Source organism: Aeromonas sp. S15(2024) (genome assembly GCF_041402265.1).
GTDB classification, from domain to species: Bacteria; Pseudomonadota; Gammaproteobacteria; order Enterobacterales; family Aeromonadaceae; genus Aeromonas; species Aeromonas dhakensis.
Genome location: NZ_JBGLQY010000004.1, coordinates 167727 through 223037 on the forward strand (window position 1 = coordinate 167727; position 55311 = coordinate 223037).

General features: G+C 63.1%; 56 protein-coding genes and 4 tRNA genes (2 of these 60 running past the window's edge). 28 read left to right on the top strand and 32 right to left on the bottom strand.

Annotated features, from left to right (window positions below; genetic code table 11):
• The 4 genes from ACB033_RS11300 to nhaC all read right to left on the bottom strand — a co-directional run.
• Positions 1-189, bottom strand: partial view of an ABC transporter ATP-binding protein gene (locus ACB033_RS11300; protein WP_371140521.1) — the 5' portion only. Its footprint begins 825 nt before the window's first position; the window shows 189 of its 1014 coding nt (coding positions 1-189); it begins with the start codon at positions 187-189; its stop codon lies off the left edge, out of view.
• A 73-nt stretch (positions 190-262) separates the two neighbouring features.
• Positions 263-1408, bottom strand: a complete 1146-nt coding sequence (locus tag ACB033_RS11305) for an ABC transporter substrate-binding protein (RefSeq protein WP_017766455.1) — start codon at positions 1406-1408, stop codon at positions 263-265.
• A 188-nt stretch (positions 1409-1596) separates the two neighbouring features.
• Positions 1597-2520 (bottom strand): LysR family transcriptional regulator, encoded by a 924-nt coding sequence (locus ACB033_RS11310; protein ID WP_005305481.1) that lies wholly within the window; start codon positions 2518-2520, stop codon positions 1597-1599.
• Positions 2521-2625: 105 nt separating this feature from the next.
• Complete coding sequence (gene nhaC, locus ACB033_RS11315) at positions 2626-4035, bottom strand: Na+/H+ antiporter NhaC (RefSeq protein ID WP_005305478.1); 1410 nt, start codon at positions 4033-4035, stop codon at positions 2626-2628.
• 299 nt (positions 4036-4334) lie between these two features.
• On the opposite strand from nhaC, the gene ACB033_RS11320 reads away from it, so the two are divergent.
• Positions 4335-4544, top strand: coding sequence for a hypothetical protein (locus ACB033_RS11320; protein ID WP_017766456.1), 210 nt, complete (start codon positions 4335-4337; stop codon positions 4542-4544).
• On the opposite strand, the gene ACB033_RS11325 is transcribed toward ACB033_RS11320, so the two are convergent.
• The 8 genes from ACB033_RS11325 to rsmC form a co-directional block, all read right to left on the bottom strand.
• A complete protein-coding gene (locus ACB033_RS11325) occupies positions 4539-4811 on the bottom strand; it encodes a late competence development ComFB family protein (protein WP_042049801.1) in 273 nt (90 codons plus the stop codon). The two genes, ACB033_RS11320 and ACB033_RS11325, sit on opposite strands and share 6 nt — an antisense overlap.
• A 109-nt stretch (positions 4812-4920) precedes the next feature.
• Positions 4921-5006: transfer RNA gene (locus tag ACB033_RS11330), tRNA-Leu, on the bottom strand.
• Between the two features lie 71 nt (positions 5007-5077).
• A tRNA-Leu gene (locus ACB033_RS11335) sits at positions 5078-5163 on the bottom strand.
• 45 nt (positions 5164-5208) lie between these two features.
• Positions 5209-5294, bottom strand: a tRNA-Leu gene (locus ACB033_RS11340).
• 55 nt (positions 5295-5349) lie between these two features.
• A tRNA-Leu gene (locus ACB033_RS11345) sits at positions 5350-5435 on the bottom strand.
• A gap of 116 nt (positions 5436-5551) precedes the next feature.
• Positions 5552-7012: a glycogen synthase GlgA gene (glgA, locus tag ACB033_RS11350; protein WP_139725009.1), complete on the bottom strand. Its 1461-nt coding sequence runs from the start codon at positions 7010-7012 to the stop codon at positions 5552-5554.
• Positions 7002-8219, bottom strand: a complete 1218-nt coding sequence (gene glgC / locus ACB033_RS11355) for a glucose-1-phosphate adenylyltransferase (RefSeq protein WP_005305468.1) — start codon at positions 8217-8219, stop codon at positions 7002-7004. Before glgC ends, glgA begins: the two co-directional genes overlap by 11 nt.
• Positions 8220-8368: 149 nt before the next feature.
• Positions 8369-9397 (bottom strand): 16S rRNA (guanine(1207)-N(2))-methyltransferase RsmC, encoded by a 1029-nt coding sequence (gene rsmC / locus ACB033_RS11360; RefSeq protein ID WP_139725008.1) that lies wholly within the window; start codon positions 9395-9397, stop codon positions 8369-8371.
• A gap of 280 nt (positions 9398-9677) precedes the next feature.
• Here rsmC and dapA point away from each other — a divergent pair, with 280 nt between their 5' ends.
• The 4 genes from dapA (at position 9678) to ACB033_RS11380 (ending at position 14049) form a co-directional block, all read left to right on the top strand.
• Positions 9678-10550, top strand: coding sequence for a 4-hydroxy-tetrahydrodipicolinate synthase (gene dapA, locus ACB033_RS11365; protein ID WP_005305461.1), 873 nt, complete (start codon positions 9678-9680; stop codon positions 10548-10550).
• A gap of 94 nt (positions 10551-10644) precedes the next feature.
• Entirely contained in the window at positions 10645-12285 is a 1641-nt protein-coding gene (locus tag ACB033_RS11370) for a diguanylate cyclase (protein WP_017778392.1), read from the top strand.
• A gap of 4 nt (positions 12286-12289) precedes the next feature.
• Positions 12290-13393 (top strand): EAL and HDOD domain-containing protein, encoded by a 1104-nt coding sequence (locus tag ACB033_RS11375; protein WP_010636011.1) that lies wholly within the window; start codon positions 12290-12292, stop codon positions 13391-13393.
• Between the two features lie 65 nt (positions 13394-13458).
• A complete protein-coding gene (locus ACB033_RS11380) occupies positions 13459-14049 on the top strand; it encodes an HAD family phosphatase (RefSeq protein ID WP_010636012.1) in 591 nt (196 codons plus the stop codon).
• Between the two features lie 146 nt (positions 14050-14195).
• Here the strand turns inward: ACB033_RS11380 and hfq are convergent, their stop codons facing one another.
• Complete coding sequence (gene hfq / locus ACB033_RS11385) at positions 14196-14555, bottom strand: RNA chaperone Hfq (RefSeq protein WP_005305447.1); 360 nt, start codon at positions 14553-14555, stop codon at positions 14196-14198.
• A gap of 177 nt (positions 14556-14732) precedes the next feature.
• Between hfq and ACB033_RS11390 the strand changes: the two genes are divergently transcribed.
• From ACB033_RS11390 to ACB033_RS11400, 3 genes are read left to right on the top strand one after another with little or no spacing between them, the layout of a single operon-like run.
• Positions 14733-16013 carry a paraquat-inducible protein A gene (locus tag ACB033_RS11390; RefSeq protein WP_024943148.1) on the top strand — a complete coding sequence of 427 codons (1281 nt, stop codon included), beginning with the start codon at positions 14733-14735 and terminating at the stop codon, positions 16011-16013.
• Positions 16006-17652 (top strand): intermembrane transport protein PqiB, encoded by a 1647-nt coding sequence (gene pqiB, locus ACB033_RS11395; RefSeq protein ID WP_005305443.1) that lies wholly within the window; start codon positions 16006-16008, stop codon positions 17650-17652. The genes ACB033_RS11390 and pqiB overlap by 8 nt, the downstream gene beginning before the upstream one ends.
• Positions 17652-18221 (top strand): membrane integrity-associated transporter subunit PqiC, encoded by a 570-nt coding sequence (locus tag ACB033_RS11400; RefSeq protein ID WP_025201103.1) that lies wholly within the window; start codon positions 17652-17654, stop codon positions 18219-18221. Before pqiB ends, ACB033_RS11400 begins: the two co-directional genes overlap by 1 nt.
• 85 nt (positions 18222-18306) lie before the next feature.
• Here the strand turns inward: ACB033_RS11400 and ompA are convergent, their stop codons facing one another.
• Positions 18307-19365, bottom strand: coding sequence for a porin OmpA (gene ompA, locus ACB033_RS11405; RefSeq protein WP_139725007.1), 1059 nt, complete (start codon positions 19363-19365; stop codon positions 18307-18309).
• A 232-nt stretch (positions 19366-19597) separates the two neighbouring features.
• Here ompA and ACB033_RS11410 point away from each other — a divergent pair, with 232 nt between their 5' ends.
• On the top strand, positions 19598-20332 hold the full coding sequence (locus ACB033_RS11410) for an ABC transporter substrate-binding protein (RefSeq protein ID WP_139725006.1): 735 nt from the start codon (positions 19598-19600) through the stop codon (positions 20330-20332).
• 61 nt (positions 20333-20393) lie between these two features.
• On the opposite strand, the gene ACB033_RS11415 is transcribed toward ACB033_RS11410, so the two are convergent.
• Entirely contained in the window at positions 20394-21410 is a 1017-nt protein-coding gene (locus ACB033_RS11415; protein ID WP_005305430.1) for an SGNH/GDSL hydrolase family protein, read from the bottom strand.
• 237 nt (positions 21411-21647) lie between these two features.
• Between ACB033_RS11415 and ACB033_RS11420 the strand changes: the two genes are divergently transcribed.
• Positions 21648-22028, top strand: a complete 381-nt coding sequence (locus tag ACB033_RS11420; RefSeq protein ID WP_005305426.1) for a YgiW/YdeI family stress tolerance OB fold protein — start codon at positions 21648-21650, stop codon at positions 22026-22028.
• A 72-nt stretch (positions 22029-22100) separates the two neighbouring features.
• Here ACB033_RS11420 and mltC read toward each other — a convergent pair whose 3' ends face one another.
• The 5 genes from mltC to exeA form a co-directional block, all read right to left on the bottom strand.
• Entirely contained in the window at positions 22101-23201 is a 1101-nt protein-coding gene (mltC, locus tag ACB033_RS11425; protein WP_005305423.1) for a membrane-bound lytic murein transglycosylase MltC, read from the bottom strand.
• 93 nt (positions 23202-23294) lie between these two features.
• Positions 23295-23567: an oxidative damage protection protein gene (locus tag ACB033_RS11430; RefSeq protein ID WP_005305420.1), complete on the bottom strand. Its 273-nt coding sequence runs from the start codon at positions 23565-23567 to the stop codon at positions 23295-23297.
• A gap of 8 nt (positions 23568-23575) precedes the next feature.
• On the bottom strand, positions 23576-24637 hold the full coding sequence (gene mutY / locus ACB033_RS11435; protein WP_139725005.1) for an A/G-specific adenine glycosylase: 1062 nt from the start codon (positions 24635-24637) through the stop codon (positions 23576-23578).
• A 185-nt stretch (positions 24638-24822) separates the two neighbouring features.
• Complete coding sequence (gene exeB, locus ACB033_RS11440) at positions 24823-25500, bottom strand: GspB family T2SS assembly factor variant ExeB (RefSeq protein ID WP_139430643.1); 678 nt, start codon at positions 25498-25500, stop codon at positions 24823-24825.
• Positions 25500-27143 carry a type II secretion system protein ExeA gene (gene exeA, locus ACB033_RS11445; RefSeq protein WP_162518893.1) on the bottom strand — a complete coding sequence of 548 codons (1644 nt, stop codon included), beginning with the start codon at positions 27141-27143 and terminating at the stop codon, positions 25500-25502. The genes exeB and exeA overlap by 1 nt, the downstream gene beginning before the upstream one ends.
• 272 nt (positions 27144-27415) lie before the next feature.
• Between exeA and ACB033_RS11450 the strand changes: the two genes are divergently transcribed.
• Entirely contained in the window at positions 27416-28654 is a 1239-nt protein-coding gene (locus ACB033_RS11450; protein WP_017765382.1) for a multifunctional CCA addition/repair protein, read from the top strand.
• Positions 28655-28728: 74 nt separating this feature from the next.
• On the opposite strand, the gene ACB033_RS11455 is transcribed toward ACB033_RS11450, so the two are convergent.
• The 4 genes from ACB033_RS11455 to ACB033_RS11470 form a co-directional block, all read right to left on the bottom strand.
• On the bottom strand, positions 28729-29607 hold the full coding sequence (locus ACB033_RS11455) for an ABC transporter substrate-binding protein (RefSeq protein WP_017778380.1): 879 nt from the start codon (positions 29605-29607) through the stop codon (positions 28729-28731).
• A gap of 73 nt (positions 29608-29680) precedes the next feature.
• Entirely contained in the window at positions 29681-30595 is a 915-nt protein-coding gene (locus tag ACB033_RS11460) for a hypothetical protein (RefSeq protein WP_029306095.1), read from the bottom strand.
• Between the two features lie 100 nt (positions 30596-30695).
• Positions 30696-31385: an LrgB family protein gene (locus tag ACB033_RS11465; protein ID WP_095591512.1), complete on the bottom strand. Its 690-nt coding sequence runs from the start codon at positions 31383-31385 to the stop codon at positions 30696-30698.
• Positions 31378-31779 (bottom strand): CidA/LrgA family protein, encoded by a 402-nt coding sequence (locus ACB033_RS11470; protein ID WP_139725004.1) that lies wholly within the window; start codon positions 31777-31779, stop codon positions 31378-31380. The genes ACB033_RS11465 and ACB033_RS11470 overlap by 8 nt, the downstream gene beginning before the upstream one ends.
• 127 nt (positions 31780-31906) lie before the next feature.
• On the opposite strand from ACB033_RS11470, the gene ACB033_RS11475 reads away from it, so the two are divergent.
• Positions 31907-32782, top strand: a complete 876-nt coding sequence (locus ACB033_RS11475) for a LysR family transcriptional regulator (protein ID WP_017782498.1) — start codon at positions 31907-31909, stop codon at positions 32780-32782.
• A gap of 6 nt (positions 32783-32788) precedes the next feature.
• Here the strand turns inward: ACB033_RS11475 and ACB033_RS11480 are convergent, their stop codons facing one another.
• Positions 32789-33667, bottom strand: a complete 879-nt coding sequence (locus ACB033_RS11480) for a hypothetical protein (protein ID WP_139725003.1) — start codon at positions 33665-33667, stop codon at positions 32789-32791.
• A gap of 54 nt (positions 33668-33721) precedes the next feature.
• The gene (locus tag ACB033_RS11485; protein WP_139725001.1) at positions 33722-35158 is read right to left on the bottom strand and encodes a PLP-dependent aminotransferase family protein; all 1437 of its coding nucleotides are present in this window, start codon (positions 35156-35158) and stop codon (positions 33722-33724) included.
• A gap of 131 nt (positions 35159-35289) precedes the next feature.
• Between ACB033_RS11485 and ACB033_RS11490 the strand changes: the two genes are divergently transcribed.
• The 3 genes from ACB033_RS11490 to ACB033_RS11500 are packed head-to-tail and all read left to right on the top strand — an operon-like array spanning position 35290 to position 36936.
• Positions 35290-35757, top strand: a complete 468-nt coding sequence (locus ACB033_RS11490) for an OsmC family protein (protein ID WP_042050196.1) — start codon at positions 35290-35292, stop codon at positions 35755-35757.
• Between the two features lie 17 nt (positions 35758-35774).
• Positions 35775-36212, top strand: a complete 438-nt coding sequence (locus tag ACB033_RS11495; protein WP_042050197.1) for a rhodanese-like domain-containing protein — start codon at positions 35775-35777, stop codon at positions 36210-36212.
• Complete coding sequence (locus tag ACB033_RS11500) at positions 36202-36936, top strand: GNAT family N-acetyltransferase (protein WP_117405527.1); 735 nt, start codon at positions 36202-36204, stop codon at positions 36934-36936. Before ACB033_RS11495 ends, ACB033_RS11500 begins: the two co-directional genes overlap by 11 nt.
• A 46-nt stretch (positions 36937-36982) precedes the next feature.
• On the opposite strand, the gene ybaK is transcribed toward ACB033_RS11500, so the two are convergent.
• From ybaK to ACB033_RS11515, 3 genes are all read right to left on the bottom strand, one after another.
• Positions 36983-37453, bottom strand: a complete 471-nt coding sequence (ybaK, locus tag ACB033_RS11505; protein WP_017788178.1) for a Cys-tRNA(Pro) deacylase — start codon at positions 37451-37453, stop codon at positions 36983-36985.
• A 146-nt stretch (positions 37454-37599) separates the two neighbouring features.
• The gene (locus ACB033_RS11510; RefSeq protein ID WP_005305360.1) at positions 37600-38865 is read right to left on the bottom strand and encodes an inorganic phosphate transporter; all 1266 of its coding nucleotides are present in this window, start codon (positions 38863-38865) and stop codon (positions 37600-37602) included.
• A 24-nt stretch (positions 38866-38889) separates the two neighbouring features.
• A complete protein-coding gene (locus ACB033_RS11515) occupies positions 38890-39570 on the bottom strand; it encodes a TIGR00153 family protein (RefSeq protein WP_005305357.1) in 681 nt (226 codons plus the stop codon).
• A 169-nt stretch (positions 39571-39739) separates the two neighbouring features.
• On the opposite strand from ACB033_RS11515, the gene ACB033_RS11520 reads away from it, so the two are divergent.
• Positions 39740-40699: an inorganic triphosphatase gene (locus ACB033_RS11520; protein WP_371140522.1), complete on the top strand. Its 960-nt coding sequence runs from the start codon at positions 39740-39742 to the stop codon at positions 40697-40699.
• A 103-nt stretch (positions 40700-40802) separates the two neighbouring features.
• Here ACB033_RS11520 and ACB033_RS11525 read toward each other — a convergent pair whose 3' ends face one another.
• Both ACB033_RS11525 and lpxL read right to left on the bottom strand, forming a co-directional pair.
• Positions 40803-41270 (bottom strand): energy transducer TonB, encoded by a 468-nt coding sequence (locus tag ACB033_RS11525; RefSeq protein WP_005305352.1) that lies wholly within the window; start codon positions 41268-41270, stop codon positions 40803-40805.
• A gap of 150 nt (positions 41271-41420) precedes the next feature.
• Entirely contained in the window at positions 41421-42344 is a 924-nt protein-coding gene (gene lpxL, locus ACB033_RS11530; RefSeq protein WP_005305350.1) for an LpxL/LpxP family Kdo(2)-lipid IV(A) lauroyl/palmitoleoyl acyltransferase, read from the bottom strand.
• Positions 42345-42607: 263 nt separating this feature from the next.
• Between lpxL and hldE the strand changes: the two genes are divergently transcribed.
• The gene (gene hldE, locus ACB033_RS11535) at positions 42608-44035 is read left to right on the top strand and encodes a bifunctional D-glycero-beta-D-manno-heptose-7-phosphate kinase/D-glycero-beta-D-manno-heptose 1-phosphate adenylyltransferase HldE (protein WP_371140523.1); all 1428 of its coding nucleotides are present in this window, start codon (positions 42608-42610) and stop codon (positions 44033-44035) included.
• A gap of 135 nt (positions 44036-44170) precedes the next feature.
• Here hldE and tolC read toward each other — a convergent pair whose 3' ends face one another.
• Positions 44171-45496, bottom strand: a complete 1326-nt coding sequence (gene tolC / locus ACB033_RS11540; RefSeq protein ID WP_026139169.1) for an outer membrane channel protein TolC — start codon at positions 45494-45496, stop codon at positions 44171-44173.
• A gap of 305 nt (positions 45497-45801) precedes the next feature.
• Between tolC and nudF the strand changes: the two genes are divergently transcribed.
• The 11 genes from nudF to parC all read left to right on the top strand — a co-directional run.
• Positions 45802-46443, top strand: a complete 642-nt coding sequence (gene nudF, locus ACB033_RS11545) for an ADP-ribose diphosphatase (RefSeq protein WP_026139168.1) — start codon at positions 45802-45804, stop codon at positions 46441-46443.
• Positions 46444-46489: 46 nt separating this feature from the next.
• Entirely contained in the window at positions 46490-46891 is a 402-nt protein-coding gene (locus tag ACB033_RS11550; protein WP_236660533.1) for a DUF1249 domain-containing protein, read from the top strand.
• A 26-nt stretch (positions 46892-46917) separates the two neighbouring features.
• Positions 46918-47736 carry a 3',5'-cyclic-AMP phosphodiesterase gene (cpdA, locus tag ACB033_RS11555; protein WP_126880572.1) on the top strand — a complete coding sequence of 273 codons (819 nt, stop codon included), beginning with the start codon at positions 46918-46920 and terminating at the stop codon, positions 47734-47736.
• A 9-nt stretch (positions 47737-47745) separates the two neighbouring features.
• Positions 47746-48333, top strand: a complete 588-nt coding sequence (locus ACB033_RS11560) for a YqiA/YcfP family alpha/beta fold hydrolase (RefSeq protein WP_258118969.1) — start codon at positions 47746-47748, stop codon at positions 48331-48333.
• A 2-nt stretch (positions 48334-48335) separates the two neighbouring features.
• Positions 48336-48959, top strand: a complete 624-nt coding sequence (locus ACB033_RS11565; protein ID WP_126880570.1) for an NUDIX hydrolase — start codon at positions 48336-48338, stop codon at positions 48957-48959.
• A gap of 37 nt (positions 48960-48996) precedes the next feature.
• Positions 48997-49398, top strand: a complete 402-nt coding sequence (locus ACB033_RS11570) for a GFA family protein (protein WP_054543528.1) — start codon at positions 48997-48999, stop codon at positions 49396-49398.
• Positions 49399-49515: 117 nt separating this feature from the next.
• Complete coding sequence (locus tag ACB033_RS11575) at positions 49516-49734, top strand: DUF1656 domain-containing protein (protein WP_005305321.1); 219 nt, start codon at positions 49516-49518, stop codon at positions 49732-49734.
• Complete coding sequence (locus tag ACB033_RS11580) at positions 49727-50593, top strand: efflux RND transporter periplasmic adaptor subunit (protein ID WP_371140524.1); 867 nt, start codon at positions 49727-49729, stop codon at positions 50591-50593. The genes ACB033_RS11575 and ACB033_RS11580 overlap by 8 nt, the downstream gene beginning before the upstream one ends.
• Position 50594: 1 nt before the next feature.
• The gene (locus ACB033_RS11585; RefSeq protein ID WP_371140525.1) at positions 50595-52604 is read left to right on the top strand and encodes an FUSC family protein; all 2010 of its coding nucleotides are present in this window, start codon (positions 50595-50597) and stop codon (positions 52602-52604) included.
• A 114-nt stretch (positions 52605-52718) separates the two neighbouring features.
• Complete coding sequence (gene parE, locus ACB033_RS11590; RefSeq protein WP_017782516.1) at positions 52719-54617, top strand: DNA topoisomerase IV subunit B; 1899 nt, start codon at positions 52719-52721, stop codon at positions 54615-54617.
• 109 nt (positions 54618-54726) lie between these two features.
• Positions 54727-55311, top strand: the 5' portion of a protein-coding gene (gene parC, locus ACB033_RS11595; protein WP_371140526.1) for a DNA topoisomerase IV subunit A. 1710 nt of this gene lie beyond the right edge of the window; the window shows 585 of its 2295 coding nt (coding positions 1-585); the start codon lies at positions 54727-54729; its stop codon lies off the right edge, out of view.

Genomic DNA, 55311 nt, shown 5'->3' on the forward strand with positions numbered 1-55311 from the left:
GAACAGCCGGATCTCCCCCTCGCTCGGGTATTCGAAGCCCGCGATCATCCGCAGGCAGGTGGTCTTGCCGGAACCGCTTGGCCCCAGCAGGGTGAAGAACTCGCCGGCGGGGATCTGGAAGGAGATGTCGTCGACCGCCTTCACCTCGCCATAGTGGCGGCTGACCCGGTCAAATTGTACGGCGTTCATGGGACGTCCTTGTCTGTGTGGGAAGCGGGCCGGACTCCTGTCCGGCCCCATATCGGCATTTACTCAGGCAACTTCAGCGACCACCCAGGATGGCGATATAGTCCGAGACCCAGCGGTAATACGGCACGCAGGTTCCCTGGCTCTTGCACTGGGAGACGGGAGTTCGCCAGAAGCGCACCCGATCGAAGTTGTCGATGCCGTTGGTCTTGCACCCCTCTTTCCCGAGCAGGGCATTGCCCTCGCAGGCGGCCGGCACCACGGGCACGGAGCCGAACCAGGAGGCGAGATCCCCCTGCAGCTTGTTGTTGAGGGAGTGCTCCAGCCATTTGTAGGCGCAGGTGAGGTTCTTGGCCTCGCTGTGCACCATGCTGGTGTCGGCCCAGCCGGTGACCCCTTCCTTGGGCACTGTGGTGGCGATGGGCTGCTTGTCGGCGATCAGGGTATTGGCCTGGAACGGCCAGGAGCCGGAGGCCACCACCCCCTCGTTCTTGAAGTCGTCGATCTGGACGAAGGCGTCGTGCCAGTAGCGCCCGACCAGCTGACGCTGCTGGCGCAACAGGTCGAGGGCAGCCTTGTACTGATCTTCGTTGAGTTCGTACGGATCCTTGATGCCGAGCGCCGGCTGGTGGCTCATCAGATAGAGGGCCGCATCGGCGATGTGGATCGGGCCGTCGAACGCCTGCACCCGTCCCTTGTTGGACTTGCCGTCCGGCAGGGTCTGCTCCTCGAACACCACGCTCCAGGAGTCGGGGGCCTTGGGGAACACCTTGGTGTTGTACATCAATATGTTGCCGCCCCACTGGTAGGGCACGCCGTAGTGCTTGCCGTCCACCGTGTGCCAGGGAGCATTCTGCAGACGGGGGTCTATCTTGCCGTAGCTCGGGATGAGCGCCAGGTTGAGCGCCTGCACCTTGCCGCCGGCGATGAGGCGCAGGCTGGCGTCGCCGGAGGCGGTCACCAGATCGAAGCCCCCCTCGTTCATCAGCGCCACCATCTCGTCCGAGGTGGCGGCCGTCTTGACGTTGACCTTGCAGCCGGTCTCTTTCTCGAAGCCGGTGACCCAGTCGTAGTTCTTGTCGGTCTCGCCGCGCTCCACGTAGCCGGCCCAGGCCACGATGTTGAGCTGGCCTTCACCCTTGCCGAGGGTGGTGGGGGCAGCCTGGGTCTGGCCTGCCAGCAGGGCGGGGATCAGGGCCAGGGTGAGGGGGGTCAGTTTCATCTTGCTCTCCTTGCTGGGGCGGGCACTGTGGTGATGCCACGCTGACAATTAACATCCCGTTAACCAGTCATGAGCGTAGGAGAAGCGCTGAGCAATGAGAATTTCAATTTTTAACGCCAGAGGTATCTGCTAAATAGATATCGAGTGCAGATGAATCTGAATTTTAGTGGTCGCCCGGCAAGATAGGGCTAGCGAGGGAGTGCCTGCCGAGCCCGCAGCCGGCTCTGATCCCGCACTATGTCGATGAACTCGCGGGCGGTCCACTCCAGCCGTGAACCGCGCCGCCACACCAGGCCTATGTCGATGGCGGGGATCGGCTCCTTGATGGCGCGGGCCTCGACCCGCTCCTGCTCTAGCGACCAGGGGCGATAGGCAAAGTCCGGCAGCAGGGCGAGCCCGAGCTGGCTGGCCACTAGGCTGCGCACCGCTTCCACCGAGGCGGTCCGCAGCACGATGCGCGGCGCTATGCCGTAACGGCGCAGGCCGCCGCCGATGATCTGGTCCAGTTGATCGGCGGTCAGTGAGATCATGGGCTCCTCGCCGAGCGCTTTGAGAGAGAGGGTCGACTCGGCGCAGAGCGGGTGGTTGGCGGCGAGCCAGACCCGCAGCGGCGAGCGGGTCAGCAGTTCGGTATCGAACGCCTCCTGGCGGATGGTGCGGTTGGTCATCAGGATCCCCACGTCCACCTCGCCGTTGACGATCTGATGCTCGAGGTAGGGCTGCTCATCCTCCTTCACCTCTATCTGCACCGCCGGGAAGGCGCGGCGAAAGCGGCCGAGCGCTTCCGACAGGTAGTAGCCGGCCACCAGGGTGGTCACGCCTATGGTGAGCCGCCCCTGATCCTGCTGGGCTACCGCCTTGAGGGAGTGGCTCGCCTCGGTCATGGCGCCGAGGATGCGACGGGCATGGAGCAGAAACTGGTGGCCCTGGGTGGTGAGGCTGACCCCGCGCGGGTTGCGATCGAACAGGGGGGCGCCGAGCTCGCTCTCCAGCTCGCGGATGGCGCTGGTGACTGCCGACTGGGAGATGTGCAGCTCGGCAGCGGCGCGGCTGACCGAGAAGCTGTCGGCCACCGCCACGAAATAGCGGATCTGGCGAAAGGTGAAGTTCATCTGGGCGTCCTGCCGCGTGCGATCAAGGTGAGTGCCAGCTTAACCTCGAATCGCGCCCAGACAAAAGGCGCCGTGCTGGCGCCTTTGTCATGGTTTTTCTGGCGGTTAGCGGGAGCTGGCCGCCTCGATCACCGGGATCCGGTTCACCGCCTTGCCCAGATAGGCGAGGGTGATGGTCACAATGATGCAGGTGAAGCTGAGCCACATGTAGGGCAGGTAGTCGAGAGTGGCCACTCCCAGTACCCCGGCCATGAAGATGCCGTTGTCGCTCCAGGGCACCATGCCGCAGGTGAGGGTGCCGCCAAACTCGGCGTTGCGGGAGAGGTTCTTGCGCGCCAGTCCCAGCCGGTCGTAGTTCTTGGCCATGATCTTGGGGGTCAGGATCAGCGATACATACATGGCCGAGCCGAACACGTTGGCCAGGAAGGCGGTGCCTATGGTGTGGGTTGTCAGGCTGCCGGCACCCTTGATGCGCTTCTCGAAGGCGCTGGCGATCACTTCCAGGATGCCGACCTTCTCCAGCAGGCCGCCAAAGCCCAGACCGAAGATGATGACGGCCACCGAGCCCAGCATGGACTCCATGCCGCCACGGCCCAGGATGTTGTCGATGAAGTCGACACCGGAGGTGATGGCGAACGGGCTGTAGGCGGAGTGCATCGCCTTCACCGGATCCATGTCCTGGAACAGGATGGCCCAGACAAGGCCCAGCAGGGCGCCGAAGCTGATCACCGGGAAGGCGGGCTTGCGGTTGGCCAACAGGCCCAGCACAAGTACCACGGGGACTATGGCCAGCGGGGTGATGTTGAACTGCTTGTCGAGCGCCTCCATCACCAGGTTGACCTGCTCCAGGCTGACGTTGCCGGAGTACTGCATGCCAACCACGGTGAACAGGGCGGCGGTGATGACGTAGGAGAACAGGCTGATGGGCAGCATCCCCTTGATGTGCTCCATCACGTCGACGTTGGACATGGTCGAGGCCAGCACCACTGAGTCGGAGAGCGGAGAGAGCTTGTCACCGAAGTAGACACCGGAGAGCACGGCACCGGCTACCAGCGGCGCTGGCACCCCCAGGCTGTGGCCTATGCCCATCATGGCGATGCCGGCGGTGGCGGCCGAGCCCCAGGAGGTACCGGTGGCCAGCGAGGTGAGGGAGCAGATGATCAGGGTCGCCAGCAGGAAGATGGACGGGTGAATCACCTTGAGGCCGAAGTAGATGATGCTGGGGACTATGCCGCCGGCAATCCAGGTGCCGACCAGGGCACCGACGGAGACCAGGATCAGGATGGCCCCCATCCCCTTGGCGACACCGTCGACGGCTGCCTGCTCCAGGGATTTGTAATCATGGCCGAGCTTGATGCCGAGCCCCATGATGACAAACCAGGCGATGAACAGTGCCAACTGGATTGGCAGGTCGAGCACGCTGGTGAAGGAGAAGGCCAGGGCCAGGAAAATGGCCAGACAGGCAAACACCTGCGACATGCCCGGCAATCGGATGTGGTTGTGTTGGTTTTGCATAGATACTTCCTAAACTCTTGCTCGCCAAGGTCGGTCCCTCTCGTCCTGTGGATACACGTATCCCGAGGGGCCCACCCAAAAAGAGGCCGCAATCTACCACAAACCAGGGGGGACAAATCCCAACTGATTTGGCAAAAATGCAATTTTGATTGAAAAACTTACAATTTAGTTGATCTCATAACCCGTTTTTGAGTGCTCTGTCTGCCCCGATGGGACATTCGACTCCGATAGGAAAGTCCGATTGCATACTCCTAAAATACAAATGATAATTGTTATCAGTTGTTGGAGGGGAGTGTGTCATGAGATGGATAGTGAGGGCCATGCTGCTGATCGGGCTGCTGGCCATCCTGATCTGGGGTCAGGAGAGGGAGTACGGGGTATGGAGTCTGGGCTTCTTGCTGGCCGCCTGGGTCATGTTCGAACCCAGGCTGAGACCAGCGCTGATCCTGCTGCCGGTGGCCGGCATGACCGGAGTGGCGGCCCTTGTCTGGCAGCAGCCCTGGTTATGACGAGGTGGCCGGTGCGCTCTGCACCTTTTCCAGCGCCTGTTTGAGGGAGGTGATGACGTTCTTCTCCATCTCGTTGCGCTTGGCATCGGTCAGGAAGTAGATCATGTCGACGTCGTGGCGAATATAGTGGGAGGGGAGCTGGTTCAGGGTCAGGCAGCAGAGATCGGCCATCTGGTTGGTGTTCAGCGTCTGGCTGAGCCCCTGCTTCTCAATCTCCTTGAGCACCAGATGCTCGTAGAAGTTGTGAATGTCGGTATCCAGTATCATATGCATTCCTTGGCATGACGATGGGCGGTGAGTCGTCAAAAGCATAGTCATAACAAGGGGTAAAAACAAAAGGCCCGTCACTTTCGTGATGGGCCTTTTGCATAATGAATGGTGCGAAGAGAGGGACTCGAACCCTCACATCCGTGGGACACTAACACCTGAAGCTAGCGCGTCTACCAATTCCGCCACCTTCGCACACTGATTTTCTCCAGCTGGTTTTTAAATGCGGTTGGAGCGCATTTTCTGCGTTTTACATGCCAGAAGCATGGTGCGAAGAGAGGGACTCGAACCCTCACACCCGGGGGGCACTAACACCTGAAGCTAGCGCGTCTACCAATTCCGCCACCTTCGCACATCGGGTTATCAGTCTGGATTTACATGCTGTCTGATAGAAGCATGGTGCGAAGAGAGGGACTCGAACCCTCACACCCGGGGGGCACTAACACCTGAAGCTAGCGCGTCTACCAATTCCGCCACCTTCGCACATCGGGTTATCAGTCTGGATTTATATGCCGTCTGATAAGAGCATGTTGCAGTATGGTGCGAAGAGAGGGACTCGAACCCTCACATCCGTGGGACACTAACACCTGAAGCTAGCGCGTCTACCAATTCCGCCACCTTCGCATCACTGCGGTGGGGGATTCTATAGAGTTTTGGGGGGGCGTCAACAGCCAGAAGGTACTTTTTTCGCTGTTGACGCCCAAAGCAGCATCAAGGGGACAAAACTTCAGCAATTAGCGTCACTGGCGAGCCAGGGCGTCCCGATACATCTGCTCGTACTGGATGACCGAATCGGGCCAGTTGAAGCGGGTGTTCATGGCATTGCGCTGAACCCGGGCAAACTGCTCGGGATCCTGCAGGTAATAGAGCAGGCTGCGGCGCATGGCATCGAGCAGTATGTTGGCGGTCGGATCGTTGAAGCAGAAGCCGGTCGCATGTGCCGGATCGGCATCCCAGTCCACCACCGTATCCTTCAGGCCGCCGACCGCCCGTACCAGTGGCAGGGTACCGTAGGCCAGGCTGTACATCTGGTTGAGGCCGCACGGCTCGAACAGGGAGGGCATCAGGAAGAAGTCGGCGCCGGCCTCCACCAGGTGGGCGAGCCGGTCGTCATAGGTATTGATGAAGGCGAGCCGGTCCGGGAATTGCTGGGCCAGGGTGTGCAGCTGGGCGGCGAGGGAGGGATCTCCCGAGCCGACGATCACCACCTGCACCTTGTGATGGAGAAACTTGTCCAGCACCGGCAGCAGCAGATGCACGCCTTTTTGTTCGGTCAGCCGGCACACCATGCCGTAGATGGGCAGGTCCACCACCGGCAGGCCCAGCTCCTGCTGCAGGCTCTGCTTGCATACGCCCTTGCCGGCCAGGTTGTCGACGTCATAGGTGGCCGGCAGAAAGTCGTCGAAGGCCGGATCCCAGTCCTGATAGTCGCAGCCGTTGAGGATGCCACGCAGATCCGCCGCCCGCTGCTGGAAGACGCTGGCCATGCCATGGGCCCCCAGGTGGGTCAGCAATTCGCTGGCATAGTTGGGGCTGACCGCGTTGATCTTGTCGGCATAGAGCACCCCGCACTTGAGCAGGTTGACGTGGCCGTAGTCATAGCTGATGCGCTGTTCGTAGTCGGCAATCTCGGGCACGGCCCAGAACTGCTGGCGCTCGAACACCCCCTGGAACGCCGCGTTGTGAATGCTGATCACGCTGCGAGTGTGCTGGAAAAAGGGGTTGTGGGCGTGTCGGGTTTTCAGCAGCAGCGGCAGCAGGCCGGTGTGCCAGTCGTTGCAGTGCACTATCTCGGGGGCAAAGGCGAGCTGCTCGCAGGCGTGCAGCGCGGCGGCGGCCAGGAAGGCGAAACGCTCGCCGTTGTCCGGATAGGCCTGGTTGTTTTCGGCATAGAGCTGGGGGCGATCGAAGTACTGCGGGCAGTCGAGCAGGTAGACACAGACCCCTTCGAGATCCATTTGATAGATGCGATAGCCGATATCCGGCAGGCCCGGGTGGGTTGGCAACCAGCGCGAGACCAGCAGTTTGGCCTCATCCCGTCGCTTTATCGTCTTGTAGAAGGGGAGCATGATCCTGACATCATGTCCCTTCTGGGCCAGGTACAGCGGCAGGGCTCTGGCCACGTCCGCCAGGCCCCCGGTCTTCACAAGCCCCTCAACTTCCGAGGCAACGAACAGGATTTTCAGTGGGTTAATAGCCAACTCTTGCTCCCTTAGGTACCACGACGATACCGCCTTCGGACACGGTAAATCGCTCTCTGTCATGGTCCAGATTTTCACCGATCACGGTGCCGGGCGCAATTTCAACGTTCTTGTCGATGATGGCGCGGCGGATGGAGCAGCCCTCGCCAATCTTCACGTCACCGAGCAGAACCGACTCGCTGATGTGGCTGCAAGGGCCTATGTTGCAGCGAAAACCCAGGATGGAGCGCTGGATCTGGCTGCCCTGGATGAAGCAGCCACCGGAGATCAAGGAGTTGGCGATCTTCACCTTGCAGTCGTCGGTGTCGACGAAGGTGGCGGGCGGCAGTGGCGGATAGTGGGTATGCAGCGGCCACTTGCGGTTGTAGAGGGAGAAGGGGGCATCGTCGGCCACCAGGTCCATGTGCGCCTGCCAGTAGGAGTCCAGTGTTCCCACGTCGCGCCAGTAGACGTTGGGCTTCTCGCCCGGGATCACGTTGGTGCTGTAGTCGTAGACATAGACGGGGGCACGCGGGAACAGGCTGGGAATGATGTCCTTGCCGAAGTCGTGGCTGGAGTTCTCCTCGGCGGCGTCGCGCTTGAGTTCGCGATAGAGCGACTCGGTCTCGAAGATGTAGTTGCCCATGGAAACCAGCGCCTGGGTGGGATCGCCGGGGATGTGCTTGGGTCGCTTGGGCTTCTCTTCGAAGCCGATCATCCGGCCCTCCTGATCCACCTCGATCACCCCGAAGGCGCTCGCCTCCTCGATGGGCATGCGCAGGGCGGCGACGGTCAGGGCGGCGGCCTTCTGCTTGTGGAAGCTCACCATCTGGCTCACGTCCATCTTGTAGATGTGGTCGGAGCCGAAGATGCAGACGTGCTCGGGGTCGGAGATCTCGATGAAGCGCAGGTTCTGGTAGATGGCGTCGGCGGTGCCGTCATACCAGCGTTTGCCCATCCGCATCTGGGCCGGAATGGGGTCGATGAAGCGATCCGTGATGCCGACGATGTTCCAGCCCTTCTTCATGTGCAGATAGAGGGACTGGGACTTGAACTGGGTGAGCACATAGATGCGCAGGAAGTCGGCGTTGACGAAGTTGTTGAGCACGAAGTCGATCAGTCGGTAGCTGCCACCAAAGGGAACCGAGGGCTTGCTGCGGGTGGTGGTGAGTGGCTGGAGGCGAGTACCTTCGCCGCCCGCCAGGATCATGGTGAGTATGCCTGCCATCGTATTTCTCTCCCTGAATTCATACTATGAAAAGGTTTTCAGCTTGCTGCAAAAAAACACCCCTAAAGGGGTGGTTTGAGGTGTGTCAATTACCTTATCAGATCCCGTATGGGGCTCTCTACCTGTTTCCGGTGACTGCTTACACTTATTTACACTTTGCTCAGATAGACCTTGAATTTGGCATCGCTGCTGATCACTTCCGTCCGTTTGAAGTGCGTCTCCAGTATAGGCTGATATCGCAGAAAGGCGTTGGCAACTATGGTGAGGGTGCCCTGCGGCGACAGATGCTCCGGCGCCTTGGCCAGGAAGGTTTCGGTGGCGGCGTAGAAGGTCTTGAGACCGGCGTGGAACGGCGGGTTGGAGACGATGCGGTCAAATTTTTCCTGGATGTCGGAATAGACGTCGGATGCCCGCACCTCGCCCTGCAGGCCGTTGATGGCCAGGGTACGGCGGCTGGATTCCAGCGCCAGCGCGTTGATGTCCACCATGGTGACCCTGAGTTCAGGATTGCGCTTGGCCAGCACAGATCCAATCACCCCGGCGCCGCAACCGAAATCGAGCAGCGATCCCTGCATGGCCGGCAGGCTGGCCAGCAGCATCTGGCTGCCCAGATCCAGCTCGGATGCACTGAACACGCCGGGCAGGGCCAGCACGGTCAGCTCAGTATCGCCAGCCTGGCACTGGTAGCGGCCAAACCAGGCGTCCAGCTCGAACGGGGTCACCGGCTTGCTGAGTTCGCCATGATAGAGGGAGCAGCGACGGGCCGAGTCACGTTTGACCGGCTTCTCGCCATAGGGAGCCAGCAGCTTGTCGGCCCCGTTGATGCCGCCGCGGTTCTCGCCGGCGAGGAACAGCTCGGCACCGGCTTCCAGCAGCGGGGTCATCATGGCCAGCAGATATTGGGCTTCGGCCTTGGCCTTGGGCATCAGCAGCAGCAGGGCATCGAAGCGGGGAGCGCCACCCAGCTGGTGATCGAACAGGATGGCGTCGCCCAGCGCGGCCTGCTGGCTGCGGTAATAGCAGTAATCCGTGGTAAACACGGTGAGGGAGTGGGTCAGGGTTGCCAGTTGGCGCGGATAGTCATCCTCCAGGGCGCCGCACACCAGCAGCCGCTTGCCGACAAAGAGGGCTTGGTTTCGTTCCAGCATCTGGCTGACGGCACTGATCGGGCTGCTCATCGGGTCTCTCCACGCAATTTTGGGCGGCCATTATACATAGCCGCTTTCGCCTTGACATTTATGCCGTGTTCCCGAAATATGCCCAGACACCATTTTTTGAGCAGAGATGACGCAATGCGGTTCAACGGGTTGAAACGAAAGCATAAAAAAAGCCTGACATTCGGGCCTGCCGACGTTCGCGCGTAACCTCTCATCCCTGAGCAGATTCAAACCCCGGTTGCGCACATCGTACCGGGGTTTTTTATTGCCACATTCATGAGTCAACGGAGAAGGAAATTCCATGTTCAAAGGTTCAATCGTCGCCCTGATCACCCCCTTTCGACAGGGCAAGCTGGATGAAGAGGCGTTGGCGCGTCTGGTGGAGTGGCATATCGAACAGGGTACCCACGGCATAGTGCCGGTGGGCACCACGGGGGAGAGTCCGACCCTGACCCACGACGAGCATTGCCGGGTGGTGGAGCTGGTGGTCAAACTGGTGGCTGGCCGCATCCCGGTGATCGCCGGGGCCGGTTCCAACAACCCGGTTGAAGCCATCGAATACACCCGTTATGCCGAGCAGATGGGGGCCGATGCCACCCTGCACGTGGCCGGTTACTACAACCGCCCCAATCAGGAGGGGCTCTATCACCACTTCAAGGCGGTGCACGACGCCACCAGCAAGCCCATCATCGTCTACAACATCCCGCCGCGCGCTATCGTCGACGTGCAGCCGGCGACCCTGGCCCGCCTGGCCGAGCTGCCGCGCATCGCCGGGGTGAAGGATGCGACCGGCGATCTGGCCCGCCCCTGGGTGGAGCGTCAGCTGATCAAGAAGCCGTTCGCCTGGCTCTCCGGCGAAGATGCCACCGCCGTGGCCTACAACATCGGCGGCGGTCAGGGTTGTATCTCGGTGACGGCCAACGTGGCCCCCAGGCTGGTGGCCGAGGTGCAGAACCTGGCGCTGGCCGGCCAGTGGCAAGCTGCGCGTGAACTGCAAGACAAACTCATTCCGCTGCATCAGGCGATGTTTGCCGAGCCGAGCCCGGCCGGTGCCAAGTATGCCGTCTCCCTGCTGGGCTTTTGCAGCGAGGAGTGCCGCCTGCCGGTGATGCCGCTCTCCGAGGCAACGCGTACCCGCATCCGCGAGGCGATGCACGCCTTGAATTTGTTATAAAAAATGGGCTCTGGATCGCGCTTTTGACTGGCCAGTCAATTAAAGTGCAGGCTTTGCCGATATACTCGCTTGGATACAACCAAGGATGGCAGGCATGCAGGAATGGGATCCAGAGCACTTCACCAGCTTTGAACACCTCTGTGAAGTGACACTGGCGGCAATCAGGGAAAAAACCGAAGCCGAACAGATCTATTTGTGGCTGCGCGCCCCCGAGTCGCAGCTCTACAGCTTCCAGCTCGATCAGGGACTGGTCAGCCTGACGGCCGATGCCGTCGCCCCCCTCAAGTTACCGATCCTCTTCATCGAACACGCCCTCGACAAGGGACAACTGATGGTGGAGCCGCTCGCCCAGCACAACGAGCTGTGGGAAACGGTCGAGCCACAGACGGTGCGCCTGCGCGCCTGTTTCCCGCTCAAGCGCCACAAAGGGCTGGAGGCCGTGGTCTACCTGGAGACCCGCCGCCGTATCGATCGCCTGCCCCGGCGCCAGCAACAGGGCATCCAGCTGCTGATGCACTATCTTGCCGCCGAGCTCGAGAGCCGGTTGCTGGCCAGCCAGGTCGATCTGGAGCGGGATCAGCGGCTGCACACCCAGGCCGACCTCATCCGCAGCCAGGCGCTGCAAGGCTCCTTCCTCAGCATGCTGCAGGCGCTGCACCAGGTGGGAGTCAAGCTGGCGCGTTGTGACAGTGAACACCAGCTGCTGCACGATGCGGTGGCGCTGGCTCGTCAGGAGCTGCAGTTCGACCGCATCGCCATCTTCCTGGTGGATGCCGAGTTCAAGACCATGCACGGCACCTGGGGCACCAATGAGGTGGGCGAGTTGATCGACGAGCACCACTTCATCAGCCCGATCCCTGATCACCCCACGGTGCAGGAGGCGCTGCGCCGCAAGGATTATGTGCTGGTGCTGGAGGATGCGCCGCTCTACTACGAAAAGCAGGAGGTGGGGCGTGGCTGGAATGCCATGGTCTCGCTGTGGGACGGGACCACCCCCATCGGCTGGATCGCCGCCGACAACCTGCTGTGGCGCCGGCCGCTCAAGGCTTATCAGAGCGAGATCTTCAAGCAGTATGCCGCCATGCTCTCCCAGTTGCTGATCCGCCAGCGTACCCAGGCGGCGCTTGAACGTTTCAACCGCGAGCTGGAGCAGCGGGTCAGCGAGCGCACCATGCAGCTGGCGGAGAGCAACCGGGCGCTGGCGGAGGCCAACAAACGGCTCTCCATGCTGTCGCTGGAAGATCCCCTCACCGGCATCGCCAATCGCCGTCAGTGGGATCTCACCATGCAGCGGGAGTGGGAGTGGGCACGCCGGCACCAGAGTCTGCTGGCTGTGCTGATGATCGATGTGGACGAGTTCAAGTCCTACAACGACCACTTCGGCCATGCCAAGGGGGATCAGTGTCTGCAGCAGGTGGCCGCCCTGCTGCAGGATGCGGAACGGCGGCGTACCAACCTGGTGGCGCGTTACGGCGGTGAGGAGTTCGTGATCCTGCTGTGCGGCCCGCAACCCGGTGAGGCGGAGCGGCTGGCGGAACAGATTCACCAGGGGCTCAGTGAATTAAAAATCCCGCATCCAGCCTCCCGAGTTGCTGATTTCATTACGGTTAGCATAGGCTTTAGCTATCTGGTTCCCTCGCTGGATGGAACATGGCAGAGCCTGACCGAACAGGCCGATCAGGCGCTCTATCATGCCAAATCGCAGGGGAGGGCGTGTACGCTAGCCTATCGGTGAGCCCATGTTGTTACGTCGTTATCCCATCTTCAACCGTCGTCTCGCTCTCGTGGCCTATGGCATTGACTATCAGCTTGCCGACCCTGCCGAATGGCCCCTGCTGGCCGCCCAGTGCCGGTTGCTGGCTCAGGGGCGCCAATATCTGCTGCCCTTCACCCACGAACAGCTCGATGAGCTGCGCCCTCTGCTGTTCGATCAGGACACCATTCCGCTGGTTGAGGCTTCGGCCGAACGGTTGCCCACCTCTTTTCCTGTATTGGAGCAGTGGCGCGACTATCGGCGCCGGCTGGCTGTGCACGGTGCCCAGCGCGAGCAGCGCTGGCTCAGCGCCTCCCGTCTGCTGGTGTTCTGGATGGGGGAGGAGGGGATCCGTCAGCCGACCGAACACAAGCGGATGGCCCTCGGCATCGAGAGCTGGGGGGATTTTCTGCCGCTCAAGGAGGCAGGGGTCGATTTCTTTGCCGGCGGTTTTCTCGCCCGCCCGGAGCTGGTGAACCAACGCGCCGCCCAGCCGGACATGAAGCTGGTGCAGGAGATACTGCAGCTCATCTGCCACGAGGAGTTCTCCTTCGCCCGGGTGGCGACCCTGCTGCAGCAGGATGCCTGGCTGCCGGGGCAGCTGTTGAGCTACGTCAACGCTCCCGGTTTCGATCATGCCAGCCCCATCGTCTCGGTTAACCGGGCGCTCTCCTATCTGGGGGAGCAGGAGATCCGTAAGTTCGTGCTCATCTACGGATTGGCCAGGGTCAGCCAGCACATTCCGGAGGCCTGCACCCGCATGGCCATTGCCCGCGGCCGCTTCTGCGAGCTGATCGCCCTGAGCGCGCTCGGCAAGTCCGCCGCCAGCTGGGCCTTCCTGGTGGGGCTGGTGCTGGACGGCTCGCTGCTCTCCGAACAGCTCAAGGCCCATCTGCCCAAGGACGTGAAGCGAGCGCTGGAGTCTCGTGAGGGACCGCTGTTTCATCTGTTTCAGCTGGTGAAGTGCTATGAACAGGGCGACTGGCCACTGCTGGCCCAGCTGGCGCCTACTTATCAGCTGGATCCCGCCAAGCTGACTCCCATCTATTTTCAGGCACAAATGTGGGGGCAAGCGTTTCTCGCCACCTAGGCCGTGGCGAGCGAGAGGGGCTCTGGCTAGAATGGGGGCCCTTTTTCAGACACGGATCCTGCACCATGACCCTCTCCGGCTTTCAAGGCCTGGTATTCGACCTCGACGGCACCCTGGTGGACTCCATGCCGCTGCACCTAGCCGCCTGGGCACACACGGCCCGGGAGTTTGGCTTTCACTTCGATCCCGACTGGTTCTATGAACTGGGTGGCATGCCGAGCCGCAAGATAGCCCTGCTGGTGGCCGAGCAGCAGCAGATCGCGCTGGATCCGCTCATCGTGACCCGTTGCAAGACCGAGCACTACGTGGCCAACCTGCACAAGGCAACCGTCTTCCCGGCCATGCAGACACTGGTCGAGCGTTACCATGGCCGCATTCCCATGGGGATCGGCACCGGCTCACCGCGGGTCAACGCCGCCGCCGTGCTGCGCAATACCGGGCTGGATCGCTACTTCTCCGTGGTGGTGACGGCCGATGATGTCGAGTTGCACAAACCCCACCCGGATACCTTCCTGCTGGTGGCCAGCAAGTTGGGGGTCGAGCCGGCGGGTTGTCTGGTGTTCGAGGACACGGGGATTGGCGTACAGGCCGGTCAGGCTGCGGGGATGCAGACCTGCATGGTCAGGGAGGGCAGACCGGTCGGCTTGCAGTATTGAAGCTGCCGCATTGAATCTGGGTAGAGAGCGCCGGCACTGGCGCTGAGGTAGAAAGTCCATTCCCATACGGGACTGTCATGACAAATGGGAATGGACTCGGTCACCCTCTGACGCAGCGATGGTCGCGGGGTGACATGGGCATGGCCTTACTGGTCGCTGTTGCCGCCCTGGTTGTCGTCGTAACGACCGGGTGCGCCGTGGGGGCGTGGCGCCATGGAGACGCGAGGCTTGCGAGCACGCTGGATGTTGACCTGCGGCCGGCCGGAGTGCATGGCGATGGTGGAGATCTTGGCCTTGTAGACCAACTGCTGGTTGCCATGGGCATCGGTCAGCAGCACGCTGTACTGGTCGAAACCGCTGATGGTCCCCTCCAGCTTGATGCCGCTCACCAGGAAGATGGCGACCTGACTGCGGTTTTTGCGCAACCAGTTGAGGGCAGAATCTTGCCCGTTCCCGAGGGAGAAGGCTTGCTCGATCGTGGAGTAGCTTGGGGATTCAGTTGTCATAAATTATTGTCCCGCGGAAAAAAAGTGGCGTTTGATTGTGCTAAATGGTCACTTGCTTGTCAAAGTCATTCTCACGCCCGGTCGGGGTGGTGCAACGAGAGGGCTGGTCGGCACGGGCCGCTGCTGTAATAATTGGCGGTTCTGGCCCCGTGGCGGGCCTCATGCTGGGGTTTCATCTTGCATCCGGTTTCACACCAACATCAACCCACCTATACCCATGACGCCACCGCGTGCGAAGAGTGCGACCTGCTGGTGCCGGCCACCACGCTGGCCGTGGGGGAGGCGAGCAGCTGTCCGCGCTGCGGCCATACCCTGAGCCGCCATCTGCCGGAGCAGGAGCGCAGGCCCATCGCCTACGGCTTTGCGGCCATCATCATGTTCGTGCTCTCCAACGCCTTTACCTTCATGTCCTTCTCCGCCAAGGGGGTGGGGCAGGAGATGACCTTCCTGCAGTGCATCACCACCCTGGTGGATCAGGGCTACCTGTTCCTCGGGGCCGTGCTGAGCCTGACCCTCATCGGCCTGCCACTGGTCTACATGGGCTCCATCATGCTGGTGCTGTGGCGGGTCGACAAGGATCTGCACAGCAATGCCCTGCGCTCTCTCGGTCGGCTGCTGTGCCGGATCAAGCCCTGGCTGATGGTGGATGTCTTCCTCATCGGGGTGCTCATCTCCCTGGTCAAACTGATGGGGATGGCCGACATCAAGATGGGCTTGTCGTTCTGGGCCTTCGTCGGCTACACCCTGCTGCTGATCAAGATGATCTCGTCGCTGGACCGGATGTGGCTGTGGCAGCGGCTGTTCGGGCCGAGCGAGCCGCATGGCGTGACGGTGGATGACGACGAGGCCAGCGCCATGAGCGCCGGTCTGGTGGGTTGCCACATCTGCGGCGCCCTGAGCGAAGCCGGTGCCGACAGCTGCAAACGCTGCGGCGAGCATCTGCACAGCCGCAAGCCGGGCGGGCTGAACCGGACCTGGGCCCTGCTCTTTACCTCCATCATCCTCTATGTGCCGGCCAACCTTTATCCCATCATGGACACCGTCTTCCTCGGGGATGACAGCCCCTCCACCATTCTGGGCGGGGTGCTGGTGCTGTGGGCCATGGGCTCCTATCCCATTGCGGCGGTGATCTTCTTCGCCAGCGTGGTGGTGCCGCTGGTGAAGATCCTGGCGCTGTTGTGGCTCTGCTACATGGTGCAGCGCGGGCAGGGCACCTCGCCGCTCGGCAAGCTCAAGCTCTATCGCATGACTGAATTTGTGGGGCGCTGGTCGATGATCGACGTCTTCGTGGTGGCCATCCTGGCGGGTCTGATCCGGCTCGACAACCTGATGACCATCTATCCGGGCCCTGCGGCCGTCGCTTTTGCAGGTGTGGTGCTGGTGACCATGGTGGCAGCCATGAGTTTCGATTCCCGCCTGATCTGGGATTTACAACAAGGAGAACGCGAACGTGAGTGAGCGTAAGAAGAGGTGGAAACCTGGCTCGGACTTTCTGAGCTCGGCCGCCGCAATCTGGATGGTGCCGCTGCTGGCGCTGTTCATCGGGATCTGGATGCTGTTCCAGCACTGGTATTCGCAAGGTCCCAGCTTCACCCTGACGGTGGCAACGGCCGAAGGCATAGTGGCGGGCAAGACCATGATCCGCTCCCGCGAGGTGGAGGTGGGTCGCATCGAGGCGGTGGAGCTCAGCGATGACTACAGCCACGCGGTGCTGAAGGCCCGCCTGACCAATGCCGCCGCCGGCATGCTCAAGAAGGACAGCCAGTTCTGGGTGGTCAAGCCGCGGGTGGGACGCGAAGGGGTGTCGGGCCTAGGTACCCTGCTCTCCGGCGCCTATATCGAGCTGGCCCCCGGCAAGAAGGGCAAGGCGCGCGATGAGTACGCCATGCTGGACAAGCCGCCACTGGCCTCGCAGGACGCCAAGGGGTTGCGACTATCGCTGAGCAGCCGGGATACCCGGGCGCTCGGGGTGGGTTCGCCCATCAACTACCAGGGCTTCACCATAGGCCAGGTGGAAGAGGCTAAGTTCCTGCCCGAGAAGAGCGAGATGCAGTACCAGATCTTCATCAACGCCCCCTATGACGTGTTGGTGAGCAGCAACTCCCGCTTCTGGATGACCCCGGGCTTCGAAGTTTCCATGAGCAGCGAGGGGATGAAGGTGAAGATGGATTCGCTGGAGAGCCTGCTGGACGGCGGCATCACCATGGGGCTGCCCCCTGGCTGGGCACCCGGTGAGCCGGTCAAGCAGATGGACGACTTCACCCTGTTCCAGGATCAGGCCAGCGTGCTGGCCGGTAGCCTGGACCAGTTCATCGACTACGTGTTCCTGTTCGAGGACAGCGTCGGTGGCCTGCACCCGGGCGCGGCGGTGGAGTATCGCGGCATCCGGGTCGGTACCGTCATCTCGGCGCCCTATCTCATCGACGAGAAAGGGGTGCAGATGTTCCAGAGCCGGCAGATCCCGGTGCTGGCGCGGATCGAGGTGCAGCGTCTCTCTCACCGCTATGCCAACGCGGAGAAGGAGCAGTGGCGCGCCCTGTTCGGCAAGCAGTTCAAGGAGGGGTTGCGGGCGACGCTCAAGACCTCCAGCCTGCTGACCGGGGGCAAGGTGGTGGATCTGAACTTCTACCCCGATGCACCCAAGTTCCAGCCCACCAAGCTGGCGGGCTATCAGGTGTTCCCGACCGTGCAGGCAGGGCTCGACCAGATCGAACGCAAGGTGAACCAGATCCTCGACAAGTTCGTCGACATGGACACCGCCCAGACCCTGAACCAGGTCAACCACACCCTGGCGACCCTGGATCAAACCCTGAAGAACGTCAGTGCGCTGAGTGCCAACCTGAACAAGTTCACCGGTCAGAGCGCGACCCAGCAGTTGCCGGCGTCCCTCAACGACAGCCTGAAACAGCTGCAGAGCACGCTGCAGGAGTATGATGCCAACTCCCAGACCAACCAGGATCTGCGGCAGTCGGTGCAGTCGCTCAACCAGCTGATGCGCGAGTTGCAGCCGTTGGTACATTCGCTCAACGAGCAGCCGAGCTCGTTGATTTTCGATCGGGCTCGTCCCCGTGATCCCGAGCCCAAGCGAGGTCAATGATGAAGAAACGGATGATGACGCTGGCCTTGCTGGGCCTGCTGGCGGGTTGCAGCGCGGCACCGACGCAGCTGCACTACTACTCCCTCGACGCCGAGGCGCAGCAACCGGCCGCCGTGGTGGCGCAGCCGCAGCATCAGCTGGTGCTCAAACCTGTCTCTCTGTCCGGCCAGCTGGATCGGATGAGCTTGGTCTATCAGCTGGAGGGCAAGGAGCTGCACTTCGCCGAGTACCATCGTTGGGCGGGGTCGCTGGATGCCCAGCTCGATCAGCTGACCCTGAACGGCCTCTCCAGCCGCTTGCCGGGCTGGGTGGTGCGGCAGGACGGAGCCCGCAAGGGGCCGGTGCTGACCATCTCGGTGGAGCGCTTCCAGGGCCGCCACGACGGTCGCGCCGTGCTGAGCGGCCGCTGGCGCTTGCTGACCGAAGAGGGCACGGTACTGCGTGACGTCCCCTTCCAGCAGGTGCGGGTGCTGCCTGCCGATGGCTACGGCACTCTGGTGAGCGAACTGGGGGCTGGCTGGCAGCAGCTGCTCGACCAGATTGCGGCCGAGGTGCGCAAGAGTGCCTGACGAGATGCCGATGCACTGACTCAAAATGGAACGGGAGGCCTTGGCCTCCCGTTTTTCATTCGTGGCCGTCAGCCACGCTTGAGGATCACTGCTGAACTTCGGAGATCCCTTCGACCTTGACCTCGACCCGGCGATCCGGGGCCAGGCAGACGATCAGCTCGCGCTTGGACTTGCTGGTGCAGCTGTCGCCGGTGACCGGATTGCCCTTGCCGCGCCCTTCCACGTTGACCTTGTCTGCTGGCAGACCCTTGCCGACCAGGTAGTCGGCGACGGTCCGGGCACGCTGCTCGGAGAGCTTCTGGTTGTAGGCATCGGAACCGATGCGGTCGGTGTAGCCGATCACGGTGGCGACACCATCCTTGGGTCTGGCCTGCTCGATCTGGCTGTAGAGGTTATCCAGCGCCTGACCACCGGCCGGCTTGAGGGTCGCCTTGTTGAAGTCGAACAGCACGTCCGAGCTCAGGGTGAACTGCTTGTCGACCATCACGGGTTCGGGGGCCGGAGCCGGCATCGGCGCCGCCACCACGGGGGCGACCTGGCCGAAGCGATAGACCACGGCGACCGCCAGCAGGCCGTTGTCGAGTTCGGCCCCGGTCTTGTCGAGCGAGTTGTCGCCGAGCGGGGTGGTGTATTGGTACTCGAGGCGGGCGGCCCAGTCACGGTTGAAGGCGTATTCCGCCCCCAGCGCCCCGACAAAGGCGGCGCCGTTGTCATTGTCGAACTGCTTGCTGTCGGTCCAGGCGTAAGCGCCACCGAGGCGGGTATAGAGATCCAGGTTGCCACTGACCGGCATGCCGATCTTCATGGTGAGCTGGGCCAGTTGGGCTTTTATCTCGTCCCGGCCGATGTCGGTGGGGATCAGCTTGTCGGTCGCAGTGTATTTGTACTTGCCGAGCCAGTCGTAACCCAGTTCGAAGCCCAGGTTCTGGTTGACCTGGTAGCCGAGGAAGGCGCCGGCGCCGACATCGTTCTTGTCCTCTTCGCTGATGGCGTAGTTGTCCTTGATATCCTGGTTGTGATCGACGCCATAGAAGTTGGACCAACCCAGCTTGGCACCGCCATACCAGGTGTTGTCCTGTCCGGCTGCCTGGGCGTTGGCCGCAAGCAAGCCTGAAACCAGCAAGGTAATCAGTGTTTTATTCATGTTGAGCCTCTGCAATTTCATATTGTTGAGGGGAGGTTGACGGGGTCGCCTCTCCTTATGGGTCGGGCTTATAGCACAGCCACAACAGAGTAAGGGTAGTCGCTTTCCCCGGGTTCTCAAGCAACTGATATAAAACATAATGTGATTTTCATCGCCGCAATTTGCCGCCGTGATTTGCGCTCTGCCGAGGGGGCGCAATAGTTAATCGAGGCGGGTCTGCAGCGAGGTGAGCATGAACATCAGGTGTATATGGCTGTGCTGGGCGTTATGGCTGGTGCCGGGCTGGGCGGTCGAGACCCTGCAGGTGGTGACTGAAGACTATGCCCCCTACAACTATCTGGAAGAGGCCGAGGTCAAGGGGCTGGGCACCGAGGTGGTGGAGGCCATGCTGGAAGAGGCCGGCTTCGAATACAGCCTGGACATCTACCCCTGGGCGCGGGCCATCTCGCTGGCGCGCAGCCGTCCCAACGTGCTCATCTACAGCATCAGCCGCTTCCCCGAGCGCGAGGCGCAGTTCCAGTGGATCGGGGTGATAGCGCGTATCGACTTCCATGTGTTCGCCCTGGCCAAGCGCGACGATATCAAGCCCTTTAGCCAGCTGTCACAGGCGCGAGCCTGGTCCATCGGCACGGTGCGCAACGACGCGCTGGAGCAGTACCTCATCAGCCGCAATTTTTCCAACCTGCAGCGCAACAACAACCATGAAGCCAATCTGCTCAAACTGTTGATGGGGCGCATCGATCTCTGGCCGGTGTCGCAGGAGACGGCCTACTACTATGCGCGCCAGGCGGGCTATGGGCCGTCCACCCTCAAGATAGTGCACGACATCGAGGATTTTACCGGGGGGGATCTCTACGTGGCGGCGAGTCTGAAAACCTCGCCCGAGGTGGTCAAGCGGTTGCAGGAGGCGCTGGCCACCATCAAGCAGAACGGCATCTACGACGGCATCGTGAAGCGCTACCGCTGAGCCGTGCTGGCCTGTGAGGGCTGCGCAACAAAAAGGGCCGACTGTCGTCGGCCCTTTGTCATCAGTGGGCGAGGAACTCGTACTGAGCCTCGATGAAGGCACCGGCCCGCTCGCTCAGGGCGGCGTGCACGACTGTGGTGGGGTGAACCTGATCCCAGAACATCTTGCCTTCGCAGTCGAGGGTGCTGGCGCTGCGGCGCACCATGGGGCTGGCCACGGCCTGGGCCAGCAGCGGGTTGCCGGCGATGGCGAGGCGTTCCTGCGGGTTGAAGGCGGAGAGGCTGCTGTCGCTGGCGACACTGGTGGCACTGCGGGAGGCAAACGGCTTCCACACATAGCCACCGCCATAGCAGGCGTTCTCGGTGTCGCTCAGGCCGAAGTTCTGCGGCTCGCGCAGCATCTCGGCGAACTGCTTGTCGATCTCGAACAGCTTGACGATGCCGGTGGGGGCCAGCTGGCGTGCCAGGTTCAGCAGCAGCTGGTTGTGGTAGGCGGAGACATGGCTGGCCGCCTCGACCACCTTCTGGCTGCGGGCCGAGGGGTTCTGGCCCAGATCCGGCAGGTTGAACAGCAGAATCTGCTTGGCGCCATTCAATACCATGCGGTTGGCCGCATCGCTGATGGCGTCGCGCACCCGCTTGGCATCCTGCTCGGTGTTCCAGCCATAGGCCAGGTAGTCGTTGGCACCGACCCAGAGGATCACCAGATCATCGGGTTTGAAGCTGTCCTTTTGCAGGAACTGGGTTACCTCGTAATCCAGGTTGTTGATGACCTGATACTTGGGATTCCAGGAGATCTTGTTGTAGGCCACCGCGGTGGCGCCCCCCTCCGCCTCGTTGGCGATGGTCAGCCCCGGGAACTGCCGGGTCAGCTGCTCCAGCCAGACCGGCCCGTTGGAGAAGCGGCCCTGATAGTAGGGAGGGCTGGAGGGGAGATAACCGCGCATCTTGCTGTACATCTTGCCGGTATCGGAGAGGCTGTCGCCAAACATCACGATCCGGGAGAAGGCGGGGCGACTGTCGGCTGCCTGAACTGTCAGCGCGAAGAGTCCCAATAAACACACAAACCATTTCTTCATCTTGTTGTTCTCATTGATTGGAAGCAGGTGGTGCCTGCAGGCTGTTCCTCGATAGGCAAAGGTGCTGGGAAGCTGTTTTGCCATCTTGCAGGGTATAAGGCCGAATTTTATTTCGCAGCAGTGCGGGCTGATTAAATCGATTACGGTCACATCCCCTTCCCCCAGATGGGGAGGCTTCACGTTTGTTTCACGCCCCGGCAGGCAGACTGCACCCGTACCCAATGACAGGAGCATGAAATGAACAAGGCAAGCGTAATCGGTCTGTTGACCCTGATGTCCATCTCTTCTTTCGCCATGGCGGCATATACCGGCCCGCAGGAGCAGAACAAGGTGTCCGTCGCGCAGTTGAAGGATCTGGCCGATGACAGCTGGGCCACCCTGGAAGGGAAGCTGGTCAAGCACCTGGGCGGCGAGAACTATCTGTTCCGCGACGCCAGTGGCGAGGTGGAGGTGGAAGTGGATCAGGATGTGTGGCGTGGCACCGAAGTGGGCCCGGACGATCTGATCCGCATCCGTGGCGAGGTGGACCACAGCTGGAACAAGACCGAAGTGGAGGTGGAGAAGCTGGAGAAGGTAGGTGCAGCCCCGCAGAGCAAGGGTGGTTTCATCGCCAAATAAGAGCTGACCCCGCACGCCAGACGTAACAAGGGCGCCTCCATGAGGCGCCCTTTTGCATATCGTATCCCGGCGTCAGCCGGTGCGGGCCAGCGTGCGCTTGAACCCCTTCTCGGCTTGGTTGACCTTGTAGAGATAGCGGCGGGCTTCCGCCTTGGGGTGCTGCTCGGTCAGGATCTGGTAGACCGCCTCGGGCGAGAGCTGGTTGATCATGCCGGGCGCCGCCTTGCGGTCGCTGGAGAAGGTATTGAGCACCCCGCCGGCACCGCCGTTGTAGGCCGAGATGACGGCGTAGCGACGCGAGCGCGGATCCTGGATATCCACCAGATAGACGGTCTGCAGCAGGTGCAGGTAGGCGGTTCCGACGTCGATGTTGTAGGCCGGGTTGAACAGGTCCTCCCGGGTCGGCTGGCCGCTCTTGCCCTTGACCCGCACGTAGACGTCCCGCCCGGCGGTGGCCGGGATCACCTGCATCAGGCCGTAGGCGTTGGCATGGCTGACCGCATAGGGGTTGAAGCTGCTCTCGGTCTTGATCACCGCGTAGATCAGGCTCTCCGCCACCCCGTACTTGCGGGAGGCTTCCCGGATCAGGCTGGCGTACTTGTAGCCCCGTCGATCCTCGTGGTTGGCCACCATGGGGATGTCGACGAAGAAGATGGTGCGAATGCCGAGGGTGCGCTTCTTCATCGCCGTGTTGAGCAGGTAGTCGGCATAGCGCTCGGCGCGCCAGTCGAAGCGGATCGGCTGGCCCTGGTTGTCCAGCACCTGGCCGTAGAGGAAGGGCTCGCCGCCGGGCAGGATCTCGGCGTCGGAGTAAAGATCCACTTCCGCCGGATCGTCCGGGGTAAGCAGGGTCTCGATGATGGCGCGGCGCAGGTGGGAGCGCGGGTCGATGCCGGAGACGGTCTCGACCATGATGTGGCCGCTGGAGAAGTCGATGTGGGCCCGGCTCTTGTACTGATCCGTGTATTTGACGTAGTCAAACTTGCCCGCAAACAGCGCCTCACGCCCCCAAATCTCGTTCACGTTGTGGGAGAGCGCGCTGATCATGTGTTCGAAACCGCGGATGTCCTTGCCGTTGACGAGATCGTCATCCTCGTTGCCATTGGGCTTGGGGGAGGATGAGCAGGCAGAGAGAAACAGCAGGGTGCACAGCAGCCAGAAAATTCGGCCCATAGAGTCCTCAAACTGGGCGGCGGGCCGCCCGTCACTTCCGTCGTTGCCGTGAGTCGGCGGGGCCGGCCTGCGCAGGCCGGCCCCGCTCACGGGTTATTTGCTGGGCGGGGTATAACCGTCGATGGCCACTTCACCCGCTTCGAACAGGTAGTTCACCATCTCTTTCTCCAGCAGCTGGCGATGCTCGAGGTTCATCATGTTCAACTTCTTCTCGTTGATCAGCATTACCTGCTTCTTCTGCCACTCAGTCCAGGCTTCCTTGCTGATATTGTCAAAAATGCGCTTGCCGAGTTCACCGGGGTAGAGCTGGAAATCGAGACCCGGGCCCTCTTTTTTCAGGCGCTGGCAAAATACGGTACGGCTCATGTTGACCTCTATGGTTGTAAGTCCGGATAGGCGAGCAGACGGGCCGTGGCGGCCGCCAGACCCACCTCTGCAGGATGGCGTAAGTTATACCAGAGTCGGTTATCCGCTTCCATGAGCAGGGGGGCTGGCGGCGCGTCGGTTTCGATCAGCATGGGCCGGATGTCTAGGTGAAAGTGGCTGAAAGTATGGCGAAAACCGGCCAGTTCGCGGGGTTCGCTGCCGGTCAGGCCGAGCCGCTGCAACAGCCCAGCCACCTCGGTGTCCGACTCCACCTGGGGGAAGCAGTAGAGCCCGCCCCAGATCCCCTGCGGCGGCCGCTTCTCCAGCAGCAGCTGATCGCCGTGGCGGATGAGCAGCATGATGCCGGTACGGGCCGGGATGCTCTTCTTGGGCTTGCTGTTGGGGTAGGCGGTGGGGTTGCCCTGCGACAGCCCCTGGCAATCCTCCCGCACCGGGCAGCGCTCGCAAGCGGGCTTGCTGCGGGTGCAGACGGTGGCCCCCATGTCCATCATGGCCTGGTTGTAGTGGGCCACCCCGAGCTTGGGGGTGAGGCGGATGGCCAGCTCCCACAGATCGTTCTCCACCTGTTTCTGACCGGGCCAGCCGGGCAGGGCCAGCCAGCGGGTGAGTACCCGCTTCACGTTGCCATCCAGGATGGCGTGGGGCTGGCCAAGGGAGAGGGAGAGCACGGCACCCGCGGTGGAGCGGCCGATCCCCGGCAGCGCCATCACCTCCTCCAGCCGCTCCGGAAAGAGGCCGCCATGGAGGTCGCGGATCTGCTGGGCCGCCTTGTGCAGATTGCGGGCGCGGGCGTAATAGCCGAGCCCGGTCCAGTGGTGCAATACCTCGTCGATGGGGGCATCGGCCAGTGCCTGCACGTCGGGAAAGCGGGCCATGAAGCGCTGATAGTAGGGAATGACCGTAGTGACCTGGGTCTGCTGCAGCATGATTTCCGAGACCCAGACCCGGTAGGGGGTCTTCTCCTGTTGCCAGGGCAGGGTCTTGCGACCATGGAGCTGATACCAGTCCAGGATCCTGGTGGCGAAGGTCGCGTTATCTGAGTTGTTCACATTATGCTCATATTATTGATTTAAAACTAAATTGACTAACGTGTAGCGGTCTTGGCGCTGATACCAGTGCAACGCCCGGTTTGCGAAGGTGGTGTTGCTCAGATTGCTCACTTTGTTCTCATGTCATTGATTAAAAAGGGGAGCTCTCAGGCTCCCTCTTGAAATGGCGGTGGCATGCGCGCGGCTCAGCCGAGCCAGTCCTGCAGCGCCTTGAGGCTGGCATTCTGCCCACCCACCTGCAGGATGATGTAATCCTGGGCGATGGCGATCAGAGTGACGCCGGGGGCGACCTCGCTCCCTTCCCGGTAGGTGCGTCCGTTCAGGGTTATGGCTCGGTTGGCCGGGTTGGAGGAGAAAACGTGGGCGCCGTAGGCCAGCGGCGGCACCTGCTGGCGGAGCGCCTGCGGCAGGGCGCTGAGCGGCGTGGCGTGCAGCTCGGCCGGCACCTGCGGCGGCGTGCCCTGATCCCGCAGCGGAGTATTGTTGAGGGCATTGAGGATGCGCTCGGCCAGCTCCTGGCTGCTGTCAGCGGGCGCCAGTGCAGGCTGTGCATCGACTTTGGGGGTGACCACGGGCTCGGGCGGTGGCAGCGGTCGGGTGATCATCGGTTTGGGCTCGACCCGCACGAAGGGGGGCGTCACCACCTCCTTCACCTCCACCGTCTTCTCGATGGGGCGGTTGTTGAGCAGGTGCCAGCCATAGTTGGCGGCGGCCCCCATCACCAGCGCCAGCGGGGCCAGCAGCCACCAGATCCAGCGCCTGGGTTGTTCCTCATCCTGGCTGACCGGCAGCCCCATCGCCGGAATGTGCGGGGTGAACTGGGGCTGATCGGCCCGCCGCAACGCCTTGAGTAGGGTGGACATCAGGAAGCCTCCTCCGACAGTGTGTTGATGGCATCATCCTCTGCCGGATCCAGCTTGGCCGGCTTGCTGGCCCGCTGGGCGTCATCCTCCAGCTTCGGCATGGGTTCGCCGGCCATCATGTTGAGGCGCAGCAGGGTGTTGCTGCCGGCGATGCCGTCCGGAGTCAGTCCCTGCTCGCGCTGGAACTGCTGCAGCTTGGTCTTGAGCTCGGCATCGAAGCGACGGACCTTGCGATCCGGCTGCTGCAGGGCCCGGCTGAGGGCGTTGTCGAGCCACTGCACCTGAGTGGGACCGGCGTTGTTGCCGATCAGGGTGACACCGCCCTTGGGCATGCGCCACAGCAGGGTGTAGCTGCCACCCCAGTAATCGCTCAGCCACTGCCGGTCCACCTGCCAGCTCTGGTTGCCGATGAGCAGGTTGGCCTTGTCGGGCCCGAGGTTGACCAGGGTGGCGTAATAGGTGCCGCCGGTCTCGTCAGTCAGGCTGACGAGGGCGGGATACTGCAGCGTCTGCAGCTCCGCCAGGGAGGCCTCGCCCTGCTGGCAGCGCAGGCCGGCGCGCGGCGCGTTGTCGCAGGTCGCCTCCTCCAGCTCGGTCTGGTAGCCCCACACCTTGTAGAGATTCTGCATGGCGCTGTCCGACTCCAGCGCCTGATTGATGGCGCGGGTCAGCTGCTCCTGCTGCTCCGGGGTGTCGTCCACCTTGACCGGCACCTCCACCGTCACCACCGGGCGGGTCGGGAAGAAGCCGAAGAACTGCCAGCCCCACCAGCCGGTGGTCACCAGCAAGGCGCCAACCAGCGCCACCATCAGGCTGGACTGCCAGGTGCCCTCGTCACGGATGCCGCTTACCTCGAAGGCCGCCAGACTGATGTCGCCGTGCACTATCTTGTGGCTGCCGCGGGCGAAGGCGGCGATCAGGGCGCGGTCGCAGATGAGGTTGATGAGGCGCGGAATGCCGCCGGAGAGGCGGTGCAGGGTCTGGATCGCCTTGGGGGTAAAGATGGGCTGCACGCAGCCGGCCACCTGCAGACGAAAGCGGACATAGGCATCCACGTCCTGGCAGGAGAGCGGCAGCAGGTGGTAGCGGGCGGTGATGCGTTGGGCCAGCTGGCGCAGCAGGGGCTGGCGCAGCATCTGCTGCAGCTCGGGCTGGCCGATGAGCACCACCTGCAGCAGCTTCTTCTCGTCGGTCTCCAGGTTGGTGAGCAGGCGCAGCTGTTCCAGCACGCCGGGCAGCAGGTGCTGGGCTTCGTCCACCAGCACCACGCTGCGCTTGCCTGCCGCCAGATTGGCCAGCAGGTGATCGCGGATGAGGTCGAACAGCTGCTTGAGGCCGGCCTCCTGGCCATAGCCCAGCTGGAACTCGTCGCAGATGGCCGCCAGTAGGTCCCGTTCGGTCAGGGATGGATTGAGGATGTAGGCGATCTCGGTCTCTGCCGGCAACTGCTGCAACAGGCAGCGGGAGACGGTGGTCTTGCCGGTGCCTACTTCCCCGGTCAGCAACACGAAAGCGCCCCCATCCTGCAACCCGTAGTTGAGGTGGGCGAGGGCTTCCCCGTGCCGTTCACTCATGTAGAGGTATTTGGGATTGGGCGAGATGGAGAACGGGTGCTCCGACAGACCGAAGAACTGTGTGTACATAAGGATCCATTCCGTTGTTATGGGCGGCAGGTTAAAGCCTCCCCCAAGGGATGTCAAAGACTCGAATGCCATAAGGGGGGCCAGCGCGCATCCTGATCTCCCGGTGGGGAAATCAGGGTTGCGGCCATGGCGGCTGACGGTGGGAAAAAGGGCCTGTGAGTATCGAGGGCGGCCTCGCCAACCGGATTCACATGGCATCGATGTCGGGCCGGGAATAGTCTCCATCGGTCAAACCGGTATAATCGGGACAGGTTTATCAAGGGAGACAGAGCTTGCAGACTTATCTGGTTGGGGGCGCGGTGCGGGATCGCCTGCTGGGATTGCCGCAGGGGGACAGGGATCACCTGGTGGTCGGGGCGACCGTGGAACAGATGCTGGCACTGGGTTTTACCCAGGTGGGCCGCGACTTTCCCGTGTTTCTGCACCCCAAGACCCAGCAGGAGTACGCGCTGGCCCGCACCGAGCGCAAGCAGGGGCAGGGTTACACCGGCTTCGTCTGCCACGCCTCGCCGGAGGTGACGCTGGAACAGGATCTGTTGCGCCGGGATCTCACCGTCAACGCCATCGCCGAAGATGAGGCGGGGCAACTGCACGATCCCTATGGCGGCATCGAGGATCTGAAACAGCGGGTGTTGCGCCATGTCTCCCCCGCCTTTGCCGAAGATCCGTTGCGCATCCTGCGGGTGGCCCGCTTCGCCGCCCGTTTCCACGCCCAGGGTTTCGTGGTGGCCCCCGAGACGCTGGCGCTGATGCGCGAGATGACCGAGGCCGGCGAGCTGGCCCACCTGACCCCTGAGCGGGTCTGGAAGGAACTGGAGAAGGTACTGCTGGGGCCGACCCCGCAGGTGTTCTTCGAGGTGCTGCGCGAGTGCGGCGCCCTGGCCGCCCTGTTCCCCGAGCTGGACGCCCTGTTCGGGGTGCCGGCCCCCGCCAAGTGGCACCCGGAGATCGATACCGGCATCCACACCATGATGGTGCTGGCGCAGGCCTGCCGCCTCTCCCCCGAGCTGGCGGTGCGCTTCGCGGCGCTGTGCCACGACTTTGGCAAGGGGCTGACCCCGCCGGAGTTCTGGCCGAGCCACCACGGTCACGGCCAGAAGGGGCTGCCGCTCATCCGCGACTTCTGCGAGCGCTTCCGGGTACCGAACGAGTGTCGTGACCTGGCCCTGCTGGTGAGCGACCTGCACACCCATATCCACATCGCCTTCGAGCTCAAGCCCGCAACCCTGCTCAAGGTGTTCGATAAGGCCGATGCCTGGCGCAGGCCCGAGCGCTTCGCCCAGCTGCTGGACGCCTGCCGGGCCGACTTTCACGGCCGTACCGGCTTCGAGGAGCGGGTCTATGCCGAACCCGACTATGTGGCGCAGGCGCTGGCGGCAGCCCAGGCGGTACCGGTGAAGGAGATAGTGGCGGCCGGCTTCAAGGGGGAGGCCATCCGCGAGCAGCTGGCCAAGCGCCGGCTCGACGCCATCAGCCGGGTGCGCGACGAGTGGACCTTCCTCGAGGATTGACGAGGCATGGAGACGAGGCATGGACAAAAAAGCCCGGGTCAGTGACCCGGGCTTTTTCATGGTCGTGCGGCCGCCTAGTCACCGGGACCGAAGCGCTCATGCACCGGGTCGTAGAAGTAGGCCTGGTAGTTGAAGTCGATCCCCTTGATGTAGGGGTTTTCCAGCCGGAACAGCCGGCGGGTATTGAGGTGGGCGAAGCTGAGGGAGGGCTTGAAGGCCTTCAGCCAGAGCGCCTGCAGGGAGCCATCGCGCCAGGCGGCCTTGAGCCCCTGCTGCACCCGGTCGATGGCCTGCCGGTTGCCGTTGTGGGTGAAGAAGACCCTGGGCAGGGGGTAGTAGAGGGCCAGGCTCTCATCCATCATCAGCCCTTCCACCTCTTTGTGGTTCAGCTTTTCCTGAGGCAACTCGTTGATCCCGCGGCAGAAAAGATCGAAACGGCCGCGCGCCACCATCTTGAACAGCTGCTCGTAGCCCTCCACCTCCAGCACCTTGAAGCCGGCCCGGCGCAGGATCTCTACGTCGAGCCAGCCCTTGCCCTGGCCGATGTCGAAGCGCTTCAGCTCATCCAGGCTGGTGGCCTTGGCAACCTCATCCTTGCGGGTGGGGCTGACGAAGCAGATGCGGTAGCTGACGATGCCGATATGGATGGGAAAGCGCACGTAGTCGATGCCGCTCATGTCCCGATCGGCGCGATAGCTGTCCATGGCGAACAGGTTGGGGTAGTGGTTGAAGCGCAGGCTGACCCACATCCTGGCCAGGGTCATGGGAGGGGCGGCCTGCATCCGGTAGTCGCCATGGCTGGCACGGGTCTTCTCCAGCGCCAGGCGCAGGACTTCGCGATCATAGGTGCTTCTGGGGTCGTGCTCGCTCTCCGGACTCATGTAGGTGAATAGGGTCGGGCCGGCCAGCACGGGCATGGCCGTCAGCAGGGCGAGCAGCGGGGTCCAGTGCATCATGTGCTCCTGTGAAAAGCAGAGACTCTTCTGAGTGTAGTGACTCTCCCGGCCGTGGGCGGCAGAGGCGGGGTCAGGGTTTGCCGGTAGCGGGCTCGCCCGGTCCGAAGCGCTGGGTGAGGGGATCGTAAAGATAGGGGTGGTAATCGAAGTCGAGCCCCTGCAGCAGGGGGTTGTCCAGTCTGAACAGTTGCCGCTGGTCGAGCCTGGCAAACGCCAGCGCCGGTTGGTAGGTCTTGAGCCAGAGTGCCTGCAGTGAGCCATCCTGCCAGGCCAGCTGCAGGCCGGCCCGGATCCGGCGCAAGGCATGCTGGTTCTCCTTGTGGCTGTAGAAGAGGTGGACGAAGGGGTAGTAGAGCGCCAGATGCTGGTCGACCATCAGCGGCCCCAGATCCTTGTGGGTATCCAGCTCGCTCAGCAGTTCGTTGGCACCCCGGCAGAAGAGGTCAACCCGGCCGCGCACCACCAGCTTGAACAACCGCTCGTAGCCCTCGACCTCCTGCACCTTGAAGCCGGCGGCGCGCAGTATGTCGGCATCCTGCCAGCCGCGGCCCTGGCCATGGGTGAACTGCTGCAGATCGCTGAGGGTGCGCACCCGGGCCACGGCCTGCTGCTGCTTGGGGCTGACGAAGCAGATGCGATAGCCGAGGATGCCGAGATCCACCGGGAAGCGGACATAGTCGAGGTCGTGGCTCCCCTCCGGGCGCGGAAAGCTGTCGATGGCCAGCAGGTTGGGGTAGAGGTTGTATTGCAGCACCTGGCGCAGCCGGGTCCGGCTCATGGACGGGGCCGGGCGTAGTTCGTAATCGCCGAAGCTGTCGCGGGTCTTCTCCAGGGCCAGCTGCAGCAGCTGCTGGCCGTAGAGGGAACGCAAATCCCGGTCACTCTCCGGGCTGACATAGGTCACTATGTCCGCGGCCGGCAGCAGGGGGGAGAAGAGCAGACTGCCGGCCAGCAGCCCCAGGATCATCGTTCTGTGGTTCATCATACCGCTCACTACTGTCACATTGAGTTGAGTGTAGCGGTTGATGGCGTCAGGACGGGCTCTCCGGCGCCGGAACCTGCGGCCTTGACCTGCCGCGGGATCGCTACCAGAACAGCTGACCCAGCAGAGGCGCCAGCAGCACGGTCACCATGCCAGCGATCATCATCACCATGCTGGAGACCACCCCCTCCTCGTTGCCCATCTGATAGGCCTTGGCGGTACCGGCGCCGTGGGCCGAGGCACCAAAGCCTGCCCCCTTGCCGAGCCGGCTGCGAATGGCCAGCACGGTGAGCACGCTCTCTCCCACCGCCATGCCAATGACGCCGGTCAGTACCACGAACAGCGCGGTGAGATCGCTCTGACCGCCGATGGCGCGGGTCGCCTCCACCGCGAAGGGGGTGGTGATGGAGCGCATCGCCAGACTGCGCTGCAGCATGTCAGAGAGATCCAGCCAGCGGGCCAGCAGCACGGTACTGCCCACCGCCATGATGACGGAGGCGACCACCCCCACCGACAGCGACAGCCAGTGGCGGCGAATGAGCCGGCGGTTCTCGTAGACCGGCACCGCGAAGGCCACGGTGGCCGGCCCCAGCAGCCAGAGCAGCCAGTGGGATTCGGCCATGTAGTCCTGATAGGGGATATGAAACAGCATGACGACCGCCACCAGCAGGGTCGGCGCCAGCAGCAGCGGCATCAGCGGCAGGATGCGCTTCTTGCCGTAGAGCCATTTGCTGGCGTAGTAGAAGAGCAGGGTCAGGGCGAAGCAGAGCAGGCCAAGCAGGGTATCAGACATGACGACGACTCCGGCGGGCTAGTTTCAACTCGAGGCGGTAGACCCTGTCCACCACCAGCGCCGTGGTGCCGAGCACCAGGGTAGTGCTCACCAGCAGCACCACCATGATGCGCCACCCCTCCTGCAACAGCAGCTCCTGATAGTTGACCACCGCCACCACGGCGGGGACGAAGAACAGCAGCATCTCCGCCAGCAGCCAGCGGGCGCCGGCTTCAAACCACTGGGCCTTGACCACCCCGAGCAGGATGCAGGCCAGCAGCAACAACATGCCGGTGAGGTTGGCGGGCAGCGGCAGGTGGAGGGTGCGCACCGCGGTATCGGCCAGCAGCCAGATGGCGGCCAGCAACAGGATCTGGAAGGGGGTCTGGAACCAGCGAAGGGCGAGGGCTTTCATGATATGGGTCTTTCTGTGAACTTGCTCACAGTATAGAGATGGGGTAAACCTGCAAAAAATGAATTAAAATTATCAAAATCATGCCAAATAGGCATGATTCAGTTTTGCCGTCTGTCAGGAGATTGCCATGGACATCCGCGCCCTGCGTTACTTTGTCGAACTGGTGCGGGAACAGAGCTTCACCCGCGCCTCCGAGAAACTGTTCGTCACCCAGCCCACCATCAGCAAGATGATCCGCAACATGGAAGAGGAGCTGGGCCAGCCCCTGCTGAGCCGCGCGGGACGCCGCTTCACCCTGACCGACAGCGGCCGGGTATTGTTCAACCGGGCCCAGACCATTCTGGCCGAAATGCAGCAGCTGGAGGCGGAACTCGCCGATCTGCAGAGCCTGCAATTTGGCCGGCTGGCCCTCGGCATTCCGCCCATGGTGGGTCACGTTTATGCGGATCTGATCCGCGCCTATCGCAGCCGCTACCCCAAGGTCGAGCTCTCCATTGTCGAGTACGGTGGCCGGCGCATCGAGCAGGCGGTGCTGGAAGGGGAGCTGGATCTCGCCATCACCATGCTGCCGACCAGGGAGGAGGGGGCTTTGAGCGTCCTGGAGCTGGACCAGTATCCCATTCAGGTGGTGCTGCCCGATCTGCCACGCTGGCGGGATTGCGGCGAGATCCGGCTGGAGGCGCTGCGGGACGAACCCTTCCTGCTCTACACCCAGGCCTTCACCCTGAGCGAGCGGCTGGAGCAGGCGTGCCGGGCGGCTGGTTTCGAGCCTCAGGTGGCGGCGCGCAGCAGCCAGTGGGACTTTCTCACCGCCATGGTGCGCAGCGGCATGGGGGTCGCCTTTTTGCCCGAGCCCATCTGCCGCCGGCTGACGCCGGACGGCCTGGTGCTGAGGCCGCTGGTGCCGGAGCTGAGCTGGCGGCTCGGAGTGATCTGGCCGAGCGAGCGCTATCTCTCCCGCACCGCCGAGGCCTGGCTGGCGCTCTGCCGCGAGCAGGGCTGAGCCTCATCAGGGTTTGCCGAAGCGATCCGTCACCGGGTTGTAGAAGTAGTGCTGGTAATCGAAGTTGATGCCCTTGAGGAAAGGGTTCTCCAGCTTCAGCATGCGCCTCTGCTTGAGCCCGGCGAAGGCGATGGCAGGGCCGAAACTGCGGCGCCACAAGGCTTGCAGCGAACCATCCTGCCAGGCTTGCTGCAGCCCCGTCTCCACCCGCCTCATGGCCTCGCCGTTGGCGGCATTGGTATAGAAGACCCTGGGCAGCGGATAGTAGAGCAGCAGGGAGCTGTCCATCTTCAACCCCTTGATCTCCTTGTGGGTCAGCAGTTCGTTGCGCAGCTCGCTCGCCCCGCGGCACAGGAGGTCAAAGCGGCCGCGAGCCACCATCTTGAACAGCATCTCGTAGCCGTCGACCTCCACCACCTTGAGGCCTGCATGGCGCAGTATCTCCACGTCCAGCCAGCCCTTGCCCTGACCGAAGCTGAAGCGACGCAGCCCCTCGAGGTCGTGCACCTGTGCCATGGCCGCCTGTTGGCCTGGGCTGACGAAACAGATGCGGTAACTGACGATGCCAAGATGGACAGGAAAACGGACATAGGCCAGCCCTTTCTCGTCCCGCGCGCTGCTGTAGCTGTCCATGGCGAACAGGTTGGTAAAGCTGTTGAGCTCCAGACTGAGCCGGACCCGAGCCTTGGTCATGGGCGGCGCTGGTTGCAGCTCATAGTCACCGAAGGTGTCGCGGGTCTTGTCGAGGGCGAGGCGGAGCAGCTCCCTGTCATAGGTCATGCGCGGGTCCTTCTCGCTCTCCGGGCTGATATAGGTAAAGCGGGTCGCCGCCAGCGACGTGGAGGAGAGGAAGAGGGAGAGAAGCAGGAACAGGAGTCTATACATCCAGGCTAGGCTCTATGATTTTGTTTCATCCATTATAGTTCGGCCCCCAGCCGTTCAGGCGTGTCGGTCGCTTGCCAGCAGGCTGCCCAGCCGGCGGCAGAGGCGGCGCAGGGTCTGGTTGTCGAGGGAGGCAAAGCCGAGCAGCCATCCCTCCTGCGTCGGCGGGCCCAGGTAGAACTGGCCGAGGGGACGCAGCCCCAGCCCCTCGGTGTTGGCGGCCTCTGTCCAGCGCGCCTCGCCGCCGGGGGGCAGCCGCACGGCGCACTGCAGGCCGGCCCCGCTGTGAATGGGGGTGAGGGCGGGGCAGTGGCTGGCCAGCTCGGCCAGCAGCAGGTCGCGGCGGCTCTGATAGACCAACCTGCTCTGGCGCAGGTGGGTGGCGAAGTGGCCGGCGCGGATGAAGTCAGCGGTGACCGCCTGCAGCAGCTGGTTGCTGTGGCCGTCGACCGCGGCCCGGGCCCGGCAGAAGGATTCCATCAGCGGTCTGGGCAGCACCAGGTAGGCGAGGCGCAGCGAGCCGAACAACACCTTGCTGAAGGTGCCCACGTAGAGCACCCGTCCCTGACCATCCAACCCCTGCAGGGCGGGGAGCGGCCGCTGATCGTACTGGTACTCGCCGTCGTAGTCGTCCTCCAGGATCCAGGCGCCGTGCCGCTCGGCCTCGGCCAGCAGCGCCATCCGCCGCGGCAGGCTCATGGGCACGCCGAGGGGATACTGGTGGGCCGGCGTGGTGTAGATGAGCCGCGGCGCCGGGTGATCCCCCTGTGGGTTGAGCCCCTCTTCATCCACCGGCACCGGGTGCACCCGGGCGCCGGCACTCTCCATGGCGGTGCGGGCCCCGGGGTAGCCGGGGTCCTCCACCCAGACGGTATCGCCGGCATCGATCAGCAGCTGGGTCGCCAGCAGGATCCCCTGCTGGGAGCTGGTGAGGATCAGGATCTGATCCGGCTCGCACACCACGCCGCGCGACTGCACCAGATAGCTGCTGATGGCGCCGCGCAGTGCCTCCAGCCCCTGCGGATCCCCGTAATTCATCCAGTCGCCGGCGTGCCGGCGCCACTGCTGCTGCATCAACCGGCCCCACAGGGCCTGGGGGAAGAGGCGGGGATCCGGCTGGCTGGAGGCAAAGGAGCGGCCCACCTCGGGCACGTCGTGGCAGGCGCCGCTGTCGGCCATCTCCTGACCTCGGCGCGACAGACCGGCCGCTGACTGGGGCGGGCGCGGAGTCGGGGAGACCGCCGCCAGCGCCACGAAACTGCCGGCCCCCACCTTGCGTACCAGATAGCCTTCCGCCTCCAGCCGGCCATAGGCCAGCTCCACCGTGCTGCGAGAGACCCCCAGATCCGCGGCCAGCATGCGGCTGGCGGGCAGCCGGCTGTGCTGGGGCAGGTGGCCGGCCAGCATGGCCGAACGCAGGGTGCGCACCAGCTGTTCGTGCAGCGGCAGATCGCTGGCTTGCTGGGTGGCAAACAGGGTGGGCAGGGCAGGCATGGGGAGCTCCCGGGCGCTAATTGGTCTGCTCATATTGGCAAAATTGGTCGGCGTGGCAAGGCCATTATGTCGCTACATTGAGGCTCAAGGTTCGGGATCCACAACGATTGGCAATTGAGAAAGGAGTCTGCATGTCGGAGTACAGCGCCACCATCAGCTGGCAGCGCGGGGCTAGCGAGCCCTTCGTCGATCAACGCTACAGCCGGGCCCACTGGTGGGAGTTCGACGGCGGCGTCAGGGTGCCCGCCTCCTCGTCCCCCCACGTGGTGCCGCTGCCCTGGTCGGTGGCCGAGCACGTCGATCCGGAAGAGGCCTTCGTCGCGGCTATCTCCAGCTGCCACATGCTCACCTTCCTCTGGCTGGCGGCCAGGGCGGGCTATCGGGTGGAGAGCTACCGGGACGAGGCGGTGGGCATCATGGAGGCCAATACCCGCACTCGTCAGGCCATCACCCGGGTCACCCTGCAGCCGCTGGTGCAGTTCGGCGGCGAACGCCAGCCGGATCTGGTCGCGCTTGAGCAGTTGCACCACCAGGCCCACGAGGAGTGTTTCATCGCCAACTCGGTCACCACAGTCATCACCACCCGGATCCGGGTGTGAGTACAAGGAGCGTCACTATGAGTCATGTATTGAGCAGCGGACTGGCCAGCGCCGAGCAAGCCCGCCTCTTCTTCGAGGCCCAGCTGGCCTTTCGCACCGACCCGGCGGATCTGGCCGCCGATCTGCTGGCCGGGGAAGAGCAGATCGTGGTCATCGACACCCGCTCTGCCGGTCACTACGCCGAGGGACACATCCCCGGTGCCATCAGCTTCCCCCACGCCACTATGAACCCGGCCACCACGGCAGTACTGGCGCGGGACAAGGTCTATGTCTGCTATTGCGACGGCATCGGCTGCAACGGCTCGACCCGTGGCGCCTGCAAGCTGGCGGCGCTCGGCTTTCAGGTCAAGGAGCTGATCGGTGGCCTGCACTGGTGGCGGCAGGACGGTTTTGCGGTCGCTACCGGTAGCGAACCGGGTGTGCTGCAAACGGGAGGGATTGCCTGTGGCTGCTGATATCCATCTGAACGAGTTCGACCAGCCGGTCGGAGCGCCGCTGCCCGACTGGCGGGGCGCCGAGTTTCCGCCCCGCCGCACGCTCAACGGCTGGGGCTGCCGGCTGGAGCCGCTGGATCCCGAGCGTCACGGCCCCGGCCTGTGGCAGGCCTTCCGCGCCGACAGTGGGGCCATGTGGACCTATCTGACCACAGGCCCCTATGCAACAGAGGCGGATATGCTGGTCTGGCTGCGAGAGTGCGCCGCCAAGACAGACCCCCAGTTCTACACCATCTTCGACGAGGATGGCGAACAGCCGCTGGGGCTGGCCAGCTACCTGCGCATCGACCCTCTGGCGGGCAGCATAGAGGTGGGCTGGCTGCACTTTTCCCCCGCCCTGCAGCGCTCAAGGCTGGCGACGGCGGCCATGGCGCTGATGATGGCCAATGCCTTCGCCCTCGGCTACCGTCGTTACGAATGGAAGTGCAATGCCTTGAACAAGCCCTCCTGGCAGGCGGCGCTGCGGCTCGGTTTCAGTTACGAGGGGACCTTTCGCCAGAACCGGGTGGACAAGGGGCGGACGCGGGACACCGCCTGGTTCTCGGTGATCGACAGTGAGTGGCCGGCGCTGCAGGATTGCTTTGCGCGCTGGCTGGCGCCCGACAACTTCGATGAGCGCGGCAGGCAGCGGTTGCGGTTGTCCGAACTGACCACAGCTTGTCGTGGCGATGGTCAGTTGCCGTGACAAGACAAACGAGGCCCCGCTCGCGGGGCCTCTGTCATTTCAGGCGTTAGTCATGGTGCTCGCCGATGGGGGCGGCAATCCACTTCATCAGGCGCAGCATGTCGGCGGGGGCTACCCCGACCGAGAGGCCGCGCTTGCCGCCGCTCACCAGGATCTCGTCAAACTGCATGGCCGAGTCGTCGAGCACGGTGGGCAGCAGCTTCTTCTGGGCCAGCGGGCTGATGCCGCCCACCTTGTAGCCGGTCAGCTTCTCGGCCTCCGCCGGCTTCATCATCTCCACCTTCTTGAGGCCGGTGGCCTTGGCCAGCTGCTTGAGGCTGCACAGGCCGGACGAGGGGACGATGGCCACTACCGCCTGCTTGTCGTGATGGGCGATCAGGGTCTTGAACACCTGGGCTTCCGGCAGGCCGAGCTGGGTCGCGGCATGCTTGCCGAAGTCGTCGTGGGCTTCGCACTCGTAGGGGTAGAGCTTGTGGGGGATCTTGAGCTTTTTCAGCAGGTTGATGGCTGGTGTCATGATGAGAGCCTTGAGTCGAAACAAGGCCAAACAGTCTGCGCCTGGTGGGCGGGTGATGCAAGTTGCTCGCGTCCCCAAGGTGTGGATGAGCGCGCCGAGATAAAAAAGCCCGGGTCAATGACCCGGGCTCTTCACTGCGGTGCGCCTCAGGAGAAGCAGATCTGCAGCACGTAGAAGATGGCGATGGCCAGGATGGCACCCGCAGGCAATGTGATGACCCAGGAGACCACTATGTTGCGCAGCACGCCCAGGTTCAGGGCCGCGATACCGCGCGCCAGACCCACGCCCATGACAGCACCGACCAGAGTCTGGGTGGTGGAGATGGGCAGACCGGTACCGGAGGCGATCACCACGGTGGCGGCGGTGGCCAGCTGGGCGGCGAAGCCACGGCTCGGGGTCAGGTGGGTGATGCCGGTGCCGACGGTCGCCATCACCTTCTCGCCCATGGTGGCCAGACCGATCACGATGCCGATGCCGCCGAGTGGCAGGATCCACCAGGCGATGTGGGAGCTGCCGCCGATCTCGCCGCCGGCCGCCACGATGGAGGCGACCGCGGAGAGCGGACCGATGGCGTTGGCCACGTCGTTGGAGCCGTGGGCAAAGGCCATGGCACAGGCGGTGATGATCATCAGGATGCCGAATACCTTCTCCACGTTGGCGAAGTGCATCTTGCTGTCATCCTGCGGGTTGTACTGCTGGCCGCGAATGTAGATCCAGCCGGCAAAGGCCACCGCGATGGAGATGGCAACGGAGAGCAGGATACCCTCGCCATCGCTCAGGTGCAGACCGACGTGGGTCAGCCCCTTCTTGATGGTGACCAGGCAGATCACCAGCGCGGTCAGGAACATGTAGAAGGGGACGTAGCGCTTGGCGTTGTTGAGGGGATCATCGGTGTTGAAGATGAGCTTCTGCACGCTGATGAACATGAAGTAGGCGATGACGCCGGAGATGGCCGGAGTGACCACCCAGGAGCCGACGATGCCGCCGAACTTGCTCCACTGCACCGCTTCCGGGCCCACGCTCACCACGGCGAAGCCGACGATGGCGCCGATGATGGAGTGGGTGGTGGAGACGGGCCAGCCGAAGTAGGAGGCCAGGATCAACCAGGCGCCGGCGGCCAGCAGGGAGGCGATCATGCCGAGCACCAGCAGATCCGGGGTGGCGGCAAAGGCGTTGCTGTCAATGATGCCGTTGCGGATGGTGGCGGTGACTTCACCACCGGCCAGATAGGCACCAGCAAATTCAAAGATCATGGCGATGATGATCGCCTGACGGATGGTCAGGGATTTGGTGCCGACCGACGTGCCCATGGCGTTGGCCACGTCATTCGCACCAATGCCCCAGGCCATCAAAAAGCCGAACAAGGCCGCCACGAGCACCAGAGTGGTGCCGTAATTCGCGATAATGTCCATTCAGTGTTTTACCCAGTCAGTCGATTACGAACGAGCCAGCATCAGTTCCAGACGGGCGCCTACACGCTCGGCCTGATCTGCCAGGTCACCTACCCATTCGAGGATCTTGTAGAGGAACATAACGTCGATCGGATTGTATTTCTGCTCAACGGCTTGCAGCTGTTGGCGCAGCCCGATCTGCATGGTGTCAGTATCGTCCTCGATAAGATCCAGCTGGTGGATCATCTCGGCAACCATTTCAACTTCACGTCCTTTAAAGCCGGTTTCGAGCAGCTCATCGAGTTCTCCGATGGCTTTCTCGGCTTGGGCGGTCGCATCGATACAGCGTTTGAGATAGGCCATGAAATCGGCCCGCATCTCGGAGGGGAATTCCATTTTGCGGCCAAGCATGCGGCCGGAAATATCCTTGGCACGGTTGGCGATCTTGTCCTGCTGGGTCAGCAGTTCGAGCAGGTCGGTACGGGCGACCGGCAGGAACAGACCACGGGGCAGCTTCAGACGGATTTCACGCTTGAGGATGTCCGCTTCTTTCTCCAGCTGGGCAATCTGCTGCCGGATCTTCTCGGCATCTTCCCAACGGTCTTCGGCAACGGCATCAAAGAAGGGAACCAACTGCTGGGAGCACTGGTGAACCTTGACGATATGCTTCTGGAGCGGCTTGATGGGGGACTTGGCAAAAAGCCCCAAAATAGTATTTACTGGCATGGCCAAACCTGTGTCGGTGAAAAAACACTCGATACGATTTTATGAGGGGCGCATGGTAACCGAACTGCGCCATCAATAAAACCGTGAATTAATCCTGATGTATCGCAGGCATTATATCCTCGCGCTTAGCATCACGCCCCCCAAAGTTGCCTGCCAGCCCGGAATGACTATGCAAACTGAGATCGAGATAAAGTTTTTTGTCTCCCGAGATATTCGACAGCCTTTTTTCAACTTTCTGAATTCACTGGAAATTATATCCAGCTCCCAAGCCGAGCTCGGCAATGTCTATTTTGATACGCCCGCGCTGGATTTACGCCGACTCGAAATGGGATTGCGAATTCGTCGCAGCGATGATTTTGCCGAACAGACGATTAAATGTCGGGGTCAGGTGGTGGGCGGATTGCATGCCAGACCCGAATACAATGCCCCCGTCGAGGGCGATCTGCCTGCCTTGGCCGCCTTCCCCGATGCGATCTGGCCAAGCCTGGCGGTGCGCGACGGGATCCAGGGCGAACTGGTGGCCCAGTTTCGCACCGACTTTCTGCGTCGCCACTGGCTGATCGCCTTCGAGGGGGCCGAAATCGAGCTGGCCTGGGATCAGGGGGAGATTGTCGGCGTGCTCGGCAAGAGCCCCATCGACGAGCTGGAGCTGGAGCTCAAATCTGGCGAGGCGAGCGCCCTGTTTGGCTTGGCTGAGCAGCTGGCTGGGCTGGGTGGCCTGCGCCTCGGGGCTCAGTCCAAGGCCCAGCGCGGGTATCGGCTGGCGGGGCTTGGCAAGCCGCTGGCCCTGCAATCCCTGCCCGCGGCTACCGAGCTGAGTGCTGTAGCACGCATCACCCTGGGTCTGCAGCACTGGCAGCACCATGAACAGTACTGGCTGGAGCAGACGGACGCCGCGCAGCAGATGCTGGCGTTGCAGCAGCTGCGCCTGGGGATGGACCTGATTGCCGAGGCTGCCGGCAGGTTGCTGGCAGCGGACTGGCTTGACGGCCTAACCCGGTTCGGGCAGCGGCTGGCCTTGGTCGCCGGGCAGGCCGACTGGCAGCAGGCGTTGCCGGCGCTGTTTCTGCAGGCCGATTACGTGGTCCTGCAGCTGGCCATCGCCGCCTGGCTGCATCGGCAAGGGTGATCAGCCGAGCGGTGTCGCGCCTGCAATGCAAAAAAGGTGAGCCTGGCTCACCTTTTTCTTTGGTTGGCGATGGGCGCGTCGCCGGCAGGCAATCGAGGCCAGATCAGACCTGGGTGTAGACCAGCCCGGTGCTGCGCACCACGTCTTCCCCCTGACAGCGCTGTTCCAGTGCACTGGTGTCGCAGGGCTGGCCGTTGTGTTCGATGCAGAATTCGAAGCGGGTGCGGGATTTGACCGGACTGTGCTGCGGGTTGGCGGCGGTGGCCTGCCATTGCCACTGCTGCAGCACGGCGATGGCGGCATCGCTGAACTGTGGGTCGCTGCTCTCCAGCACCCGGATCTGCTCGGCCCGCCCTGCCGGGCTGATCACGTACTCGAGGGAGCTGCAGCCGGTCTGCTCCGCCAGTATGGCCTCTCTGGGGTAGCGGGACTCCATGCGGGTGAGCGGGCTCCACTGGGCGTTCACTTCCTTCAGATCGCTTAAGGGGAGGGAGGTCAGGTGGACTGTGTGGCTCTGCTGGCTGCAGCCGGTCAATGCGCACAGGGCGCCCAGCAAAAGAGTGGCTTTCATGTTCGCTTCCCTTCGTTATTGGTATTGCAGGCGGGCCGGGGCCCACCGCTCGGCAGGGCCATTAATAAAATATTCAGCCACGAATGAAAACCCTTTACCGGCAACAGGCCAGAAAAAACCGCCTTTCGGCGGCTTTCTGCTCTGATTGGCTCAGTAGTAACCCGCATCCTCCGGGTTGGGCCTGGTCTTGAAGCGGCGGTGCAGCCACATGTACTGCTCCGGCGCCTTGCGCACGGCCGCCTCGATCTCGCGGTTGGCTCGGGCTGCATCGGCCAGGTCGTCACCGCTTGGATAGTCGGCGAGCGGCGCCCCGATATGCAGGGTGTAACCCTCGCTGGTGCGGATGTTGTAGCAGGGCAGGGTGACGGTGTTTTTCACCCGCGCCAGGGTGGCGGTGCCTGTGATGGTGGCGGCCTGTTCTACCGCGAAGTAGGGTACGAACACGCTGGCATGGCTGCCGTAGTCGTGATCCGGAGCGTACCAGAGCGCATCGCCGTTGCGCAGCGCCTTGATCATCCCCTTCACGTCCATCCGGTCAACCAGGTATTTGTTGGAGGCGCAGCGGCCGTGATACTGGGCATACTCCAGCACCGGATTGGTGTTGGGGCGATAGACGCCGACCCCGGGCCGCACCAGGCCGAAACAGCGGGCGTTGAGCTCCAGCGTCAGGAAGTGGCAGGAGAGCAGCAGCATGCCCTGACCCTTCTCCATGGCGGCGATGACGTGCTCTTCCCCTTCCACCTTCATCAGGTTGCGCATCCGCCAGTCTGGCCAGAACCAGGCCATGCCCACTTCGAAGATGGCGCAGCCCACGCTCTCGAAGTTCTGCTTGAGCAGCGTTTCGCGCTGATCCCGACTCAACTCGGGCATCGCCAGCTCCAGATTGCGGCGGGCAACCTTGACGCGGGATTTCAAAACCTTGCGGGCCAGGTTGCCGAGCTGGCGACCCAGCCACATCTGGCTGCGCCAGGGCAGCAGCACCAGCAGCCAGAGCAGGCTGAGGCCGAACCAGCTGGCCCAGTAACGGGGATGAAACAGGCGGGGTTCTAGACGGGGAGCATTGTCGTGGGCCATGAAAAGTCTCTTGTTCGCAATCGCCATGGGCAGGGAAGACCCGGCCGGATAAGGGGAGGCGATAAAGGCACGTGGATATCCAGAGCGGATCGTTTTACTCGCAATCGGGGGATTCTAGCCGAAAAGCGGGTCCGGGTGCGAATGGCCTCTGCCCTGGTCAGCGCTGAAAAGCACCAAGCGGCGCCCTCGCGCTTTTTTCACACCCAATAAAAGAGTGTGATAAAATCGGCGGCTGATTTTTCAGGTTTTGAGAGTCGATACAGATGAAGATCACCCTGCCCGAGTTTGAAAAAGCCCGCGTTCTGGTCGTTGGCGATGTCATGTTGGACCGTTATTGGCATGGCCCCACCGGCCGGATCTCGCCCGAGGCACCGGTGCCCGTGGTCAAGGTCGAACACATTGAGGAGCGCCCGGGTGGCGCGGCCAACGTGGCGCTCAACTCCGCCGCGCTGGGCGCCCACGCCGTGCTGCTGGGTCTGACCGGTCAGGATGAGGCCGCCGATGCCCTGGCTGGCCAGATGGCCGGCGTCAAGGTCGCCTGTGACTTCGTTCGTCTGGCCGACTACCCGACCATCACCAAGCTGCGCGTGCTGTCGCGCAACCAGCAGCTGCTGCGTCTGGACTTTGAAGAGGCCTTCCACGATGTGGACTCCACCCTGCTGATGGGCAAGGTCGAGCAGGCACTGCCGCACAGCGACGTGATGATCCTCTCCGACTACGGCAAGGGCGCCCTCAACGACGTGCCCGGCATGATCCAGCGTGCCCGCGCCGCCGGCATCCCTGTGCTGGTCGATCCCAAGGGAACCGATTTCGAGAAGTACCGTGGTGCCACCCTGCTGACCCCCAACATGTCCGAGTTCGAGGCTGTGGTGGGCAAGGTGAAGAGCGAAGAGGTGCTGGTTGCCAAGGGGCTGGAGCTGGTCAAGCGCTTCGAGCTGGAGGCCCTGCTGGTCACCCGTTCCGAAAACGGCATGACCCTGATCCGCGAAGGCCAGCCCGAGCTGCATCTGCCGGCCCAGGCCCACGAGGTGTATGACGTGACCGGTGCCGGTGATACCGTCATCTCCACCCTGGCCACCTCGCTGGCCGCCGGCAAGAGCCTGGACGAGGCCTGTGCCCTGGCCAACACCGCCGCCGGCATCGTGGTCGGCAAGCTGGGGACCTCCACCGTCAGCCCGGTGGAGCTGGCCAATGCGCTCTATACCGAGCAGGAGACTGGTTTTGGCGTCATGTCCGAAGCCCAGCTCAAGATTGCCGTGCAGGCCGCCCGCCTGCGTGGCGAGAAGGTGGTGATGACCAACGGCTGTTTCGACATTCTGCACGCCGGTCACGTCTCCTACCTGGCCAATGCCGGCAAGCTGGGGGATCGCCTGATCGTGGCGGTCAACACCGACGAGTCGGTGCGCCGCCTCAAGGGGCCGGGTCGTCCGGTCAATCCGACCGAGCGCCGGATGGCCGTGCTGGCCGCGCTGGGTGCCGTGGACTGGGTAGTGCCCTTCTCCGAGGATACCCCGCAGCGACTGATCGCCGAGGTGCTGCCGGACCTGCTGGTCAAGGGCGGCGACTACAAGCCGGAAGAGATTGCCGGCTACGCCGAAGTGACTGCCAACGGCGGCGAGGTGCGGGTCCTCAACTTCGAGGATGGCTGCTCCACCACCGACATCATCAAGACCATCCGCGAACGCGGATAAGCGAAAACCCGGCCTTGGCCGGGTTTTTTTATGCTCTGCGGCGGGAGCTGGACGGCGATTCGAACTCGCCACTCCCTGCAGGCTACAGATGAAAAAGGCGACTCTGGGGTCGCCTTTTTGCTGCCATCAATAGGCTCAGGATTTGCTCTTGGCCTGGCTGGCGGGCATCAGCCCTTGGTTCACGTCTTCCAGATCCTTTTGTTCCAGCGTGCCGGCGGCCTGCTTGAGGGAGAGGATGCTCAGGATGTAGTTGTAGCGGGCCTCGGAGAGCTTCTGCTTGGCCTGGTACAGCTTGCGGGTGGAGTCCAGCACATCGACTATGGTGCGGGTGCCGACCTCGTAGCCCGCTTCGGTCGCCTTCAGGGCGCTGTCGGCGGAGATGACGGACTGGCCGTAGGCGCGGACCGAGCCGATGCTGGCGTTCACGTTGTTGTAGGAGGAGCGCACCGTGCTCTGCACGTTGCGGAAGCTGCGCTCCAGCTGCTCGCTGGCGGCCACGTAGTTGAACTGGGACTGCTTGACCTGGGAGGTGGTCGCCCCGCCGGTGTAGAGCGGCAGCTTGAAGTTCAGACCTATGTTGGCCTGATTGGCGTTGCTCTCCGGGTTGCGGATCTCGTCCTTGTAGTCGCTGTAGGTGCTGGAGAGGCCGGCGCCCAGATCCAGGGTCGGCTCATGACCGGTCTTGGCCAGATCGATCTGCTCCTTGGCGATATCCTTGCCGATGCGGGCGCTGTGCAGTTGCAGGTTCTTGTCCAGCGCCAGCTCCAGCCACTTGTCGGAGTTGAACGGAGTCTTCTGCGGGCTGAAGCGATCTGTGTTGAGCACGTCCAGTTGACGGTGATCGATACCGGTCAGCTCGCGCAGGCTCTCGTAGCTGTTGTCCAGGGTGTTCTCGGCGTTGATCTCGTCCGCCAGCGCCTGGTCGCGCTCGGCCTCGGCCTCGTGCACGTCGGTGATGGCGGTCAGGCCCACTTCGAAGCGCTGCTGGGTCTGTTCCAGCTGACGTTCCACCGCGGCCTTGTTGGCGCGCACGAATTCCAGGGTATCCATCGCCTTGAGCACGTTGAAATAGGCCTGGGCGGTACGCAGCATCAGGTTCTGGATCTCGAGGTTGTAGGCCACGTCGGACTGGGTGGCGCTCTTCTCGGTCAGGCTCAGGTTGACCCAGTTGCTGCGGCGGTAGATGGATTGATCCAGCGACAGGGAACCGGTGGCGTTGCTGTTGGTCTGGGTGTCACCCTTGTTCTGCAGGTAGTTCAGCCCGGCACCCAGGTTGATCTGCGGCAAGAGGGCGGCGCGGGACTCGTTGATCTTCTCGAAGGCCTGGTCGCGTTTGGCTTTGGATTCCAGCAGCTGGGTATCCTTGATCTGGGCCTGTTGGTAGATATCGAGCAGGTTTTCGGCATGGGCGCCGGCGCTGACGCCCAACAACACCATGGCTGACAAGAGTGTTCTTTTCATAGATCGTTTTAACCTTATGTATTAACCCAAAGCTGTCGCTGGATGAAGGAGGGTATTGTCATTGAGCAAGCTTGATTTCAGCTTAATCACTCTACTATAAGCAAAATTTTATGCTAACTGTCTCTTTTCCAGCGACAGGAACGTCAAGGACGAGGGTGAGTTTTCTCCCCCTCGCGCCTAGCCAAATGCCCTGTGGCTGCTAAAATCCATCCCTCTTCTCCGACGGGAGCGAGTGAATGAATGTTCATTCATGTTCCCGGATTTTATGGTCTAACCGAGCCAAGTCAAGCTGGTGGGAGTCTCGTATGTCGCAGCAAGCCTTGCCCCAAACCCGTCACTACTCTGCCGATGACGTAAAAATCATCGATAAATCATCGGGATATAACGGCTTCTTCAAGGTGAACATCTATCGTCTGCAGCACAAGTTGTTTGCGGGAGGCTGGAACGAGCCCATCGTCCGCGAGCTGTTCGAGCGCGGCCATGCCGCCGCCCTGTTGCCTTACGACCCGGTGCGAGACCAGATCGTGCTGGTGGAGCAGTTTCGCATCGGCGCCATCGAGACCAGTGCCACCCCCTGGCTGCTGGAACTGGTGGCCGGCATCATAGATGAAGGGGAGACCGCCGAGGCCGTGGTGCGGCGCGAAGCGGTGGAAGAGGCGGGCATCGAGGTCGGCCGCTGCGAGCACGCCATCAGCTATCTGGTGAGCCCGGGCGGCAGCACCGAACGGATCGAGGTCTACGTGGGCGAAGTAGATGCCAGCCAGGCCGAGGGGATCCACGGTCTGGCGGAAGAGGGGGAAGACATCCGGGTTCACGTGGTGAGCCGCGAGCAGGCCTATGCCTGGCTCAAAGAGGGGCGCATCGACAACGCCGCTTCCGTCATCGCCCTGCAGTGGCTGGCCCTCAACCACGGCGAGCTGCGCGCCCGCTGGCTGGCGGAGCGCTGAGGTGGCGCTCGTTCATACCCAGGCCAAGCGCTATGTGCCTGATTTGATGTCCTTGCAGCGTACCTGCGAGGTGAACTACATGACCCTGATGAAGCTGCTGCCCCCGGGCGGCACTGTGGGGGCGGAACGCCGTTATCAGGTAGGCAACGGCCTGCAGTTCCAGCTCACGGTGAGCGAGGAGAGCCGCTTCACCAGCCAGGTGATCCTGGCCCAGCACAACCCGGAATTGCCGAGTTATTTGCAGGCCCGGATAGAGATTCGTTTGTACCATGATGTGCGGATGGCGGAAGTGTGTGCGGCGCAACAGATTTCAAGGTTGCAACCACGTTATGATTATCCCAATAAAAATATGCACCAGCGGGATGAAAAGGAGCAGGTAAACCTGTTTCTGGCCGATTGGCTAAAATTTTGTCTCAGACATGGTACCAGCCTGATAAACATCCTCTAGTTGAACTCATAAAAAGAAGCGTGATTTTGGAAACAGAGCTACCCCAGGCGCAGGACGGCAGTGTGCGCCTGTTGCAAATTACCGACACCCACCTCTTCGCGAGTGCCGAGGGGCGGCTATTGGCCGTGCGCACTGCCGAGAGCCTGGCTGCCGTGCTGGAACGGGTGCAGGCCAATGACCATCCGTTCGATCTGATCCTCGCCACCGGGGATCTCTCCCAGGATCACAGTCCGGAGTCCTACCAGCGCTTCGCCTCCATGGTGGCGCCGCTGGCGCGCCCCATCTACTGGCTGCCCGGCAACCACGACGATGGCCCTCTGATGACCGAATACCTGCACGCGGCCGGCATCAGCGAGGCCAAGCAGCTGGTAGGCGAGCACTGGCAGGTGATCCTGCTGGATACCCAGGTGCGCGGCAAACCTCACGGGGTGCTGGGGGATCACCAGCTGGCGGCGCTGGATCAGGCGCTGCGCCAGCATCCCGAGCGTCATGCCCTGATCGCCCTGCACCATCAGGCGGTGCCGGTGGGCTGTGCCTGGCTCGATCAGCACAATCTCAAGAATGCCGACGACCTGTTTGCCGTGCTGGCCCGCCACCCGCAGCAGAAGACCATACTGTTCGGCCACGTCCACCAGGAGTTTGACGAGGTGCACCGCGGGGTGCGGCTGATCGCCAGCCCCTCCACCTGCATCCAGTTCAAACCGCTCTCTGATGGCTTCGCGCTGGACGAGTCCGGCCCGGGCTGGCGCTACCTCACCCTCTACCCGGATGGCCGCATCGCCAGCCAGGTGTGGCGCCTGCCGGTGGGGCAGTTCGTGCCCGACCCCGATGCCACCGGCTATTGAGGAGTCGCGATGAAGCCCGTACTCCTCTACCTGCACGGTTTCAACTCCTCGCCCGGTTCTGCCAAGGCGCAGCAAATGGCGGCCTGGGTGGCCGAGCACAGACCCGATATCGAGGTGGTGATCCCGGCCCAGCCCAACACCCCGGCGGCGGCCTGGGCGGCCATCGAGCAGACCATTGCCGATCTGCAGAGCCGTTATGGCAACGCATTCAAACTTGGCGCCGTGGGCAGCTCCCTCGGCGGCTTTATGGCGACCCGGGTCAGCGAGCGATATGGCTGCCACGCCGCCCTGATCAACCCGGCGGTGCGCCCGCACGAGCTGCTCTGCGACTACCTCGGCCCCCAGACCAATCCCTACACGGGGGAGCAGTATCTACTGCTGCCTGAACACATGGATGAGCTGCGGGCGCTGGCGGTAGCGGTGAGGACCCCCGAGCGGCTCTGGGTACTGCAACAGCAGGAAGACGAGGTGCTCGACTACCGCAAGGCGCTGGACGAATACCGTTTTGCCCGCCTCTCGCTGGAGTGCGGTGGCGACCACGCCTTCGTGGCATTCGAGCGCTACCCCGCCCAGATCGTCCGTTTCCTCGGGCTTTAATAATGCAACCACCGTTGGCCGCCTTTCTGGAACAGGTGCTGGCCACGGCGCAGGCGGGCCTCACTTACTCCAAGGATCCCTTCGATATCGGCCGCTTCGAGGCGCTGCGCGCCGCCACGGTGGCGCTCATCGCCAGCCAGAGCGAGCTGGCACCTGAAGCCATCGACGACTGGATCGCCCTCGACAGCGGTTATCCTACCCCCAAGCTCGATGTGCGGGCCTTCATTCAGAACGATGCGGGCCATATCCTGCTGGTGCAGGAGCGCAGCGATGGCTGCTGGACGCTGCCGGGGGGTTGGTGCGACATCGGTGACTCGCCGGCGGGGGCCGTGGTGCGCGAAGTGGTGGAGGAGACCGGCCTGGCGTGTCGGGCCGTGCAGCTGCTGGCGCTGTTCGACAAGCTCAAACACCCCCATCCACCTCAGCTGCCCCACGCTCACAAGGCGTTCTTCCTGTGCGAGGTGACCGGCGGCCAGCTGCTGGACGAAACCGATGAAACCAAAGGGGCGGGGTTCTTTCCCATCGACGACTTGCCCCCGCTCTCTCGCCATCGGGTTGTGGAATCCCAGCTGCGCACCCTGTACGACCATCTTTCACAGGGGCGGCGGGATACCCTGTTTGATTGATTGGCTCGGAACCTGAACCCGTCTGCAAGGAGGCAGCATGATCAAGCGCATCGGCAATACCCCCATTCAAGAGAAACACAAGGCCAGCTGCCATTGCGGCGCCGTGGTGCTGGAGTTGACCCTGCCGGACGGCGTGGTGGATCCACGCCGCTGCGACTGCTCGCTCTGCCGGCGGCGGGGAGCCATCGTCGCCTCGGTGCCGCTCTCCGGCATCCGCATCCTGCAGGGGGAGGAAGTGCTTAGCTGCTACCAGTTCAATACCCGCACCGCCAAACACTACTTCTGCAGCGTCTGCGGCATTTACACCCACCATCAGCGCCGCTCCAATCCGGCCCAGTATGGTTACAACCTCGCCTGCCTTGAAGGGGTCAATCCATTCGAGCTGGGCGAGGTGCCGCTGCTCGACGGCATCAACCATCCGGCGGATCGGCTGGTCTGACCGGCAGGGTCTCATCTGCTTCTGTAGCACCCTGCGGGGCTGTGATAGTCTTGCCAGACCCGCCGCAGGGCGGGTCGTGAGTCTGCATTATCTCGCTTGCCAACAGGGAGCCCGCTTGTGACAACTTCAGCTCTGCCGGATCTGATCCTGGGGGCCTCTCTCTACTTTCCACCCCTGTTCAAGGCGGTCCTGCTCGGTCTGCTGGGCTGGCTGCCGGTGCACCACCTGCTGCGTGACTGGCTCTACGGCGGGGATGTCTGGCATCCCCTGCTGATGGATCTCTCCCTGTTTATCCTCGCCGTCAGCGGCGCCCTATGGATATTGCTACATGGCTAAATCACCCCTCGCGACCCTCAAATACTTCTCCACCCTGCTGGTCTGCGCGCTGGCGCTGGCGGCGGGCTGGTGGCTGTGGAACTACTACATGCAGGGGCCCTGGACCCGGGATGGCAAGGTGCGGGCCGAGCTGGTCAGCGTCACCCCCGAGGTGTCGGGCAAGATCATCAAGATAGCGGTGAAGGACAACCAGCTGGTGAAGGCGGGGGAGGAGATCTTTACCCTGGATCCCGAGCCCTACCGGATCGCGCTGGACAACGCCCAGGCGGCGCTGGCCAAGGCCAAATCGGATCTCGACAAGGCGGAGCACGAGGCGAGCCGGCGCAGCGGCCTGTCGCGCAGCGTCATCTCCGCCGAGGCGGTGGATGAGGCCCGCCTCAACGCCCAGGCGATGAAGGCGGCCTACCAGGTGGCTCAGGCCAATCTGGAGCAGGCCAGATGGTCGCTGGCCAAGACCCGGGTGCATGCCGCGAGCGACGGTTACATCACCAACCTGCAGACCCGGGTCGGCAACTATGCCAGCGCCGGCGTGCCACTGGTGGCGTTGGTGGACATCCACTCCTTCTACGTGCAGGGCTACTTCGAGGAGACCAAGCTCAGACACATAGCGCCGGGCAAACCGGCCGAGGTGGTGCTCTACAGCGGGGAGCAGCGGCTGCGTGGCGAGGTGGAGAGCATAGGGCGCGCCATCCACGATCAGAGCGTGGAGGGGGCCGACAACCTGCTGCTGGACGTCAAGCCCAATGTGCCCTGGGTGCGGCTGGCCCAGCGGGTGCCGGTGCGGATCAAGCTGCTTGAGGTGCCGCCCGGGCTGACGCTGATTGCAGGCACCACCTGCACCATCACCATAGGGGAGTAAGGTGGCCGCCTCGCTCTGGCGCCAGACCCCCTGGGGCAAGGCCAATGGCGGCCAGTGGCGCTACGCCCTGCGCAACAGCCTGGCCATGTGCCTGTCGCTCTGGCTGGCCTTCGTGCTGGAGCTGGACTCCCCCTACTGGGCGATGACCTCAGCCGCCGTGGTGAGCTTTCCCACCGTGGGCGGGGTCATCAGCAAGAGTCTGGGGCGGGTGGTGGGCAGCCTCATCGGTGCCATGGCGGCGGTGGTGATCACCGGCCTGGGCATCAGCGATCCCTGGCTGTTCAGCTTCCTCATCGCGCTCTGGCTGGCGCTCTGTACCTACATCTCCAACCACCATCAAAACAACGTCTCCTACGCCTTTGCGCTGGCGGGCTACACCGCCGCCATCATCGCCTTCTCCTGCGTCAACGTGACCGACCCGCAGCATATCTTCGACATCGCCCAGGCTCGGGTGAGCGAGGTGATCGTCGGCATCCTCTGCGGCGGCCTGCTGATGATGATCCTGCCCAGCACCTCCGATGGCGAGACCCTGCTGCAGTCGCTGCAAAAGACCCAGGCCCGCCTGCTGGAGCATGCCCAGCTGCTCTGGTTGGGGGAGGCGAGCCCGGAGGTGCGCACCGCCCACGAGGGGCTGATCGGCCAGATCCTCACCATGAACGTGCTGCGCATCCAGGCGGTCTGGAGTCACCACCGGCTGCGCCGCCACAACAAGCTGCTCAACTTCCTGCTGCACCGCCAACTGCGGCTCATCAGCCTCATCTCCAGCCAGCGCCGCATGCTGCACAACTGGCCGGCGCAACCGGAAGGGTTGCAGGCGTTGCTGGAACGATTGCTGGCCGAGCTGGGCCAGCCCGGCTGTGACAAGTACCGCATCGCCCGGCTGCTGGCCCCGCTGGCGCCGACGGTGGCCAGCGACTACCGGCTGCACACCTTCTGGCAGCGGCTGCGCCACTTCTGCTGGAGCTATCTGGAGTGCCAGCGCTGGCTGGATCGGCTGGCCCGTTACGACGATCAGGAGTGGCCGGCGCCGCCGCGCCACTCCTCGCTCACCAGCCACACCGACACGCTGGAGGCGGCCTACAACGGCGGGCGCACTTTCCTCTGCGTGCTGCTGGGCTGCGCCTTCTGGATCCACAGCCAGTGGGATGCGGGCAGCTCGGCGCTGACCCTGCTCTCCATCTGCTGCGTGCTCTACTCGGCCACCCCGGCGCCCGCCAAGGGGGCCAACACCATGCTCAAGGCGATCCTGCTGCTGAGCCTCATCTGCTTCGCGGTCAAGTTTGGCCTGATGATCCGCCTCGACGACTTCTGGCTCTTCTGCGCCCTGCTGCTGCCCGTGCTCATCACCATGCAGCTGTTCAAGCAACAACAGCCCAGGCAGGCGGTGCTGTGGGGCCAGCTCATCGTGCTGCTCGGCTCCTTTCTCGCCATCACCAATCCGCCGAGTTACGACTACCTGCAGTACATCAACGGCAGCCTGGGACAGGCGCTGGGGGTGATGAGTGCCGGACTGGCGTTCCAGCTGCTGCGACCGAGCTCGGATCGGCGTAAGAGCCGCCGCCTCATCCGCTCCCTGCGCCGCCACTTCATGGATCAGCTGGCGCCGGCCCCGCGCCAGAGCGAGAGCCAGTTCGAATCGCGCATCTACCACTGCATCAGCCAGCTCAGCCAGAGCCAGGATCAGACCGCCCGCCTCTGGGTGCTGCGCTGGGGCGTGGTGCTGCTCAATTGCAGCCACATCGTCTGGCAGCTGCGCCAGTGGCGCGGCGAGGATCAGCCTCTCTATCTGGTGCGCGACAACTGCATCCGCTCTCTGCAGGGGATCCTCACCGAGCAGGGGGTGCAGCATGCCTCCCTGGATCGCACCCTGGCCGAGCTGCAGCGGATCAGCGCGGCCCTGGCCAACCACAGGGAGCCGACGGCGCGGGAGCTGGCCGGCATGGTGTGGCGGCTGCACAGTTCGCTCTCCCAGTTGCAGCAGGCGCTGCCGGTGGCGGCCGAGGCACGCTGAACGGGCCGGCGGGGCGACTTACCCCGTCCGGATCAAGCTTTGCCGCCGCCGGGTTTGTCCAATACCCTCCCAACGAGTAAGATTCTCCCCAAACGTCAATTCGCAAGGCCCTCCATGTCTACTCAATACAATGCGGATGCCATTGAGGTCCTCAATGGCCTTGAACCGGTGCGTCGCCGCCCCGGCATGTATACCGACACCACCCGGCCCAACCACCTCGGCCAGGAGGTCATCGACAACAGCGTCGACGAGGCGCTGGCGGGTCACGCCCGTACCCTGGAGGTGACCCTGTATGAAGATCAGTCTCTCGAGGTGATCGACGACGGCCGCGGCATGCCGGTCGACATCCACCCGGAGGAAGGGGTGTGCGGGGTGGAGCTGATCCTCTGCAAGCTGCACGCGGGCGGTAAGTTCTCCAACAAGAACTACCAGTTCTCCGGCGGTCTGCACGGGGTGGGCATCTCGGTAGTAAACGCCCTCTCCGAGCGGGTCGAGGTGACGGTGCGCCGCGACGGCCAGGTCTACGACATCGCCTTCGAGAAGGGCGAGAAGGTGCAGGAGCTGACCATCACCGGCACCTGCGGGCGCCGCAACACCGGCACCCGGGTGCGCTTCTGGCCGGAAGCCCACTACTTTGATTCGCCCCGTTTCTCGGTCTCCAAGCTGGAGCACCTGCTCAAGGCCAAGGCGGTGCTCTGCCCGGGCCTCACCATCAAGTTCCTCGACAAGAACACCGGCATCAAGCTGGAGTGGTGCTATGAAGACGGCCTCAAGGATTACCTGGTCGACGCGGTCAAGCAGTTCACCTGCCTGCCGGAGCAGCCCTTCGTCGGCGCCTTCAGCACCGAGCAGTCGGCGGTGGACTGGGCCCTGTGCTGGCTGCCGGAAGGGGGCGAATGCCTCGCCGAATCCTATGTGAACCTGATCCCCACCGCCCAGGGTGGTACCCACGTCAACGGTCTGCGCCAGGGGCTGCTCGACGCCATGCGCGAGTTCTGCGAGTTCCGCAACCTGTTGCCGCGCGGTGTCAAGCTCACTCCGGAAGATATCTGGGATCGCTGCGCCTACATCCTCTCCATCAAGATGCAGGATCCGCAGTTTGCCGGTCAGACCAAGGAGCGGCTCTCCTCGCGCCAGAGTTCGGCGTTTGTCTCCGGCGTGGTGAAGGATGCCTTCAGCCTCTATCTGAACAGCAACACCGAGCTGGCCGAACAGCTGGCCGAGCTCTGCATCTCCAGCGCCCAGCGCCGAATGCGCGCCGCCAAGACGGTGGTGCGCAAGAAGATAACCCAGGGTCCGGCCCTGCCCGGCAAGCTCACCGACTGCGGCTGCGCCGACCCCATGCAGGGGGAGCTGTTCCTGGTGGAGGGGGACTCCGCGGGCGGCAGTGCCAAGCAGGCACGGGATCGGGAGTTTCAGGCCATCATGCCGCTGCGCGGCAAGATCCTGAACACCTGGGAGGTGGAGGCCGGTCAGGTACTCGCCTCGCAAGAAGTGCACGACATCTCGGTGGCCATCGGGCTCGACCCGGACTCCGACGATCTCTCCGGCCTGCGCTACGGCAAGGTGTGCATCCTCGCGGATGCGGACTCGGACGGTCTGCACATCGCCACCCTGCTCTGCGCCCTGTTTGTGAAGCACTTCCGCGCCTTGGTGGAGAAGGGCCACGTCTATGTCGCCATGCCGCCCCTCTACCGGATCGATATCGGCAAGGAGGTCTACTACGCCCTCGACGAGGACGAGAAGAACGGCGTGCTGCAGCGGGTCGAAGCCGAGAAGAAGAAGGGCAAGGTGATGGTGACCCGATTCAAGGGGCTGGGTGAGATGAACCCCAAGCAGCTGCGGGAAACCACCATGGATCCCAACACCCGCCGCCTGGTGCAACTCACCATGGGCGAGGCCGGGGAGGAGGGGGACGAGACCCTGCAACTGATGGACATGCTGCTGGCTAAGAAGCGTGCCGGTGATCGCCGTGAATGGTTGGAAGAGAAGGGCAACCTGGCGATCATCTAGGTCAGCCCACTCTCGCCATCATCCAAGCCATCGGCTGGCCCGGACAGGGCCAGCAAGCATTTAGCCGGAGTCGCCCTGTGGCGGCTCCCGAACCGAAAGAGATAATCACATGAGTGATGCTATCGAGCTCAGTCTGGACGGGGTAGAGCGCCAGCCAATGCGCACCTTTACCGAACAGGCTTACTTGAACTACTCCATGTACGTCATCATGGATCGGGCCCTGCCGCATATCGGCGACGGCCTTAAGCCCGTGCAGCGGCGCATCATCTACGCCATGAGCGAGCTGGGTCTGTCGGCCCTCTCCAAGCACAAGAAATCCGCCCGCACCGTGGGTGATGTGCTGGGTAAGTACCACCCCCACGGCGACATCGCCTGTTATGAAGCCATGGTGCTGATGGCCCAGCCCTTCTCCTACCGCTACCCGCTGGTGGACGGTCAGGGCAACTGGGGTGCGCCGGACGATCCCAAATCCTTTGCCGCCATGCGTTATACCGAGGCGCGCCTGTCGCGCTTCTCCGAGCTGCTGCTCTCCGAGCTCGGCCAGGGCACGGTGGAGTGGATACCCAACTTCGACGGCACCATGAAAGAGCCGGTGGTGCTGCCCGCCCGTTTGCCGCACATCCTGCTCAACGGGGTGACCGGTATCGCGGTGGGGATGGCGACCGATATCCCGCCCCACAATGCGCGGGAAGTG

Excerpts from the sequence above, each read along its gene's own strand:
- ACB033_RS11305 (WP_017766455.1), bottom strand. The coding sequence starts at position 1,408 with ATGAAACTGACCCCCCTCACCCTGGCCCTGATCCCCGCCCTGCTGGCA.
- ACB033_RS11310 (WP_005305481.1), bottom strand. The coding sequence starts at position 2,520 with ATGAACTTCACCTTTCGCCAGATCCGCTATTTCGTGGCGGTGGCCGAC.
- nhaC (WP_005305478.1), bottom strand. The coding sequence starts at position 4,035 with ATGCAAAACCAACACAACCACATCCGATTGCCGGGCATGTCGCAGGTG.
- ACB033_RS11320 (WP_017766456.1), top strand. The coding sequence starts at position 4,335 with ATGAGATGGATAGTGAGGGCCATGCTGCTGATCGGGCTGCTGGCCATC.
- ACB033_RS11325 (WP_042049801.1), bottom strand. The coding sequence starts at position 4,811 with ATGATACTGGATACCGACATTCACAACTTCTACGAGCATCTGGTGCTC.
- glgC (WP_005305468.1), bottom strand. The coding sequence starts at position 8,219 with ATGGCAGGCATACTCACCATGATCCTGGCGGGCGGCGAAGGTACTCGC.
- rsmC (WP_139725008.1), bottom strand. The coding sequence starts at position 9,397 with ATGAGCAGCCCGATCAGTGCCGTCAGCCAGATGCTGGAACGAAACCAA.
- dapA (WP_005305461.1), top strand. The coding sequence starts at position 9,678 with ATGTTCAAAGGTTCAATCGTCGCCCTGATCACCCCCTTTCGACAGGGC.
- ACB033_RS11370 (WP_017778392.1), top strand. The coding sequence starts at position 10,645 with ATGCAGGAATGGGATCCAGAGCACTTCACCAGCTTTGAACACCTCTGT.
- ACB033_RS11375 (WP_010636011.1), top strand. The coding sequence starts at position 12,290 with ATGTTGTTACGTCGTTATCCCATCTTCAACCGTCGTCTCGCTCTCGTG.
- ACB033_RS11380 (WP_010636012.1), top strand. The coding sequence starts at position 13,459 with ATGACCCTCTCCGGCTTTCAAGGCCTGGTATTCGACCTCGACGGCACC.
- hfq (WP_005305447.1), bottom strand. The coding sequence starts at position 14,555 with ATGACAACTGAATCCCCAAGCTACTCCACGATCGAGCAAGCCTTCTCC.
- ACB033_RS11400 (WP_025201103.1), top strand. The coding sequence starts at position 17,652 with ATGAAGAAACGGATGATGACGCTGGCCTTGCTGGGCCTGCTGGCGGGT.
- ompA (WP_139725007.1), bottom strand. The coding sequence starts at position 19,365 with ATGAATAAAACACTGATTACCTTGCTGGTTTCAGGCTTGCTTGCGGCC.
- ACB033_RS11410 (WP_139725006.1), top strand. The coding sequence starts at position 19,598 with ATGAACATCAGGTGTATATGGCTGTGCTGGGCGTTATGGCTGGTGCCG.
- ACB033_RS11415 (WP_005305430.1), bottom strand. The coding sequence starts at position 21,410 with ATGAAGAAATGGTTTGTGTGTTTATTGGGACTCTTCGCGCTGACAGTT.
- ACB033_RS11420 (WP_005305426.1), top strand. The coding sequence starts at position 21,648 with ATGAACAAGGCAAGCGTAATCGGTCTGTTGACCCTGATGTCCATCTCT.
- mltC (WP_005305423.1), bottom strand. The coding sequence starts at position 23,201 with ATGGGCCGAATTTTCTGGCTGCTGTGCACCCTGCTGTTTCTCTCTGCC.
- ACB033_RS11430 (WP_005305420.1), bottom strand. The coding sequence starts at position 23,567 with ATGAGCCGTACCGTATTTTGCCAGCGCCTGAAAAAAGAGGGCCCGGGT.
- exeB (WP_139430643.1), bottom strand. The coding sequence starts at position 25,500 with ATGTCCACCCTACTCAAGGCGTTGCGGCGGGCCGATCAGCCCCAGTTC.
- exeA (WP_162518893.1), bottom strand. The coding sequence starts at position 27,143 with ATGTACACACAGTTCTTCGGTCTGTCGGAGCACCCGTTCTCCATCTCG.
- ACB033_RS11455 (WP_017778380.1), bottom strand. The coding sequence starts at position 29,607 with ATGCACTGGACCCCGCTGCTCGCCCTGCTGACGGCCATGCCCGTGCTG.
- ACB033_RS11460 (WP_029306095.1), bottom strand. The coding sequence starts at position 30,595 with ATGATGAACCACAGAACGATGATCCTGGGGCTGCTGGCCGGCAGTCTG.
- ACB033_RS11465 (WP_095591512.1), bottom strand. The coding sequence starts at position 31,385 with ATGTCTGATACCCTGCTTGGCCTGCTCTGCTTCGCCCTGACCCTGCTC.
- ACB033_RS11470 (WP_139725004.1), bottom strand. The coding sequence starts at position 31,779 with ATGAAAGCCCTCGCCCTTCGCTGGTTCCAGACCCCCTTCCAGATCCTG.
- ACB033_RS11475 (WP_017782498.1), top strand. The coding sequence starts at position 31,907 with ATGGACATCCGCGCCCTGCGTTACTTTGTCGAACTGGTGCGGGAACAG.
- ACB033_RS11480 (WP_139725003.1), bottom strand. The coding sequence starts at position 33,667 with ATGTATAGACTCCTGTTCCTGCTTCTCTCCCTCTTCCTCTCCTCCACG.
- ACB033_RS11485 (WP_139725001.1), bottom strand. The coding sequence starts at position 35,158 with ATGCCTGCCCTGCCCACCCTGTTTGCCACCCAGCAAGCCAGCGATCTG.
- ACB033_RS11490 (WP_042050196.1), top strand. The coding sequence starts at position 35,290 with ATGTCGGAGTACAGCGCCACCATCAGCTGGCAGCGCGGGGCTAGCGAG.
- ACB033_RS11495 (WP_042050197.1), top strand. The coding sequence starts at position 35,775 with ATGAGTCATGTATTGAGCAGCGGACTGGCCAGCGCCGAGCAAGCCCGC.
- ybaK (WP_017788178.1), bottom strand. The coding sequence starts at position 37,453 with ATGACACCAGCCATCAACCTGCTGAAAAAGCTCAAGATCCCCCACAAG.
- ACB033_RS11510 (WP_005305360.1), bottom strand. The coding sequence starts at position 38,865 with ATGGACATTATCGCGAATTACGGCACCACTCTGGTGCTCGTGGCGGCC.
- ACB033_RS11515 (WP_005305357.1), bottom strand. The coding sequence starts at position 39,570 with ATGCCAGTAAATACTATTTTGGGGCTTTTTGCCAAGTCCCCCATCAAG.
- ACB033_RS11520 (WP_371140522.1), top strand. The coding sequence starts at position 39,740 with ATGCAAACTGAGATCGAGATAAAGTTTTTTGTCTCCCGAGATATTCGA.
- ACB033_RS11525 (WP_005305352.1), bottom strand. The coding sequence starts at position 41,270 with ATGAAAGCCACTCTTTTGCTGGGCGCCCTGTGCGCATTGACCGGCTGC.
- lpxL (WP_005305350.1), bottom strand. The coding sequence starts at position 42,344 with ATGGCCCACGACAATGCTCCCCGTCTAGAACCCCGCCTGTTTCATCCC.
- hldE (WP_371140523.1), top strand. The coding sequence starts at position 42,608 with ATGAAGATCACCCTGCCCGAGTTTGAAAAAGCCCGCGTTCTGGTCGTT.
- tolC (WP_026139169.1), bottom strand. The coding sequence starts at position 45,496 with ATGAAAAGAACACTCTTGTCAGCCATGGTGTTGTTGGGCGTCAGCGCC.
- nudF (WP_026139168.1), top strand. The coding sequence starts at position 45,802 with ATGTCGCAGCAAGCCTTGCCCCAAACCCGTCACTACTCTGCCGATGAC.
- ACB033_RS11550 (WP_236660533.1), top strand. The coding sequence starts at position 46,490 with ATGTCCTTGCAGCGTACCTGCGAGGTGAACTACATGACCCTGATGAAG.
- ACB033_RS11560 (WP_258118969.1), top strand. The coding sequence starts at position 47,746 with ATGAAGCCCGTACTCCTCTACCTGCACGGTTTCAACTCCTCGCCCGGT.
- ACB033_RS11565 (WP_126880570.1), top strand. The coding sequence starts at position 48,336 with ATGCAACCACCGTTGGCCGCCTTTCTGGAACAGGTGCTGGCCACGGCG.
- ACB033_RS11570 (WP_054543528.1), top strand. The coding sequence starts at position 48,997 with ATGATCAAGCGCATCGGCAATACCCCCATTCAAGAGAAACACAAGGCC.
- ACB033_RS11580 (WP_371140524.1), top strand. The coding sequence starts at position 49,727 with ATGGCTAAATCACCCCTCGCGACCCTCAAATACTTCTCCACCCTGCTG.
- parE (WP_017782516.1), top strand. The coding sequence starts at position 52,719 with ATGTCTACTCAATACAATGCGGATGCCATTGAGGTCCTCAATGGCCTT.